Consider the following 56,739-nt stretch of genomic DNA (forward strand, 5'->3'; position numbering starts at 1 on the left):
CGCCACCAGCACGGTATTCAGGATCAATTTATGACGTATCAGCACGATGGACCTCTCGCAAACCAGGCAATGGACTGCATTGAGCTTATGCAGAAAAGCGGCGACGGGTGATTTGTGCAAGGAATATTCATTGAAATGCCACACCCACTCCTTATACTGGTTGCACCTGTTTCCAGCCGTGGATTTGACACTATGGAATACAACACTTCAGAATTGTGCGACATCTATCAGGACATGGTGGATGTACTCGAACCCATGCTCTGCTCCTTCGGCGGCCGCGCCTCTTTCGGCGGCGTCATCACCACAGTCAAATGCTTCGAATCAAATGGCCTGATCCGTGAACTCGTCAAAGAGAACGGACTGGGGCGCGTGTTGCTGATCGATGGCGGTGGCTCCATGCGCCGCGCCCTGATCGACAGCGACATCGCCACGACAGCGGCCGAGAACGATTGGGAAGGGATTGTCTGCTACGGTTGCGTGCGCGAGGTCGATATTCTGGAAGATCTGGATATCGGCATTCAGGCGCTGGCAGCCATTCCGGTCGGTGCCGACAGCAAGGATGTAGGGGAGACCGATCTGCCGGTCAACTTCGGTGGCGTGACTTTCCTGCCTGACGACCACCTTTACGCCGATACCACAGGGGTGATCCTCTCACCCGAGGCACTCGATATCGAGTAAGCCACAGACAGCGTAACGACGGGAGCCTTGGCTCCCGTTTTTTATGGCTGCAATTTGCTGAAAAAAAACAAAAAAAGAGGGCCAGATAAACTGGCCCTTAACTGGAAGCAATGTGAGCAATGTCGTGCCTTCACAAGAAGTCCATCACGTTGGAACGAATGAAGTCTTTCCCGGAAAACAAGTTAACAATAATCATTCTCATTTAACTAGGCAAGCGCTATTTGCAGAAAGTGCAAAAAAATTGACCACCGCGAAGGGTGGTCAATTTCATCAGGCTTGTCGGGTGGCCGTCTGCAGGCTGGATAATCCGGCCTCGCCCACCAGCTTGCGGCTGAGATAACGCAGCAAGACGCCGTAGAGCGGCACGAACAAACCAAGACTTATCAGTAACTTAAATACGTAATCGACGGTTGCGATCTCGACCCAGTGTTCCGCCATGAAAGGATCTGTGGTGCGCCAGAAGGCCACACTGAAGAAGGCGATGGTATCAACCAGATTACCGAACAGGGTGGATGCCGCCGGGGCAACCCACCAAGCTTTCATCAGTCGCAGTCGGTTGAACACCACCACATCCATGAACTGACCCACCAGATAGGCCATAAAGCTGGCCAGCGCGATGCGTGCCACGAACAGATTGAACTCGGCCAGATTGCCAACACCCTGGAAGCTCCCTTCGAAGAAGAGCACGGAGAGCGCATAGGAGACCGCCAGCGCAGGCAGCATCACGGTCTGGATAATCTTGCGCGCCAGACCGGCACCGAAGATCCGCACCGTCAGGTCAGTCGCCAGGAAGATAAACGGGAAGCTGAACGCACCCCAGGTGGTATGGAAGCCAAACACGGTGATCGGCAGCTGCACCAGATAGTTGCTGCTGGCAATGATCAGGATGTGGAACAACGACAGGCGAACAAGCGCCGTTTGGTACTGCGCAGGGGTCAGATTCATCTTGTGACCTTTTTGGTTAATGGGGTTAGGGAACCCATACCGCCACCATTGGCGATAATCGAGGGGCGATATTATACGCCCCCAAATCGATAGTTCAATCTTTATGCGATGATATGCGCCCGGATTGGCCAGCCGCAGAGCAGGCCTCGCGGGCGATGGTTACTCCTTGTGTTGCCTGGCGAGCCAGAGCAACACCTCCCGATCCGCCGGGCGTACCGCCTCCAGCCAGCAACCGCTGTAGTGTTCATACTCCAGCCGGAACTGGCTCCCTTCAAACGTCAGCAACCAGCTATGGCGGTCGGCCCCCGCATCCTGCTCGAGCGGTTGCAGCTCCCACTCTCGCAGCAAGGCCTGCGCCAACACTGGAAACGTGTCCCAGTCGAGCGCCGGGCAATCCAGCGTCACCACGGCGGCTTCGTTATCTACCTGTTTGATCTGCCAACTCATTCCCTGTCTCTCAGCTGCTGCAGGATAGCTCGCCACCGCAATACCATGCTGGTACCGGAGTAGCGAGATCCTCATATTCGGGTTGTTCATCATAGGGGCGCTGCAGGGCGGTGAACAACCGCTCGAACGGCTGCATATCCCCTGCATCGGCGGCATCGATCACCTGCTGGGCCAGCGCATTGCGCAGCACATACTTGGGATTGATGGCATCCATCTGCGCCTTGCGCACGGCATCCTCGCTTCCTTCGCGCACCAACCGCGCCCGATAGCGCTCCAGCCACGCCTGCCAACCCCGCGGATCAGGCAACAGGGCCAGCAGATACGCGGGCCACGCCCCCTCTTGCGTTACCTCACCGAGACGGCGCAGGAACAGGTGGTAATCCACCTTGTTAGCCGCCAGCAGCCGGAACAGCTCGCGGAACAGCGCCGGATCATCCTCCTCCCACACCGCCAGCCCGAGTTTGGCCCGCATCAGTTCGGAATAGTGCAGCATCAGCTGCTGCTCGTACTGGGCCAACGCCGCAGCCAGCGCATCACCGTCGACATGCCCCGCCAGCGCCTGCGCCAGCTTTTGCAGATTCCAGTAACCGACCGCGGGCTGCTGATCCAGCGCGTAACGACCCGCCGGATCCGAGTGATTGCAGACAAAATCGGGCACGTAGGCATCGATAAAGCCATAGGGGCCGTAATCCAGCGTCAGGCCGAGCAGCGACATGTTGTCGGTGTTCATCACCCCGTGACAGAAGCCCGCCGCCTGCCATTTGGCAATCAGCCGCGCGGTGCGACGCACTACCTCGGCAAACAGTTCGGCGCCATTCTCCTGCTCGGGGAAGTGGTGGCGCAGTAGATAATCGATGAGCGGCGGGATCTTCTCCCCCTGCCCGCTCCAAGCGAAATACTCGATATGACCAAAGCGCAGATGGCTGGGAGCGGTTCGCAGCACGGTCGCCCCCGTCTCCACCTGTTCCCGGTAAACGGGCTCACTGCTCCCCACCAGCACCAGCGCCCGGGTGGTGGGTATGCCAAGGGCATGGAGCGCTTCGGAGGCGAGATACTCGCGAATGCTGGAGCGGAGCAAGGCGCGGCCATCGCCAAAACGGGAGAACGGCGTTTTACCCGCCCCCTTCAGATGGAGATCCCAGCGGCTGCCATCCGGCGCCAGCTGCTCACCCAATAGCAGCGCCCGACCATCCCCGAGCCTAGGGCTGTAACCCCCGAACTGATGGCCGGCATAGACCTGCGCTACCGGCTGCATACCGGGCAGCACTTTTCCCTCGCCACAGCAGGCGATCCAGTCAGGCTCGCTGACGCCTCCCAGCCCCAACTCGGCCAGCAAAGCCCGGTTGAGATGAAGCAACCGGGGTTGCTGCAGCGGCTGGGGGACCACAGACTCACAAGCCCAGGGCAACTCGGTCGCAAAAGTGTTGATCAGCTTCATGGTTGTGCCATTCGTCCCTGCGTATGCTCGTGTCACTCTTTATACTGCCGTCAGCCACGCTTGTGCTCACTGGCAACCATCATTTTTCAATTCAAGGAGAGGAAGATGCAAAAATGGGTATATGCCCTGCCCTTGCTGGCACTGGCGTGGGGTCATCAGGCCAAGGCTGCCGATATCGAAGCCGGCAAAGCCAAGGCAGCGGTCTGCGCCGCCTGTCACGGCGTGGAAGGCAAGGCGATGATCCCCAACTATCCCCATCTGGCGGGTCAGAATGCCGCCTATCTGGTGAAACAGTTGAAAGCGTTCAAGGATGGCACCCGCAAAGAGCCCTTGATGGACCCCTTCATGGCACCGCTGACCGAGGCGGATATCGACAATCTGGCGTCCTTCTACGCCAGCCTGAAATAACCTCGCGCCTGATTCGCACTCATCCAGAGCCGCGTCTGCTGTGGTCGATTACGCTTCGCTAATCGACCCTACCGGCGGCAGTAGTCGATGATAAGGTCCATAAAGGCTTCGCCGAAGCGTTCCAGCTTGCGGTGGCCGACGCCGTTGATGGCCAGCATCTCGTCTTCGGTCATCGGCATCAGCTGGGCCATCTCCACCAGGGTCGCATCGTTGAACACCACGTAGGGCGGCACCTCTTCGTCCTCGGCAATCTGCTTGCGCAAGCCGCGCAGCTCCTTGAACAACCGCTTGTCGTAGTTGGCGTTGTCGAGCAAGCCGTTGCGCTTCTCCTTGCGGCTGGAGATGGGCTGCAAGCGGGGTACGGCCAACTCCAGCTTCACCTCGCCGCGCAGCACCGGGCGGGCCGCCTCGGTCAGCTGCAACACCAGATTGCGAGTGATGTTCTGGGTCAGCAGCCCCTTGTGGATCAGCTGGCGGATCACGCTCATCCAGTATTCGTGGCTCTGATCCTTGCCGATGCCATAGGTCGACAGCTTGTCGTGACCATGATCCTTGATGCGCTGGTTGAGCGAGCCGCGCAGCACCTCCACCACATAGCCCACCCCGAAATTCTGCCCCACCCGCCAGACGCAGGAGAGCGCCTTCTGGGCATCTTCGGTGCCATCATAACTTTTGGGCGGATCGAGGCAGATATCGCAGTTGCCGCACGGCTTGTCGTTGTACTCGCCAAAATAGTTGAGCAGCACCTGACGGCGGCAGGTCTGCGCCTCGGCAAAAGCCGCCATCACGTTGAGCTTGTACTGCTCCACCTGCAACTGCTGGGGGTTCTCGATGTTGTCGAGCAGACGGCGCACCCGGCCAATATCGGCAGGATCGTACAGCAGCAACGCCTCGGCAGGGGTGCCATCACGACCGGCGCGACCGGTCTCCTGATAGTAGGATTCGATGTTCTTCGGAATGTCGTAGTGCACCACGAAGCGCACGTTGGGCTTGTCGATGCCCATGCCAAACGCCACCGTTGCCACCACGATCTCGACATCATCCTTGAGGAAGGCATCCTGGGTCTGCTGGCGCTGCTCGAGCGGCAGCCCCGCATGATAGGGCGCCGCCTTGCAACCGTGGCGGGATAGCCGCTCGGCCACCTCCTCCACCCGATTACGGCTGGAGCAGTAGACGATGCCGCAGTTGCCCTTCTGGCTCTGCACGTAACGCAGCAGCTGCTCCGCCGCCTTGAACTTCTCCACCAGGCTGTAGCGGATATTGGGTCTGTCAAAGCTGGCTGTGTGAATAAAGGGATCGTTGAGTTCCAACCGGTGCAGCATGTCGCTGCGGGTCGCCTCGTCGGCGGTGGCGGTGAGCGCCACCACAGGCACCTGCGGGAACCACTGCTTGAGCCGCCCCAGCGCCGCGTACTCAGGCCGGAAGTCGTGGCCCCACTGGGAAACGCAGTGCGCCTCGTCGATGGCGAACAGCCCGAGCGGCAGCTCGGCCAGCCGGTCCATGAACTCGTGCTGCAGCAAGCGCTCGGGGGAGACATAGACCAGCTTGATCTCGCCGCGACGCATGGCGGCGAAGTTCTGGATCATCTCCTCCCGGCTCAGGGCCGAGTTGATGTAGACCGCCGCCACACCGTTCGCGCGCAAGCTGTCGACCTGATCCTTCATCAGCGAAATAAGGGGAGAGACCACCACACCGAGCCCGGGCCGCAGCAGTGCCGGGATCTGGTAGCAGAGCGACTTGCCACCACCGGTGGGCTTAAGCACCAGCGCATCGCGCCCAGCTACGATCTGCTCGATGATCTCGAGCTGCCCCGGCCGAAACTGCTGATAGCCGAAGACCGCCTGCAGCAGGGCAAGCGGACTCTCTGGCTGAGGATCTGGCAGGGTTTCGGCAATCGCGGTCATGGGCTCTCCTTTGGGGTCGCCATTCTAAAGCAGCCGCCGCCCACAATAAACCTGCCATTGCGACTGTTAAGGAAGTGTTGCAGACTGGCTGGAGTTTTTACTCGGCTTTGATGACAAGGATTGGGATCAGAGAATGAAACAGATGCTCAAGAAGATGGCGCTCAGTGGCATTGCCAACCTGTTTGCCGAGAAGATGCCGTTCAACAAGCTGATCGGCATGCAGGTGACCCACTACGACTTCGACAAGGTGGAACTGCGCATCAAGATGGACGAGAAGCTGATCGGCAACCCTTTCCACAACATCCTGCACGGCGGCGTCACCGCCACGCTGCTCGATGTAGCGGGCGGCATGATAGTCGCCGCCTCCTGCATCGACGAGCTGGAGGAGTTCTCCCCCAGCTATCTCAAGGAGCGTTTCGCCCGCCTCGGCACCATCGATCTGCGAGTGGACTACCTGCGCCCGGGGCGCGGCAACGAGTTTATCGCCACCGCCCACATCATCCGGGCTGGCAGCAAGGTGGCCGTCGCCCGGATGGAGCTGCACAACGAAGAGGGCACCCACATCGCCTTCGGCACCGGCACCTATCTGGTGGGTTGAACCAAGTTAGTGCATAAAAACCTCGCTGCTAATCCACTTTTAATCATTAGATTCCTTACCCCCTCTGGCCGAACAAGGTCCATACTGATAGTCGGGATTGTGTGCAGAGGGAGGATTGCAGGCGATGAGTGCGAAACTGGCCATCAAACCATCCAGAGCCTTGTTGACACAGCTCGAGTCCATGCTCGACGAGGTGCAGACACCCGAGTGTCGCCACTGGTTGGAACAGGAGCTTGAGGGGTATTCTCTCTCCTCACCCCTGCCTTGGTATCGCATCGTTCCCTGTCGGCAACGCGGTCACTTTCTGGATCTGAAAACGGGAAAATATTTGACCTGTCACATCAACAGTCAAACGCTATGCCAACGCGATCTGGCCCAAATTCAGTTCATTTATGCCCGTGAACCCGCCGCCCACTATTTGCTGCAACGCAATTCCGGTATTGAACCCTGGCCAGAACAGCTGCTGGAAGATTATCAGGAGCAGTTGATCCCCGGCCATCTATGCCTGCAAGCCTGGCATGAGCCCGTTATTTCATTACGTGCACAACTGATGGAGGGAATAGAACATTTCATTAGTGAGTACCCCAAGCACGCGGCCTTGCTGCCTCAACACAGTTTCAAGGCTTTGCGGCATCAGCACTGGCATATCTGAGTAAGCGCCTGGCGCGCAAGGAGGGCACCATAGACAAGACCCATAGCGAGATTGCCACAATCTAGAGTGCCGGAGTCAGGATTAGACTCCACCGATGGGCCACCGAGCGGTGGCCCTTTTAATTTCCGCAGTAGCCTCACTATCGACAGTCCCGCTCACCATACACACCACCTGCTTATACCCAACCTTTACCCGCCCTTCCCATATTCCACCGACTTATCGCCCCTCTATCCCCTCCCGACCGGAATAAAAGTGGGTTGCCATCACAAGCTGAAAACCGATAGCGGATAGCGGATAGCGGATAGCGGATAGCGGATAGCGGATAGCGGATAGCGGATAGCGGATAGCGGATAGCGGATAGCGGATAGCGGATAGCGGATAGCGGATAGCGGATAGCGGATAGCGGATAGGCAAAGTGTGGCGCCGCGCGCCGTGAACCCGCAACCCTAACAAGCAATAATTGCCCGTTGAATCTTGGGCTATCGGCAGGTCGGCAGGTCGGCAGGTCGGCAGGTCGGCAGGTCGGCAGGTCGGCAGGTCGGCAGGTCGGCAGGTCGGCAGGTCGGCAGGTCGGCAGGTCGGCAGGTCGGCAGAGAAAAGAGTAACTCGCGGCGGAAAGCCAATGCAAAAAGGCCGCTCTATTGAGCGGCCTTTTCAAATTTGGTCGGTGTGAGAGGATTCGAACCTCCGACCCCTTCGTCCCGAACGAAGTGCGCTACCAAGCTGCGCTACACACCGATGTCTGCGGGACGGGAATTTACCGAAAGCCCAGACCCGACACAAGCCTTTTTTGCGTTTGGCAGGAAAAAAAGTGCCATTTGCTCAACTATTCAGCACTCTTTTCATCCGTTTACCGAGCGGCAGCCAGCTGGTGACATTCCGGCAACCGGCCGTCAGGCCTGGCGCAGGGATGCCGGCCCCAGCAGACGGCGCTGCCAGTCAGCCACAGTGCCATGCTCCAGCCAGTCGGCTGCATGCTGGCGCCAGTTGGGGGAGAGGGCCGGATTCTCCAGCAACAGCAGCAGGTCAGTCTCGTTGCGCACCTGATTGAACAGAATGTCCGCCGTGCGCTTCACCGTCAGCTCTGGGTAAGGCCTGTCCACCAACTCCATGGCCGACTCCAGCGACACCATCCCCTCCTCCAGCACCCGCAGCAGCCAGCCACAACGGCCATTCAGTTGCATCACCTGCGACATCTGGCCATAGCCAAAGCGCTGGTTGAGCTTGAAACAGGGGGATCTTGGCTGACTTATCTGGATCAGCGCCTCACCGAGTCGATAGACATCGCCAATGCAGGCTTGCGCCTCGGTCAGCCCGATACCGGAGAGGTTCTCGCCAAAGGCGGCAGGTTGCCACGGGGTGCGTGGTGCAGAAAGCCCCAGCGCGGTTTGCCAGGTCTGCCACCAGAGGTAGTGGTCGGCCGGATAGTAGTGGAGCGCCCGATCCGGGCCACCGTGGTGGCGCTGGTCACACTGTTCATCCCCTTCCAGACCGGCAAAGGCACAGCGAACTGGCGCAGAGATCGGTTGCTTGTGAATGGCGCTGATGAGGCCGGGCACCAGCTCGGTGCCACGACCGCTAAAAAGGGAGATCCGCATACTCATCCTCCAGATTGACGAGAGTAGGCGGATCTTAGCATGCCGTCAGACCACGGCCTGCATCTGGGTGGTCATGGCGATCTCGGCGCGACGGCGCTTCTCCGCCCTGGCCATCAGATACCAGCTACCGAAGGTAAAGAGCGATACCGACAGCAGGATCAGGCTGGCCACCGCGTTGATCTCGGGTTTCACCCCGAGTCGCACCGCCGAGAAGACCTCCATCGGCAGCGTGGTGGAGCCAGGGCCGGAGACGAAGCTCGCCAGCACCAGATCATCCAGCGACAGGGCGAACGACATCATGCCGCCTGCCGCCAGCGAGGGGGCGATCATCGGGATGGTGATCAGGAAGAACACCTTCCACGGCTTGGCGCCGAGATCCATCGCCGCCTCCTCGATGGAGAGATCCAGCTCCCGCAACCGCGCTGACACCACGATCGCCACGTAGGCGGTACAGAAGGTGGTGTGCGCGATCCAGATGGTCAGCATGCCCCGCTCGGCTGGCCAGCCCACTAGCTGAGCCATCGCCACGAACAGCAGCAGCAGTGACAGACCGGTGATCACCTCGGGCATCACCAGCGGCGCCGTCACCATGCCGCCGAACAGGGTGCGACCACGGAAGTGGGGAATACGGGTCAGCACGAAGGCTGCCACCGTCCCCAGCGCCACTGCGGCGATGGCGGTGTAGAAGGCGATCTCCAGCGAGCGGAACACAGACCCGATCAGCTGCTTGTTATCGAGCAGGCCGAAGTACCACTTGAGCGACCAGCCACCCCACACCGTCACCAGCTTGGAGGCGTTGAAGGAGTAGATCACCATGATGACCATGGGCAGGTAGATAAACAGCAACCCCAGCCAGAGCATCAGTTTGGCAAAACCGAAACGCTTCATCATGCCTTGTCCTCCAGCGCTCTGAACTGGTTACGGTTGCAGCAGCTGGATACGGGATTGAACAACGCTGTTTTCATCATGCTTTGCCCTCCAGCTCTTTGGCCTGGTTACGGTTGAAGAGGATGATCGGAATGATCAGCACCGCCAGCATCACCACCGCCAGCGCAGAGGCGACCGGCCAGTCACGGTTGTTGAAGAACTCCTGCCACAGCACCTTACCGATCATCAGGGTCTCCGGGCCGCCCAGCATTTCGGGGATAACGAACTCCCCCACTACCGGAATGAACACCAGCATGCAGCCAGCGATAATGCCGTTCTTGGAGAGCGGCACCGTGATCCGCCAGAAGCGGGTCAGGTTGCGGGCACCGAGATCGGAGGCCGCCTCCAGCAGACTCTGGTCATGCTTGACCAGATTGGCGTAGAGCGGCAGCACCATAAACGGCAGGTAGGAGTAAACGATACCGATATAGACCGCCAGGTTGGTGTTGAGGATCTGCAGCGGCTCGTCGATCACCCCTATCCCCAGCAAGACGCTGTTGAGCAGGCCGTTGTTGCTGAGGATCCCCATCCACGCATAGACCCGGATCAGGATGGCGGTCCAGGTCGGCATCATGATCAGCAGCAGCAGCACGGTCTGGGTCTCCTTGTTGGCCCGTGCGATGGAGTAGGCCATCGGATAGCCAATCAGCAGGCAGAGCAGGGTGCTGATGAAGGCCATCTTGAGGGAGCCCAGATAGGCCGCAATATAGAGCTCATCCTCCTGCAGCAGCAGGTAGTTGCCCATGTTGAGCAGGATGGTGAGCTGATTGTCGGCCCAGCTCACCACGTCGGTGTAGGGCGGGATCGCCACATCCGCTTCCGCAAAACTGATCTTCACCACGATGACGAAGGGCAGCAGGAAGAAGAGGAACAGCCAGAAGAAGGGGATGCCAATCACCAACCGGCGCCCCCCGACCCGCTTCAGTCGTTGCAAGAACTTCATGATTGCAGCACCACGCCGCTGTCATCTTCCCAGTAGAGGAACACCTGGTCATCCCAGGTTGGCCGCTTGCCGTGGCGTTCGGCATTGGCGATGAAAGCCTGAACGATTTTGCCCGAGGGCAGCTGGATGTGATAAACCGAGTGACCGCCCAGATAGGCGATGTCATAGACCTCGCCCTTGGTCCAGTTGAAGTCCGGGTGCTCGATCTCCTCCGGCTTTTGCAGACTCATCAGCAGCTTTTCTGGCCGCAGGGCATAAGTCACCTTCTTGTTCTCGGCACGGGAGCTGATGCCGTGGCCCACATAGATGGGCTGCTCCAGATCGGCGCAGGCGATGGTGGCGTGGTCCTGCTCATCCTCCACCAGCAGGCCATCGAACAGGTTGACGTTGCCGATGAACTCGCACACCAGCCGGCTGGCCGGAGTTTCGTAGATATCCATCGGGCTGCCGATCTGCTCGATGCAACCCAGGTGCATGATGGCGATCCGCTCCGCCATGGTCATGGCCTCTTCCTGATCGTGGGTCACCATGACGCAGGTCACCCCGACCCGCTCGATGATCTCTACCAGCTCCAGCTGCATCTTGGAGCGCAGCTTCTTGTCGAGCGCCCCCATGGGTTCATCGAGCAGCAACAACTTGGGACGCTTGGCCAGCGAACGGGCCAGCGCTACCCGCTGGCGTTGACCACCGGAGAGCTGGTGCGGCTTGCGACGGGCATACTGGGTCATCTGCACCAGCTTGAGCATCTCCTCCACCCGGGCATCGACCTCCGCCTTGGGCAGGCCATCCTGCTTGAGGCCGAAGGCAATGTTCTGCGCCACCGTCATATGGGGGAACAGGGCGTAGGACTGGAACATCATGTTGATGGGGCGCTCGTAAGGCGGCATGTCGGTGATATCGACCCCGTCGAGGAACAGCCGCCCCTCGGTCGGGCGCTCGAAACCGGCCAGCATCCGCAGCAGGGTCGATTTGCCGGAGCCGGAACCGCCGAGCAGGGCGAAAATCTCGCCCTTGTGGATATTGAGAGATACGTTATCGACCGCCAGCGTTTCGTCGAACTGCTTGCTTACCCGATCAATCTTCACCAGCACTTCTTTGCGCTGCTGACTGCCCTCGAGGGCTTTCTTGTAGGCACTGGAGGCTATCGCCATTACCAAACTCCCCAACGTGATACCGACCTCGCGGCCGATTCATAAAAGCGATTTGGCGCCCCCGAAGGGCACCAAGGTTAGGTTCCGGACTTGATCTTGTTCCAACTCCGGGTCATCAGCCGCATCACTGCGCGAGGGTGTGTCTGCGACACATAAAGCCTCGCCAGCACCGGCTGTGGTGGATAAACAGACTCGTCGTCACGCACTTTTTCATCCATAAACGCTGCCGCTTTGGCATTGGGATTGGCATAGCCCACATAGTTGCTGACCTTGGCAATCACTTCGGGCTGCAGGACGTAGTTGATGAGGGCGTGCGCCTCTTTGACATTGGTGGCATCAGCCGGAATCGCCATCATGTCGAACCAGAGATTGCCCCCCTCTTTCGGAATGCTGTAGGCAATCTTCACCCCCTTGCCAGCCTCATCGGCGCGGGCAGCGGCCTGCAGGATGTCGCCGGAAAAACCGGCTGCCACGCAGATATCGCCATTGGCGAGATCGCCGATGTATTTGGAGGAGTGAAAGTAGGTCACATAGGGCCGCACCTTGAGCAGCAGCGCCTCGGCCTGTTTGATATCAGCCTGTTCGTGGCTGTTTGGATCGAGTCCGAGGTAGTTGAGGGCAGCAGGGATCATCTCGTCGGCAGAGTCGAGGAAAGCGACGCCGCAGCGCGAGAGTTTCGCCATGTTTTCCGGTTCGAAGATGGCCGCCCAGGAGTCAATCTTGTCGACCCCCAGCACCGCCTTGATTTTGTCGACGTTGTAGCCGATGCCGTTGGTTCCCCACAGATAGGGCACCGCGTATTGATGACCCGGATCCACCTTGTCGAGCTGCTTGAGCAGTACGGGATCCAGATTGGCCATATTGGGTAGCAGGGATTTGTCCAGCTTCTGGAACGCTCCCGCCTCTATCTGTTTGGCCAGGAAATTATTGGAAGGCACCACCAAATCGTAACCGGTCCGCCCCGTCAGCAACTTGCCTTCCAGGGTTTCGTTGGAGTCAAACACGTCATAGACGGTCTTGATCCCGGTCGCCTGCTGGAAATCGCTGAGGGTGGTCTCGCCGATATAGTCTGACCAGTTGTAGAAGTGCAGCTCTGGCGCAGCCTGAGCCACATTCGCCAATCCCATGGTCAGCGCTATGGTTAGCAATTTGGTTGTCTTCACGGTGTCAGTTCTCCTGTTGCAGTGGTTGACCGTCTGCGCATCCATTCGCGCGGCCCATCCGGATGGATGGCATCACTACCCTCCCGGCCGAACTGCGGACCGGGAGGGGTATTCGTTACTTACTTGCCGGACTTGATTTTGGTCCAGCTGCGAGTCATCACTCGCTGCACCTTGGCCGGCAGATCCGGGAAGGTGTAGATCTTCTGCAAGGTTGCCGCATCGGGGTAGATACCCGGATCGGTGCGGATCGCCTCATCCACCAGCGGGGTTGCCGCCTTGTTGCCGTTCGGGAACTGCACCACGTTGGTGATACTGGCGATCACCTCGGGCTTCATCAGATAGTTGATGAAGGTGTGGGCGGCCTCGACGTTCTTGGCATCTGCCGGAATGGCGATCATGTCAAAGAAGCTGCCCGCCCCCTCTTTCGGAATGGTGTAGGTCAGCGCCACGCCATTGTTGGCCTCGGCTGCCCGCGCCTTGGACTGCTGCAAGTCACCGGAGTAACCGACCGCGACGCAAAGGTTGCCGTTGGCCAGATCCGAGATGTACTTGGAGGAGTGGAAATAGGCGGTATAGGGGCGAATGGAGAGGAACAGCTCCTCTGCCTTCTTCAGCTCGGCCGGTTTCTGGCTATCCGGCTTGAAGCCCAGGTATTGCAGGGCGGCCGGCAGCATTTCGGTCGGTGAATCGAGGAAGGAGACGCCACACTCTTTCAGCTTGGCCATGTTCTCCGGCTTGAACACCAGATCCCATGAGTTGACCGGGGCATCGGCCCCCAGCACGGCCTTCACCTTCTCGGCGTTGTAGGCATAGCCGATGGTGCCCCACAGATAGGGAATGGAGTACTGGTTGCCCGGATCGCTCGGCTCGAGCGCCTTGAGCAGGCCGGTATCCATATTTTGCCAGTTGGAGAGCTTGGACTTGTCCAGCTTCTGGAACACGCCCGCCTTGATCTGTTTGGCCAGGAAGGGGTTGGATGGCACCACGATGTCGTAGCCCGAGCTACCCGCCAGCAATTTGGCTTCCAGCACCTCGTTGCTGTCGAATACGTCATACACCACCTTGATGCCCGTCTCCTTCTGGAAGTTATCCAGGGTATCCGGCGCGATATAGTCGCTCCAGTTGTAGACGTGCAGCACCTTCTCTTCAGCCATTGCTCCGGCACTTGCCATGACCAGAGCCACAGAGGCAGCGATCACTCCTGTTTTGAAAGACATCATCCTTGTCTCCTAAGCAAATTGTATGCGCATGCCAACCTGCCCGACTCACCTCAACCTTTCAGCTTTTCGGCTGTCAGATCCAGACTGCGCCTGGCCAGATCGACCAATTCATCAACCTGTTCCTCGGTGATCACCAAGGGGGGCGATATGATCATGGTATCGCCTACCGCTCTCATCACCAAGCCATTGTTAAAGCAGAACTCCCGACAGGTCATCCCCGCATTTGCGTGTGCCGGAAAACGCTGGTTGGTCTGTTTGTCCTGCACAATTTCCAGCGCGGCCACCAGCCCGCGGCCACGGGTTTCCCCCACCAGCGGATGATCGGCCAGCTCGGCCCAGCGGCGCTGCAAATAGGGGCCGATGGCATCATGCACTCGCTTAACTATGCTCTCTTTCTGCATAAGCTGGATATTGGCCACCGCCACGGCGCAGGAGACCGGATGGCCCGAGTAGGTGAAGCCGTGGTTGAACTCGCCCCCCTCCTCCACCAGCCCCTTGGCGACCCGGTCGCTCACCATGACGGCGCCGAGCGGCAGGTAACCGGAGGTGATCCCCTTGGCCAGACACATCAGATCCGGCTTGATGCCAAACCCTTCGCTGGCAAACCAGTGGCCGGTACGGCCAAACCCGCAGATCACCTCGTCGGCGATCAGCAGAATGCCGTAGTGATCGCAGATGCGCTGGATCTCCGGCCAGTAGCTGTCAGGCGGAATGATGACGCCGCCCGCTCCCTGGATCGGCTCGCCGATAAAGGCGGCCACCTTGTCCACCCCCAGTTCCAGAATCTTCTGCTCCAGCTGACGGGCCCGCTCCAGCCCGAACTCATGGGCGCTCATCCCCTGCCCCTCACCAAAGTGATAGGGCTGGTCGATGTGCACTATGCCGGGAATGGGCAGGCCACCCTGGGCATGCATCCCCTTCATGCCGCCCAGACTCGCCCCCGCCACGGTAGAGCCGTGGTAGGCGTTGTGACGGCTGATGATCACCTGTTTATCAGGCTGCCCCTTGCTGGCCCAGTAGTGGCGCACCATCCGCAGCACGGTGTCGTTGCACTCGGAGCCGGAGCCGGTGAAGAAGACGTGGTTGAGGTGAGACGGCGTGACTTCGGCCAGCAGGGTCGCCAGCTCGATCACCGGCGGGTGAGCGGTCTGGAAGAACAGGTTGTAGTAGGGCAACTGCTGCATCTGACGGGTGGCGGCATCCACCAGCTCCTGGCGGCCATAGCCCATATTGACGCACCACAGACCCGCCATGCCATCGAGAATGCGGTGGCCATCGGAATCCTCCAGATAGACGCCGCTGGCTTTGGTAATGATGCGCGAACCCTTCTTGTTCAGGGCCTGAAAGTCGGTAAAGGGGTGCAGGTGGTGGCTGGCATCCAGTTGTTGCCACTCACGGGTTGTCTGCTGCATTTGTTGCTCCTCGGTTCCTTCGATTTAGCAAGATTCAGTCGTCAAATAGTCAGGCTGGTAGTCAGGTGGGCTGGCATGCTCGCAGCCACAACCACTCACAAGTGGCATAGCGCCACCTGACTCGTTTCCGGTGTCTTCGATACAGGGACCGGAGAGGCCAACTCTGGCCTCCCCGTTACAGAGGGATCAGACGTTCAGCAGCAGGAACTCCCGCTCCCAGCGACTGATCACCCCGAAGTAGGTCTCGTACTCTTTGCGTTTGACCGCAACGAAGGCGCGGGTGAAGCGCTCGCCCAGCATCTCCTTGATAGGCTCGCACTGTTCGAGATGGCTCAGTGCCTCCTCCAGCGAGCGGGGCAGGCTGTAGGGCAGGTCATAGGCGCTCGACTTCATCTCCTGCATGGGCTCCAGCTTCTCCATCATGCCGAGATAGCCACAGGCCAGGGTGGCGGCCAGCGCCAGATAGGGGTTGGCATCTGCACCGGCGAAGCGGTTCTCCACCCGGCGCGCACTCGGGTCGGAGAAGGGCACCCGTAGACCGCAGGTGCGGTTCTCTACGCCCCACTGGACGTTGCGCGGCGCGCTCTCGCCAAAGGTGAGACGGCGGTAGGAGTTGACATTGGGGGCCAGCAGGGCGGTCACCGCCGGGGTGTATTTCTGCAGACCCGCGATGAAGTGCATGAACTGTTCGCTGTTGCCGCCGCTCGCGGTACCGAACAGGTTGTGGCCGTTCACATCTTCCAGACTCTGGTGGATATGCATGGCGGAGCCGGGCTCGTCGCTCATCGGCTTGGCCATAAAGGTGGCGTAGATGCCGTGCTTGTGGGCCGCCTCACGCATGGTGCGCTTGAACAGAAACACCTGATCCGCCAGATCGATGGCATCCCCGTGCAGGAAGTTAATCTCCATCTGGGCGGCACCCGACTCGTGGATCAGGGTGTCCACCTCCAGCTCCTGCGCCTCGCAGTAGTCATACATGTCTTCGAAGATGGGGTCGAATTCGTTGACCGCATCGATACTGAACGACTGGCGGGCGGTCTCCGGGCGGCCGTTGCGACCCACCGGCGGCACCAGCGGATAGTCGGGGTCTTCGTTGCGTTTGACCAGATAGAATTCCAGCTCGGGGGCGACCACCGGCTTCCAGCCCTGCTTCTCGTAAAATGACAGAACCCGACGCAGCACGGAGCGCGGCGCGATGTCGATCAGCTTGCCGTTGATGTCAAAACAGTCGTGGATAACCTGCGCGGTGGGCTCCAGCGCCCAGGGGACGAAACGGATGGTGTTGGGGTCGGGATAGAGCTGCATGTCCCGCTCCAGCGGGTCGATCATGCTGTCGTCATCCGGATATTCGCCGGTCACCGTCTGGGTGAAAATCACCTCGGGCAGACGCATGCCCCCTTCGCGCAAAAACTTGTTGGCTGGGATGATCTTGCCCCGGGCGTTGCCGGTGAAATCTGGGAACAGACACTCCACTTCCGTGATGCGATTGCTCTCCATCCAGCCTTTGATACTGTCCATGTTAAACCCCGACTTTACGGTTGCCATTGGCAAGGGTGTCTAATATATGGAACACCCTTGTTATAAAATTGTAATCAACATCACCATAAAAGCCCGCCATCAAGGGCAATGTCAAGCGGGTGTGTTTAAAAAACTATAAATAACGGCGCATATAATGACCAGGTCGGCACCAAATACTAAACACTCAAATCCGGACTCCGCCCGCCGATCCCGCCCTTGCAGAGCATTGCAAAGCCGATGCCAACAGAGGGGGCCGCGGGTGCCGGATCCCGACCCATCCCCCGTCGGAACGGGCCATTTTTTTGCAAAGGCGCACAATCCTTACCCGATTTGCTTTGCTTGGCTGCATTTTTTTGGTACAAGGCCCGCCCTGATTTGCACTCTCTTGCATGAAACAGGTGCAAATCGGGATACAAGGGCTTGGTCTGTAGGCAGACAGCCCCCATAAACAGGGATAATTGGGTTAGTAAACTGACTGGTAGTTAATCGTATGTGTGATTTCATGACTGAAGACCAACTGGCCTTTTACAAGGGGCAGATCGAGCGACAGATCGTCGAGCTCGAAGAGCGCCTGAACTCCCAGGCCAGCCAGGCCATCGCCACCGACACCAACGAGATGGCTGATGAAATTGACCGTGCCAGTATCGAGGAAGCCCGCCGTCTGGAGCTGAACCGCATCGAGCACGACAAACTGCACCTTCGCAAGCTGCGGGGCGCATTGAAGCGCATCAGCGAAGGGGATTTTGGTTACTGCGAATCTTGCGGTGACGAGATCTCCATAAAGCGGCTGCATGCCCGTCCGGAATCCCGTTTCTGCGTCGAATGCCAGAGCACCAAGGAATTTAACGATACCCACGTGTTCCGTCGCGTCGCCTGATTCTTCGAAGAACGTCACCATTCTGGTGCAACAGGCGGTCAGCAAGGCAGAGCCCAACGCTCAAACCTTGCACACCGCCTCGCAACAAGATGGTGACAAGTTCTGTTAGACTCCGGACACGTTCCGGAATCTACAGGAGAACAGAGAGTGAAATGGCTCATCAAGCTGTGTTTGTGCCTGCCGCTGCTGGCACAAGCACAGGTTCTGACGGTCAAGGTCCCCAGCCGTCCCGTCAACAATCTTGACCAGGAGTACCAGTACAAGCTGCTGGAACTGGCCCTGACCCGCTCCGGGCAACCCTTTCGCATCCAGCCTGTCGAACTCGACCTCAACCAGTTCACCCTCCAGCAGCAGCTGAGCAAGGGCAAGACCATCAACGTCTTCTGGATGGGCACCTCCAGCGCACTCGAATCCTCCCTGATTGCCGTCCCCATTCCGCTGTTTCGCGGGCTGGAAGGATTGCGGCTGTCATTCATCCACGCGGATGCTCAGGAGAAGTTCAACCAGATCAATACCCTGGCCGACCTCAAACAGCTGAAGGCGGCGCAAGGGGTCGGTTGGGCCGATAACAAAATTCTGGAAAATGCGGGCATCCCGACCTTCTCCGGCCGATACAGCAGCCTGTTTCGCCTGATCAACGACGGCGACAAGATCGACTTCTTCCCGCGCGCCCTGGTGGAGATCTTCGCCGAGCGCAGCGAGCTGGTGGCGCAGTATCCCAACCTCGCTATCGAGCAGCATCTGCTGATCCGCTACCCCTTCGCCCAGTTCTTCTTCGTCAGCCCCGAATACCCCAAGCTGGCCAAGGCGATTCAGACCGGGCTGGAGCGGGCCTATGCCGATGGCAGCTTCATGAAGTTCTTCAATGACAACCCCAAGATCCGCGAAGCGCTCGCCAGTGCCAACCTCGATCAGCGGGTCACCATCGCCCTGCCCAATCCGGACATGACCCCGTTGCTAAAATCCATTCCGGCCCAATATTGGGAGTATCCCCCGCAGGGATAAGCATCACGAGCGCCTGGCCATGAGGGTCAGGCAGCGAGAACTCAGTGCGCCAGGGAGGTGCCATGAAGGGAATCCAGGAGTGGTTTGCGGAGTATGGCCAGAGCCATCGCCATCCGGTCAACGTCGCCATCCACAAACTGGCGGTGCCGGGCATCTATCTCTGCTCGCTGGCGCTGCTCTGGTGTCTGCCACACGGGCCCTTGCCAGAGCCCCTCAACTGGGCGGCAGCAGCAGCCATTCCGGTGCTGCTGTTCTATCTGCAGCTGTCGTTTTCGCTGTTCGTGGGGATGGCGGGGCTGACCGCGCTGGGACTGTGGATCTGCCACCAGTGGCAGGGGCCGCTGTTGTGGCCAGCCGTGACAGCGTTCGTGCTGCTCTGGATAGCCCAGTTTGTCGGCCACAAGATCGAGGGCAAACGCCCCTCCTTCCTCGCCGACCTGCAATTTCTGCTGATAGGCCCCGCCTGGGTGCTTGCCAGCCTCTATCGTCGCCTGGGCATTCCCTATTGAGGAATGCCGGGCCAACAGGAGAGACCATGACACATAACCACACGCGACATAACGCCCTTCGCCGCGCCCTGCCCCTGCTGCTGGGGGCCCTGTTTGCCGGCCCGGCACTGGCCGACAAGGCCGACCCGGTCGGTGAAGTGAGTACCGCCTTCAAGCTGTTTGGCCCCAACCACAAGATCCTGGTGGAGGCGTTCGACGACCCGCGCATCGACGGCGTCGCCTGCTATCTGGCGCGCCCCAAGACAGGTGGCGTCAAAGGCGGGCTGGGACTGGCGGAAGATCCCTCCCACGCCTCCCTGTCGTGCCACCAGATCGGCCCCATCACCCTGCCCGAAAAGCTGAAGGCGGGGGAAGAGGTGTTCGATGTCAGCACCTCGCTGGTGTTCAAGGAACAGAAAGTGGTGCGTTTTTACGACAAGAAACGCAATGCGCTGGTTTACCTGACCTACAGCACCAAACTGGTGGATGGTTCGTACAAGAGTGCAGTCAGCGCCGTTCCCATCATGCCGTGGGGACAATAACCAGCCGGTTTGTCCGGTGATGGCCGACCCATTTTGTTGTAATTTGACGACACACATACTACGGAGCACACACCATGAAAGTCGCCGTATTCAGTACCAAGAGCTATGACAAAGAGCATTTTAACCAGGCCAACAGCCAGTACGGCTTCGACCTGGAGTTTTTCGATGTGCGGCTGGAGGCCAAAACGGCCCGACTGGCTCACGGCTTCCCAGTGGTGTGTCTGTTCGTCAATGACGATGCCGACCGCGAGGTATTGACCGAACTGGCTGCCAACGGCACCCGGGTGATCGCCCTGCGCTGCGCCGGTTACAACAACGTGGATCTGGCCGCCGCCAAAGAGCTGGGGCTGAAAGTGGTGCGGGTGCCTGCCTACTCCCCCGAGGCGACCGCCGAGCACGCCGTCGGCATGATGATGTGCCTCAACCGACGCATCCATAAGGCTTATCAGCGCACCCGCGATGCCAACTTCTCGCTGGAAGGGCTGGTCGGCTTCAACATGCATGGCAAGACCGTTGGCGTCATCGGCACCGGCAAGATCGGTCTGGCTGCCCTGCGCATCCTCAAGGGCTTCGGGGTTCGCCTGCTGGTCAACGACCCGTACCAGAATCCGGCGGCCATCGAGCTGGGGGCCGAGTACGTGGATCTCGACACCCTGTTCCGCCAATCCGACATCATCAGCCTGCACTGTCCGCTGTTCAAAGAGAACTACCACCTGCTGAACAAGGAAGCGTTCGCCAAGATGAAGGACGGGGTGATGATCATCAACACCAGCCGTGGCGGCCTGCTCGACTCCAACGCCGCCATCGAGGCGCTCAAGACCTCCCGCATCGGCGCGCTGGGGCTGGACGTCTACGAAGAGGAGGAAGATCTCTTCTTCTCCGACAAGTCCAACGAGGTGATCACCGATGACGTGTTCCGCCGTCTGTCCGCCTGCCACAACGTGCTATTCACCGGCCATCAGGCGTTCCTGACCCGCGAGGCGCTGCACGCCATCGCCGATACCACCCTCGGCAATATCCGCGCCATCGAGAGCCAGGGCCGCTCCGACAACGAAGTGGAATAAGGGCTCGCCCTCTCTTCGTCACGCGCCGGGTTGTGAGACCCGGCGCCTTCGGGTAGGCTAGCCCCCCTTTTTTATTCAGGAGTCTGGCGCCCATGTTGATCGGATTTACTCACTGTCCCTCCGACCGTGCGTCGGGTGGTGAGACCCGGCACCTTCGGCTAGGCCAGCCCTCCTTTTTTACTCTGGAGTCTGGCAAACATGTTCATCGGATTTGATTACGGTACCTCCAACTGTGCCGTGGCCGTGATGGAACAAGGTAGCCCCAGGCTGCTCAATCTCGGCGCATCCCGCTATCTCCCCTCCACCCTGCACGCCCCCCACCGGGATGCCATCGCCGGTCTGTTGGCCGAAGGGCTGGCACCGGCCCAGCAGGCGGAGTACCTCAAGCTGCGTGGCCCTGTGGTCACCCGCGCCCAGATGGTTCGCCGCCAGATGCGCGAAGAGGGGCTGCTCGACGAGCTGAGCTTCGGCGGTGCCGCGCTGGAACGCTATCTGGAAGAGCCGGACGACGGCTATTACATCAAATCGCCGAAATCCTTCCTCGGTGCCTATGGCCTCAAGGCCCCCCAGATCGCCCTGTTTGAAGACATCGTCTGCGCCATGATGCTCCATGTCCGCCAGCAGGCGGAGCAGCAGCTCGGCGCCCCGATCCGCCAGGCGGTGATCGGCCGCCCGGTCAACTTCCAGGGGCTGGCAGGGGAAGAGAGCAACAGCCAAGCCATCGCCATCCTGACCGAGGCAGCCCGTCTGGCCGGTTTCGAGCAGGTGGAGTTCCTCTATGAACCCGTGGCCGCCGGGTTTGAATTCGAGGCACGCCTCACCGAAGACGCCGTGGTACTGGTGGTGGATATCGGCGGCGGTACCACCGACTGCTCCATGCTGCGAATGGGCCCCAGCTACCGCGATCAGCTGGATCGCAGCTGTGATCTGCTCGGCCACAGCGGCCAGCGGATCGGCGGCAACGACTTCGATATCCGCCTGACGGTGGAGGGGATGATGCCGCTGCTCGGCATGCACGAGACCCTCAAGACCGGCAAGCCGCTGCCCCACCCGCTGTTCTGGGATGCGGCAGCCATCAACGACGTCAGCGCCCAGAGCCGTTTCTATAGCCTCGATACCGCCCGCCAGCTGCAGGATCTGCAGCTCGACAGCATGCCGGGCAGCAAACTGGGACGGCTGGCCAGCCTGCGAACACACAAGCTGAGCCACCAGCTGGTATGGCGCGCCGAGCAGGGCAAGATCGCCCTCTCGGAGCAGGAGCTCAACCGCCAGTCGCTGGCCGAGCTGGAAAAAGGGCTGGAAGCGGAGCTGACCCGCGAACAGCTGGCCAACGCCTCGGCCCTGCTGCTGGAGAAGATTGGCGAGCTGATGGACGAAGCGATTGCCGCCGCCGGTGTGCAGCCGGATCGCATCTTCGTCACCGGTGGTAGCGCCCGCTCTCCGCTGATCGCCCGCTTTATCCGCCAGAAGCTTCCGTCCATCCCGCTCGAGGGGGGCGATGACTTCGGCTCGGTAGCCGCCGGTCTCGCCCGTTATGCCGAGCGACTGTTCGCCAACTGAGCCCTGAAATAGCGCAAACCGTCCCATCACGCCCCGCTCGAGGGGAGTGATGACGTCGGTTCAATTGCCGCAGATCTGGCCCGTTATGCCGAGCGGCTGTTCGCCAACTGATCCCCGAGATAGCGCAAACTGATGGCAATATCACCAAGGTGTTGCCATTAAGCGACAGTGGTGCGGGACAAGGGGCGACAGAAGCGGTCGGTCATCCCCTCTCGCACCCTGCTCCCGTATGCTCAAAAGGGGTATTCTTGACGCTCCCCCAACCGGAGCCCCCTCATGCCCAGATTGCCCTTTCTGCTGATCCCCCTGTTACTGCTCGCTGGCTGCAGCTCGACCGCCTTTGTTCAGCAAGATCTGCAACATCACCACTGGGTACTGAGCAAACTGGATGGCGAACCGGTCGCCGCCTTGCGCGACAATCCCCCCGATTTCGAGATCGGCGAGCACTTCACCGTCAACGGCATCGCCGGTTGCAACCGCTACTTCGGTCAGGGCCATCTGGAAGATGACAAGTTGTGGGTCACCAGTCTGGGCAGCACCGAGATGGCCTGCATGCCGCCGCTGGACACCATCGAACAGGCCGTGCTGACCACGCTTACCGAGGGAGCGACCCTGAGCGGCACCAGCCAGACCCTGATCCTGCAGGGCAAACAGCACCGTTTGGAATACACCTTGCGCGACTGGGTGCTCTAGCGCCCGCAATCCCCATCACAAAGCCGCATCACAAACAGGAACATGTTGTCCGGCTGTGGCACAATATGAGGCAGAGTTCGCAATGGAGGCTGCCTCAGCCATGTCGATGGATCGCCTGTTTGACAAGATCAAACAACTCCCCACTATTCCCAAGCTGCTGCACGAGTTGATGCAGAGCTTCAACGACGAGAATGCCCGCATCGACGAGATTGCGGCCAAGATCGCCATGGATCAGGTGATCAGCGTCAAGGTGCTGCGGATGGCCAACTCGGCCGCCCTGCGCCGGGGCAACGAAGTGACCTCCATCGAACAGGCGGTGATCCGGCTCGGCTTCAACCGGCTGCGCTCCGTGGTGGTCGCCTCCGGCATCATCGGCAGCTTCAAGGCCCCGCCCAGCTTCGACAAGAACAAGTTCTGGACCGAGACCTTCCAGGTCGCCACCATTGCCAAGACCCTGGCGCAAGAGACCAAGGCACTGGATCCCGAGACCGCCTTCACCTGCGCCCTGATCCACAACATCGGTGAACTGCTCATCCAGAGTACCCTGCCGGAAGAGGCGGAACTCATCAATCTGGCGATCCAGAACGGCAGCAGCCGGGTCGAGGCTCAGCGGGAGATGCTGGGCTACGACTATGCCCAGCTCGGTGCCGAGCTGGCGCGGCGCTGGAACCTCTCCGAAGCCTTCGTTGATGCCATCTCCCAGCAGCTTGACCCGCTCTCCCACGATCCGGTCAGCAAGGAGGCGGTGCTGATCCGCCTCGCCGTGTTTATCTCCTTCGCCTGGAATGCGGGAGTGCCTGCCCAGGCCATCATCGCCCGCTTCCCCAAACCGCTCGCCGACCAGTTGGGACTGGATCCCAAGTCGCTGGCAGGCCAGCTCGAAACGCTCCACGAACAGGGTAACGCCCTCGCCGACCTTCTGACTCAATAAGCATCATGACCCATCCGTTTCTGTTTCATCCCCAGGTGGCGCCCTGGTTCAAAGAGAGCGCCGACGCACTGCAACTGACCCTGTTCACCGAACTGGACGCCCCGATCCGCGAGGTGTGGCTGCGCCACGAGCCGGATAACGAGGAGTACCTGATCCCGATGACGGCGGTCTCGACCCGCGACCGGCTGCAGGTGTGGCAGGCGACCCTGCCGCTTGGCAAGGGGCAGGATATCCACCTCTACTGCTTCAAGTGCCTCACCGACGAGGCGCAGTGGTGGCTGCACGGTGCCGGTGTCAGCCCCGCCATGCCGCCACGGGAGCAGCATTTTCGCTTCAACAGTCTGCACCAGCCACCGGCCTGGGTGCAGGATCAGGTGTTCTACCAGATCTTCCCCGACCGCTTCTGCAACGGCGATCCGTCCCTCAGCGTCAAGCATCACGAGTACGAGTACCACGGCAAGGCGGTGATCAGCAAGGCGTGGGGCGAGCCGGTCAGCCGCCACGAAGAGGGCCACGGCGCCTGCGAATTTTACGGCGGCGATCTGGCGGGGATCGATGCCAAGCTGCACTACCTGCAGTCTCTCGGAGTCACGGCGCTCTACCTCAATCCCATCTTCGATTCGCCGAGCAACCACAAGTACGACACCCAGGACTACTTCAAGGTGGATGCCCACCTCGGCAGCAACGAACAGTTCGCCGAGCTGACCCGCAACCTGCACCAGCGCGGCATGAAGATCATTCTCGATGCGGTGGTCAACCACACCTCGACCCAGCACCCCTGGTTCTGCCCGCCGCTGGGGGCCAACAGCAACCCGGACTCCCCGTGGCGCAGTTTCTACACCTTTGATAACGAAGGGGATTACGTCAGCTGGAAGGGCATTCGCAGCCTGCCCAAGCTCGACTTCTCCTGCGAGAAGGTGCAGGACGCAGTCTATCGGGCCGACGACGCCATCCTGCGTTACTGGATGCGCGCCCCCTATCAGATCGATGGCTGGCGTTTTGACGTCATCCACATGCTGGGGGAGCGCGGCACCGCCGAGGGCAACCGTAGCCATGTGCGTGCCATTCGAGGGGCGGTGAAGCAGGAGAACCCGGACGCCTATGTGCTCGGTGAACACTTCTTCGAGGCAAGTCAGTGGCTGCAAGGGGATCAGGAGGATGGTGCCATGAACTACTACGGCTTCGCCCACCCGATCCGCGCCTTCCTGGCGGGGCAGGATATCGCCTACCACCCCATCAAGATCAGCGCCGAAGAGCTGGATCGCTGGCTCAAGCTGGCGCGGGCCCATATCCCGTTCAAGAACCAGCTGGCCCAGTTCAACCTGCTGGACAGTCACGACACCGCCCGCTTCCTCCACCTGCTGGGTGAAGACAAACAGCGGATGCAGCTGGCTGCCACCCTGCTGCTCACCTATATCGGCGTGCCGTCCATCTACTACGGCGATGAGGTGGGACTCTCCGGCGGCAACGACCCGGACTGCCGCCGCTGCTTCCCGTGGGATACCACAGACTGGGATCACGTGCTGCACGACCACTATCGCCGGCTGATCCAGATCCGCCGCCAGCGCCCCTCCCTGCGCCGTGGAGATATCCAGACCCTCTACGCCGGGCCCCACAGCTATGTGTTCGCCCGTACCCTGCAAAGCGATCAGGTGGTGGTGGCCTGCAACCGTCATCCGAGCGAGCCGCGCACCATCAGCCTGCCCCTGTGGCAGACCGCCAGTCCCGCCAGCCGCTTCACCGATGCCTTCAATGGCGAGAAGTTCGAGGTGGTGCAGGGCGAGGTGCAGCTCACCATCCCCGCCAACTCGGCCAGGGTGCTGATCTCCAGCTGAGCGGGCAACTGACGCGCTGAAAAGCAAAACCGGAGCCCAAGGCTCCGGTTTTTTATTCCGTTCAATCCACCATGACGTCTGGCCGCTAACCAGCCGCCATCAGTAATTGATGCTGACGTAGGGCACTTCCGGCACCTGCCAGCGCTGCTTGAGGTAGACGGTGAGCACGAAGAAGAAGTTAGCCAGCAGGTTGGCGAAGCGATAGAGAATGGGATCGAAGGCCACCTCGCTCTCTTCCAGCCGGACCAGCAGCCGCACCACCTTCTTGCTGCTGCAGCGGCACAGATGGAGGGTGGGGATGGGCTGCGGCCCCTGCGGCAACACGAAACCGGTGACGCTGCCGCGACTCGCCTCGTTGTAGTGGTCGTAACGGGCCTTGAGCCACTCAAGATCTGCATCGAAGATCCCCAGCTTGCCGCGTACCGAGCCGTTGAGGTTGTAGATAAGTCGCTGCAACGCCGCGAGATCCGCCAGCATGGGCTCGGTATCGGCATCCGGCGCAAGGTGTGACAGCACGGCCCCGACCTGACAGCAGAGCTCATCGGTGGCGATTTCAAAATCACATTTGAACGAGGTTTCGAAGATAAAGGGGTAGCAGAGCTCGCGCTTGTCTCTTGGCTTCTTGGGGTTCATGGGGCAACCGGATTGGAGAAAAGGCCAGTTTGCCAGCCCCGGGAAGGGCTGGCAAACGGCAGGTCATTACTTGCGTTACGCGCTGTGGCTCAGGCGTTCTTACTGGCGGGCTCGGTGGAGGGCTGGAACTGGTTGATCATCCGCAGCGCCTCCAGCATCCGCTGGTTGAAGCTGGTGAAGCGATCGACCTGTGCAGGTTCCCCTTCCCCTCTCGCAGCCAGCACGGCCGGGGTCAGCGCCTGTTGCTGGGATGGTGGCAGCAGGCTATCCGCCTGTTTCTGCACCTGATCCAGCTTGGGCAGGTAGTCGGCAAACGGCTTGATCAGATCCTGCAGGGAGTGCGCCCCCTGATAGGTCTGGCTCAGCTTGACGCTCTGCTTGAGCTTGAGGGAGTAGGAAGCCAGCTGGCTGTCATCCAGTTTCAGCTCGCTTGCCTTGTCCAGCAGATCCTCGAAGTTGCCGGAGAAGAAGTTCCCCGCCAGCTCGTCGATCCCCTTGACCAGCTTGCCGATGGACTCCATCTCGTCGCTGTTGAGATCCCCCTCCAGCGAGAAACTGAAGCTCTGGCTCGACTTCAGACTGAACTGGCTGCCGCTCTCGCCGCTCTGGGACTTGGTCTGCCAGCTATCGTTGAAGCGCAGCACCACCTTGTCGCCATCCTTGGTCTGGATTTCCAGATAGCCTTGCTGGCGACTGGCCATCTCGGCCTGTCCCATGTCGGTCGGGGAGACCTTGCCGAAGAACTCTTTCTCGAACTCCTCGAGCCCCTTCTGGATCAGCTTGTAGCTCTGATCGATACCGGTCTTGATATCCTCGTTATCGGTCGCCCACTTGCCGAGCTGTTTTTTTGCCTCGCCAAAGCCCTTGTCGATCCCCTTGCGGGCCTGCTCCATCATCCCGGTCAGGTCGTCATCGGATTTGCCATCGGCCCGCGCGGCACCGAGCCGCCCGGTCACGAACTGCAGCACGTTGTCCGCCACCGACTGGAAGTCGAACAGGGTCTCAGGGGTGATCTCCTCGGGCTCCTTCACCTTCGGAGCCTGATAGCCCTGGCCGTTGATCTCCAGCGAGAACTGCAGCGCCTGCTGGATCAGCACTTGCGCCCACTTGGGCGGCTTGTGCAAGGAGACCTCCTCCTCGCTCTTGACCTGTTTCGACTCCGCCTGTTGGGGCGATTTGGGAGAAACACCCACTCCCTTGGGTTGGGCCGCGCCCACGCCTTCGATTTGCATAATGTGTCCTCCCACCATGCCTGTAGATCAGCTATCGGCCTGACTGAACACTTCTTGACCACAAAATACTGGACAATCTGCCGCTGGCTTTTAAAATCGGGCCCCTTTGGGTGGCCTGTTGCCTTCCCCCGATTTCGACCCGGCCCGGCCGGTGTGCATGTGAGGTATTTATGACCCAGTCCCAACAGCCTTCCGCGAACGCTCCGGCGCCTAGAACCGCGGCCGACTATCAGGCCCAACTCGACGAAAAGAGCGCTCGCCTCACCGAGCTGTTTGCCGGCTTCACCCTCCCGGCGCTGGAAGTGCACAGCTCACCGGCCGAGTACTACCGGATGCGCGCCGAATTTCGCATCTGGCACGAAGGGGATGACCTCTTCCACTGCATGTATGCCCCGGCGACCAAAGAGATCATCAAGATAGACCACTTCCCTACTGCCAGCCGCCTCATCAACCAGTTGATGCCGCTGCTGCTGGAGGGGCTGCGCCCGCACCCGGTGCTGCGCCGCAAGCTGTTCCAGATCGACTACCTCTCTACCCAGTCCGGCCAGATCATTGTCAGCCTGCTCTATCACCGCAAGCTGGAGGCCGAGTGGCAACAGGCCGCAGAGGCGCTGCAGGCCGATCTGCGCGCCAAGGGGTTCGCACTGCAGCTGATTGGTCGCGCCCACAAGCAGAAGATCTGTCTGGGGGATGACTTCGTCATCGAGCAGCTCAACGTGGCGGGTCGCCAGCTCACCTACAAACAGGTGGAGAACAGCTTCACCCAGCCCAACGCCGCCATCAACGAGCAGATGCTGGCCTGGGCACTCGATGTGACCAAGGGGAGCGAAGGGGACCTGCTGGAGCTCTATTGCGGCAACGGCAACTTCTCCATCGCGCTGGCGCAGAACTTCCGCAAGGTGCTGGCCACCGAGATCGCCAAGCCGAGCGTCGACTCCGCCCAGTTCAACATCGCCGCCAACGGCGTCGACAACCTGATCATCCTGCGCATGTCAGCCGAGGAGTTCACCATGGCGATGCGTGGCGAGCGGGAGTTCAACCGCCTCAAGGGGGTCGATCTCAAGAGCTACCAGTGCAACACCATCTTCGTCGACCCGCCCCGCGCCGGTCTCGACGATGCCACCGTCAAGCTGGTGCAGGAGTACGACAACATCCTCTACATCTCCTGCAACCCCGAGACTCTGCAGGCCAACATGGCGGTACTGGGCGAGACCCACGAGATCGCCCGTTTCGCCCTGTTCGACCAGTTCCCCTGGACCCATCACATGGAAGCCGGGGTCTATCTGCGCCGCAAGGCCGGTTGATTAAGGCAGACAGGAAAACAACAACAGGGCCGGATGGCCCTGTTTTGTTATTGGCTGAACATCGGCCTCACTCCAGCCGGAAGTGGCCCACGATCTCCCGCAGCCGGTCGTAGGTCTGCCCCATCGCCGCAGAACTGGCGACCGTCGCTTCGCCATTGTGGGTCAGCTGACGGATCACCTCGGCGATGGCGCTCATGTTGCGGTTGATCTCTTCGGCCACCGCACTCTGCTGCTCCGCCGCTGTGGCGATATGGCTGATGAGATCGTTGATCTCCACCACTTCTCCCGCCATCAGATCCAGCGACTCGTTGACCTTGGTGGTGTTCTCGGCCGCCCCCTGACAGCTCTGCTTGGTGTTGCCCATGGCCTCCACCACTGTGCGGGTGCCGCGCTGCAGGCTGGCCAGCATGGTCTGGATCTCGGCAGTGCTCTTCTGGGTGCGGGCCGCGAGGGAGCGCACCTCGTCCGCCACCACCGCAAAGCCGCGACCCTGTTCCCCGGCGCGGGCCGCCTCGATGGCGGCGTTGAGCGCCAGCAGGTTGGTCTGTTCGGCAATGCTGCCGATAACCCCGAGCACTGAGCCAATCTGCTGCACATCCTGCTGCATCGCCTCGATGGAGCGGGCGGTCTCCTCCACCTCGTCCACCAGCGCCATCACGCTGGCCATCGCCTGATCCACCACCTGACGGGACTGGCTCGCCAGCTGCTGGCTCTGACCGGTGAGCTGGGCTGTGCTGGCCGCACTCTCGGAGACGGAGACCGCGGTGCGGCTCATCTCGTTGATGGCGGTCACCACCTGCTCGGTCTCGCGCACATGGTCCGCCAGCAGGGACTGGGCGGCGCCGGTCTGGTTGGCCAGCCCCTCGATGCCGCTGTTGAGCTGACCGCTCGCCTGCCTCACCTCCCCCATCATCTCCTGCAACCGTTCGATAAAGCGGTTGATCCCGGCCGAGATCTGGCCCAGATCATCCTTGCTGGTCACCGCCAACCGGCGGGTGAGATCGCCGCTGCCGCGAGAGAGCTCCAGCACCAGATCCCGCAACGAGACAATGGGCCGATAGGCCACATTGAGCGCCAGCATCGCCAGCACCATCACCACGATCGCCACACCAAGCAGCGCCATGATGATCTGGCCGTTGAGGGATCGGGTCATGGCCCGGATGTAGTCAAGATCGATGTAGCCGGTCAGGGTCCAGCTGCTGCCACGAATATCCAGCTGGTTGGGGCGCGCTTCGCTCTCCCCTTGCGGCTTGCTGTCATAGAGGCTGTTGCCCTGACTGTCGGCCAGCGAGAAGTAACGGCCCTCGCCACTCATCTTCTCCAGCAGGCTTTTGAACTCGCTCATGTCGAGGTAGTAGAGATAAGCGGAATCGGCACCGCGCGGCACCAGAATGGTGATGACCGGCTTGCCATCCACCTGTTGCAGCGGGCTGACGGTGATCTGGTTGTTGGCGGCGGGGATCAGCTTGCGCAGCGCATCGACCCTGGCGCTGTCGTTGATGACCCCGCTCACGTCGAAGGCCATGTCGCCGATCACCTTGACGATGTTGTGAAAGCCGGTCTCTTGCAGAGTCTTCTTGACGTTGGTCACCCCGAAGTTGAGGTTGGCGGCCAACAGGATTTTCTGATTGATGTCGCTGGCCAGCTTCTCTTTGACCAGGGTGATCTGCTCGTTGATGTTGTGGGTGGCCTGAGTGCGAATGTAGCCACTGATGAAGTGGTTGACGCTGAGCCCGGCTGTGCCGATGGTGACCAGAATGGCCAGTAGCAGCAAGAGGTAAATCTTGACCTTGAATGGCATGGGTTCCCTCCAGAAGAGAGGGCTGGCAGCGCCAACCCTCCCTGCCAATCGTTATTTCTTCTTGGCGTACTTCATGGAATCCAGTGCCACCGCCAGAATGATGATGCCGCCCTTGATGATGAACTGCCAGTAAGGGCTGACGCCGATATAGGTCAAACCATAGTTGATCAGGGTGAAAATGAGTACGCCGGTGATCACGCCCGCAACCGTCCCCACCCCGCCAGCAAACGACACGCCGCCCACCACGCACGCCGCGATGGCATCCAGCTCGTACATGAAGCCGAGGTTGTTGGTGGCGCTACCGATCCGGCCCGCTTCCAGCATGCCGCCGAAGGCGTAGAACACCCCCGCCAGCGCATAGATCATCACCAGATTGACCGCCACGTTGACGCCGGAGACCTTGGCTGCCTCGGGGTTGCCACCGATGGCGAAGATGTTTTTGCCAAAGCGGGTCTTGTTCCACAGCACCCAGACAAAGACGCTGGCGATGGCCGCATAGAAGGTGAGATACGAGAGCTTGAATCCTCCTATCCGGATAAACCCTTGGGCAAAGCTGGAGAAGCGGGGGTCAAACCCGGCCACCGGCGAAGCACCCACCGAGTCGAAGTAGAGGGAGTTGATACCGTAGACGATGATCATGGTGCCCAGGGTGGTAATGAACGGGGTGACGTTCAGGTAGGCCACGATCAGACCGTTGACCAGACCGATCAGCGCCCCCACCACACACACCAGCAGGATCACCACCGGAATGGGCACCTCTCCCAGCGTCGGGAACACCTTGTTGACGTTGGTTAGCGCCTGCAACATGGTTGCTGCGATGAGTGCCGCCAGACCGACCTGACGACCGGCCGACAGATCCGTCCCCTGGGTGATGATGATGCCCGCCACCCCCAGCGCGATGATGACCCGCACCGAGGACTGGGTCAGGATGTTGCTGAAGTTGGTGAGGCTCAGGAAGGATGGCTCCTGGATCACGATGACCATGAGCAGCACCAGCAGCACCAGATAGATGGCGTTTTCCTTGAGCGCCTGCATCAGATTGAAATTTTTAGCCGACTCCATAAATGTCTTCCTGTCTCTAGAGGTACAGAGATGCCAGGCGCAGTATCTCGCTCTGGTCAGTTTCTTTGGTATTGACGATCCCGGCGACCCGGCCATTGCTCATCACCATGATGCGGTCGGTGATCCCCAGCAGTTCGGGCATTTCAGACGAGATGATGATGATCCCCTTGTCCTTCTTCGCCAGCTCCAGGATGAGTTGGTAGATCTCGAACTTGGCCCCGACGTCGATGCCGCGGGTGGGCTCGTCGAGCATCAGGATCTCCGGCTGGGTCAGCAGCCAGCGACCGATGATCACCTTCTGCTGGTTGCCCCCGGAGAGGGAACCGATCTGGGTCTGCTGGGTCGGCGTCTTGACCCGCATGGAGTCGATGACCCACTGGGTATCGCTCTTCATCTTGTTATCGCTGAGCAGCCCCATGGAGCCTTTGTAGCTGTCCATGTTGGCGATCAGGGAGTTGAAGGCGATATCGAGCCGCGAATAGATACCGGTGGAGCGGCGCTCTTCCGTCACCAGCGCAAAGCCGTTGCGAATCGCTTCGTGGGCGTTGTGGTTGGCCACCTCTTTGCCGTGCAACTTGATGCTGCCCTGGCTGCGATCGCGAATACCGAACAGGGTCTCGACGATATCGGTACGCTTGGCCCCCACCAGTCCGGCGATGCCGAGGATCTCCCCCTTGTGCAGGTTGAAGGTCACATCCTGAATGGAGGGCTGGTTCTTCGCCGTCAGGTGTTCGATCTCGAGGATCACCTCTTTCGGCTGGTTGGTTTTTTCCGGGAAGCGCTGGGTCAGTTCACGGCCGACCATCATCCCGATGATCTGATCCATGGTCATGCCCTTGAGCGGCTGGGTTGCCACCCACTGGCCATCCCGCAATATGGTGATCTCGTCACAAAGCTGGAAGATCTCTTCCATCTTGTGGGAGATGTAGACGATGCCGCACCCCTTATCCTTCAACTTGTTGATGATCTTGAAGAGGTGGTTCACCTCTTTCTCGGTCAGGGAGGAGGTGGGTTCGTCCATGATGACGATCTTGGCGTCGTAGGAGAACGCCTTGGCGATCTCGATCATCTGCATCTGGGAGACCGACAGGGTCGCCACCTTGACCCGCGGGTCGATATCGATATCCAGCTCATCGAAGATGCGCTTGGTGTCGTCATACATCTTGCCGTGGTCGATAAACCATCCTCTGGTGGGGTAGCGACCGAGCCACATGTTATCCATCACGGAGCGCTGCAACACCAGATTGAGCTCCTGATGCACCATGGAGACGCCATTTTCCAGCGCCTCTTTCGAGGAGGTGAAGTTGATCTCCTGCCCCTTGAAGAAGATCTTGCCCTGATCCTTCTCGTAAATGCCGAACAGGCACTTGAGCAGGGTGGATTTCCCCGCTCCGTTCTCGCCCATCAACGCATGCACAGAATGAGGACGGACCCGTAAATTGACATTATCGAGTGCCTTGACGCCGGGAAAGCTCTTACTGACGTCAATCATCTCCAACAGCCATTCTGATTGTTGCTGTGTTGTCATATCAGCCATCACATCTGGTTGAAAAAAGGGCAAGGGGATCTCCCTTGCCCTGGAGGGGGAATTACTCGAATTGGGACAGGTTGTCTTTATCCACACCGACGTAGGCAACGCGCACTACCTTGTTGTCGATCTTCCAGTTGGTACCTTCACCGGCCGGTTTGCCTTCAGCCAGGTTCTTGGTCAGCTCGAAGGTGGCTTTGGCCTGGTTGGCCGCATCGTTCAGCACGGTACCCGCCATGGCACCGCTCTTGACCATGGCCAGCGCTTCCGGCAGCGCATCGACACCGAATACCGGGATATTGCTCTTGCCCTGGGCTTTCAGTGACTCGACCGCGCCCATTGCCATGCCATCGTTGTTGGCGATGACCACTTCGATCTTGTTGGCGTTGGGGCCGGAGATCCAGGCGTCCATCTTGTCCTTGGCCATGGCGGTATCCCACATACCGGTATCCATGTGCAGCTGTTCGGTTTTGACGCCGCCATCGTTCAGGGTCTTGATCACGTAGGAGGTACGGGCTTCCGCATCCGGGTGGCCCGGCTCCCCTTTCAGCAGCACGAACTGGATCACGCCATCCTTGTTCAGATCCCACTCCGGATGGGCTTTCCAGTGTTTGGCAATCAGCTGACCCTGGATGATCCCTGACTCCTTGGAGTCGGTCCCCACGTAGTAGGCCTTGTCATAGCTGGCCAGATCGGTAGCGCTCGGTTCCTTGTTGTAGAAGACCACCGGGATATCTTCACCGCGAGCCTTCTCGATCACCACCGGCGCCGCCGCAGGGTCAACCAGGTTGATGGCCAGCGCCTTCACCCCTTTGGCCAGCAGCACGTCGATCTGGTCGTTCTGCTTGGACTGGTCGTTCTGGGAGTCGTTCATCAGCAACTCCACACCCGGAGTGGCCGCCGCCTCCTTCTCGATGGCCTTGCGCACTACCGCCATGAAGTTGTCGTCGTATTTGTAGACGGTCACCCCGATACGGGTGTCAGCCTGGGCATTGGCGCCAGCCATCATGCCCATCAGCAGGGCGGCAACGGTCGTCAGTTTTTTCATTGTGTGTGCTCCGATGTATCTATCTGTTTGTTTGTAGGGTGGCGAGCAATTGAGCAAGCGCCAGTCAATGTAATCAGTTTGTTGTCATTTCTTCTGTGATCATGACGACAAAATGAAAACGATTACACTCTGTTACATTGAAGGTTTTATTTTATTTATCAATAACATAAAAATTAAATCCGAATGCGAGACTCAAACAATCCCACTGCATAGAGGCTAGTCGTTATCGCTCTGTTGTCAAAACGGTCCGACTGATTCAACCGAGAGTGCAACCCCAGCGGTAACGGCGCCCCAGCAACTGATACTCGGGACGCACGCTCTGGCTCCAGGAGTCATCGCCGCCCACCCCCATGTGGACGCCATCGAGGCAGACCCACAGCCCCTCTTCGGCCACCAGATCGCTCTGGTGACGAGCAGCGGCCAGCTGTTGCTGACTGAAGCGGCTGGCACTGAAATGGAAGGTGCCGCTCACCGTCGTGCTGCCCAGCTGCAGCTGACGGGTATCGCAGCGCAAGCCGTTGTCGCTCGGGAAAATATAAGGGGTGTGCATCGCCTCCAGCGGCAAACTCCAGCGCCCCAGATCGGCGCCCAGCAGGCGATCCGGATAGTTCTCGTGAGGACCTCGCCCCAGCCATTCGGATCGCGCCGGCACCTCGGCCAGATGGAGCAGCAGACCGATCCGCGGCAGCGAGGGGAGCGTAGCCGCCAGCTCGGTCTCTATCTCCAGGCTCATGGTGCCGTCGTCGGCAAAGCGGTGATGCCAGTGACTCACCAGCAGCAGCTCATCGTGGTGGAAATAACCGTGACTGACCCGGATATCCGCTCCGGCGGCCGCGATCCCCAAACAGCGGTGTTGCCACTGACCGAGACCACAGCCCTGCCAGCGGGCAATCCAGGAGCCAGGGTCGGCGTGATCCGCTTCGCTGGTGCCGATGTCGTTGTCCAGCGGCGCGCGGTAGAAGTGATCCATGATCGGCGCCAGCAGCTGCTCCTGCCCCGATTTTTGCCAACTGGTGATGCGACCGCTCTGCTTGTCGAGCCACCACTGGCTGTTTGCTGCAGTGATCCGCCAGCCATCCGGCTGCTCGCTCAGGGTGGCGGCAGCGGCAGGAGCAGGCAGGGCAAGGGGGGTCGGCAGGGTGAACTGCTGACGGGCGACCTTGTGATCCGCCTGCGACCAGAGGGTGGCCTGTGGCTGAACGATGGCCAGATCGAGCCAGGCCAGTGAGCCTGCCGCAAAGGCGGGCAGCGTCTCGCTCAGGGTCAACTCGACCACCCCTTGCGGCGCCAGCTCAAGGGAGATCTCCCCCTGCTGCTGCACATGGCCGTTCTCGCACAGCTGCCAGCTGAGCCGCTCGTTATCGGTTTCCCGGAACAGGTATTCGCTCTCGATCCGCACCCGCAGCGGGGTGTGCTCAAGCAGAGTGAAGCGGAACGGCTGCTGGGCACGCTTCGCCTCGCTCAGGGCTGGATGGGGGGTGCGATCCGGGAACAGCAGGCCGTTGCAGCAGAACTGGCGATCGTTTTGCACATCACCGAAGTCGCCGCCATAGCCCCAGTAGTGGCGGCCATCGGCGGTGTATTTGTCGAGCCCCTGATCGACCCAATCCCAGACAAACCCGCCTTGCAGACGTGGATGATCGCGAAACGCCTGCCAGTAGTGGGCGTAGCCTCCCAGGCTGTTGCCCATGGCGTGGGCATATTCGCAGAGGATCAGCGGCCGGTGCTCGCCGGGCAGGCCGATCCACTTGGCCAGCGCCCACTTGGGCACCGCCGGGAAGGGTTGATCCTGATGGGTTCTGGCATACATGGGGCAGATGATGTCGGTGGCCGGGGTATCGGCCCCGCCCCCCTCGTACTGCACCGGACGGCTCGGGTCGCTGCGCTTGATCCAGCCATACATGGCATCGTGGGCCGGGCCGTAACCCGACTCGTTGCCGAGCGACCAGATGATGATCGAGGGGTGGTTGAAATCCCGTGCCACCATGCGGGTCACCCGCTCCAGAAAAGCGTTGCTCCAGGCGGGATCCCGCGCCAGCCGCCCCATGGGGGTCATGCCGTGAGTCTCCAGATTCGCCTCGTCCACCACATAGAGGCCGAGCCGATCGCACAGACGATAAAAATCGGGGTGGTTGGGATAGTGGGAACAGCGCACCGCATTGAAATTGTGCCGCTTCATCAGCAGCAGATCCCGCTCCATGGTGGCGCGATCGATGGCATAACCCTTGGCGGGATGGTGTTCATGACGGTTGGCACCGCGAACAAGCAGCGGCTGACCGTTGACCCGCAGCAGGCCGCCACGGATCTCCACCACCCGAAAGCCCACATCGCATGCTTCGCTCTCGATGGCCTGGCCCTGCTCGTCCAGCAAGGTCAGGGTCAGACGATAGAGATGGGGCGTCTCGGCGCTCCACTTGCGCGGCGCAGCCACGTCGAGCCACAGCTCGGCGCGATCGTCGTAAGCCCCTTTTTCGTCAATGGCTTGGGTGCCAATCGGCTGGCGCAGGGTCGCGACCCGCTCGCCACCGTCATAGAGATTGGCCTCAACCGACAGACCGGTCGCATTGGCCGCCTGCAGTGCAATCTTGAGACGGCCATCCCGATAGCAGGCATCCAGCTCGGGGGTCACCCGCATATCCATCAGATGGCGGGCCGGTTTGTGCAGCAGGCTGACGGAGCGGAAGATCCCCGACAGCCACCACATATCCTGATCTTCCAGATAGGAGCCATCGGACCAGCGCAGCACCAGCACCGCCAGCCGGTTGCGACCAGCCTGCAGGCAAGGGGTCAGATCGAATTCGGCAGGCAGGCGGCTGTCCTGGGAGTAGCCGACCCAGTGGCCGTTGCAGAAGAGGTGGAAGGCGCTGCTCACCCCGTCAAAGATGATCCGGCTCTGGCCGCTAGCCAGCCACTCGGCAGGGAGTTCGAACTCGCGGGAGTAGCAACCGGTGGGGTTCTCTGCCGGTACTCGCGGTGGATCGCAGGGGAAGGGGTACTTGATATTGGTATAGATGGGGCCATCGGTGAGCGGCCGCTCAGCCGGATAGGCGGCATCCAGCTGCCAGTTACCCGGCACGGTAATGGGAGTGGCATCCACCAGATCCTGCGCCAGCCAGCTCTCGGGCACCCGCTCGGGGGCGGCAAAGAAGGAGAAGCGCCACTCGCCATCGAGCAAGAGACGGGAGGTAGAGGCCAGATCACCTCTGGCATCCGCTTCGCTGCGCCAGCTGAACATGGGGGTATGGGCAGCCAGCCGGTTTACCGACGTAATGGCCTGAGTCTGCCAATCCTGACGCGCCACTATCTCCCTGAGCATTCACTCTCTCCCTGCTGATTGGAAAACGTATTCAGTCTAGAGAAGTATGACGCAGGTAACGGCGATCTCGCTCACACAGATGTAAACGATTACACTGAATTTGTTAAGTAAAGCGGAGTAAAAATGATTAAAAATAGGTAAAACAATAATTGTGCAAGAAACGGCCCCGAACAGGGCCGCAAAAGGGGGCTATCCGGCCCGAACCGGTGCAACCGAGTGGCGATTGATCAGGGTGGGGGTATAGATCCGGCTCTGGGTCGCTTCACTCTCCCCCGCCGCCAGCTGAATAGCCAGCTTGGCCGCCTGGGCCGCCATCAGCTCGATGGGATAGCGCATGGTGGAGAGTTTGGGCCTCAGGTATCTGGCATAGATGATGTCATCGAAGCCCACCACCGAGACCTCCTCCGGCACTCGCAGGCCGTTGTCCGCCAGCACAGAGATGGCGCCAGCCGCCATGGCATCGTTATAGGCAACCACGGCGGTCACCTTGAGCCCCTTGGCTAGCAGGTTGAGCATGGCGCGCTCGCCCCCCTCCTCGTTCGGCGTGCCGCTCTCGATAAGCTCGGGATCGGCTGCCAGCCCAGCCTCCATCAGCCCATCCTGATAACCCTGCAGGCGCAAGGTGGCATCCTCGATGGCGTGATCCGAGCTGATAAAGGCGATATGGCGGTGGCCCAGCTCGATCAGATGACGGGTCGCCGTGGCGGCACCCAGCCGGTTGTTGAGGGCGATGCAGCGCCCTCTGAGGGCCGGAATATCGCGGTTGATCAGCACCATACCGGGCACCCGCATGGCGTAATCGCACAGTTCCTCGTCGCTCAGCGCCTTGCTGTGCACCACCAGCGCCTCGCAACGCTTGCCGATCAGCAGCTCGATCGCTTCACGCTCCTGACGCGCCTTGTGAAAACCGTTACCCATCAGCAGGTGGAGGTTCTGCTCGACGGCGATGCCGGAGACACCCTTCACCAGTGCACCGAAGAAGGGATCCGCCACGTCACCTACCACGACGCCCATGGTGTCACAGGTCTGGCTGACCAGAGCCCGCGCGTTGGCGTTGGGGGTGTAGCCCAGTTCGGCCATGGCCTTCTGCACCACTTCGCGAGACGCGGCGCTGGCCTTGGGGGAGTTGTTCATCACCCGTGAAACCGTTGCCACCGACACATTGGCCAAACGGGCGACATCCTTGATGGTGCTCATGCTGTTTTCACTTCTTTCACTGTGCAATAGAGCGCCATTATACCCAGCAAACCCATTGAAAACAGGGGTGAAATAAATATCTGCTGTCAGGATAATCACAAAAACAGTGTAATCGTTTACACTGTTTTGCAAGCAAGCTCACAGTTTGGTCGCCACACCCTCGGCTAGACTCCTTCCAGACACTTTTTCAGTGGAGAGCAAGATGAACGTTCTGGTCACCGGCGGCTGCGGATATATCGGCAGCCACACCTGTCTGGCCCTGCAAGCGGCAGGCATGAATCCCGTGGTAGTCGACAACCTCGGCAACAGCAAGCGCAGCGTGCTGGCCCGAGTCGCCGCCATCAGCGGCCAGCAACCCGTGTTCTATCAAGGGGATATTCGCGATGCAGCCCTGCTGGACCGGATCTTTGCCGAACAGCAGATCGATGCGGTGATCCACTTTGCCGCCCTCAAGGCGGTCGGTGAATCGACCCGCATTCCACTGGATTATTACGAGAACAACCTCGGTGGCACCCTCACCCTGCTGCAGGCGATGAAACGGGCTGGCGTGCACAATCTGGTGTTCAGCTCCTCGGCGACCGTCTACGGCGATCCTGCCAACCTGCCGATCCGCGAGGATTTCCCCCGCAGCGCCACCAACCCCTACGGGCGATCCAAGCTGATCATCGAAGAGATCCTCGAGGATCTGCAGCTGGCCGAGCCGCACTGGAGCATGACCCTGCTGCGCTACTTCAATCCGGTCGGCGCCCACGAATCGGGCACCATGGGTGAAGACCCGCAGGGCATCCCCAACAACCTGATGCCCTATATCACCCAGGTGGCCATCGGCCGTCGCGACTGCCTCTCGGTCTTTGGAAACGATTACCCCACCCCGGACGGCACCGGCGTGCGCGACTACATCCATGTAATGGATCTCGCCGAAGGACACGTCAAGGCGCTGCAACACTGCGCCGGCAAGGGTGGCGTGCACACCTACAACCTGGGCACCGGTCAGGGCCAGAGCGTGTTGCAGCTGGTCGCAGCCTTCTCTGCTGCCTGTGGCAAGCCGCTGCCATTTCGCATCGAACCGCGCCGCCCGGGCGACATCGCCGCCTGCTGGGCCGATCCGGCCAAGGCCGAGCGCGAGCTGGGCTGGCAGGCGACCCGCAACATCGACGCCATGTGCGCCGACAGCTGGCGCTGGCAATCCGCCAATCCGAACGGTTACGAGGAGTAGGTCTGCCTACTCCCCGTTAATAAACGACTTTAATTTTCCATATCTTATTCAGGAGAGATGATGTTCAACCCCGTCGATCATCCCCATCGCCGCTTCAACCCGCTGACCGGTCAGTATGTGCTGGTCTCCCCCCACCGGGCCAAACGCCCCTGGCAGGGACAGGTGGAGAAGGTGAGTCAGGCCCCCAAGCAGGCCCACGATCCCGACTGCTTCCTCTGCGCCGGCAACACCCGGGTCACCGGTGATATCAACCCCGACTATCAGGGCACCTTCGTTTTTACCAACGACTTCGCCGCCCTGATGCAGGACACCCCGGCCGCCGACAACGCAGGCGACCCCCTGCTCAAGCTGGAAGCCGCCCGTGGCACCAGCCGGGTCATCTGCTTCTCGCCGGATCACGGCAAGACCCTGCCCGAGCTGCCGCTGCCCACCATCGAAGGGGTGATCACCACCTGGATGGATCAGGTCGCCGAGCTGTCGGCCCAGTGGGAGTGGGTGCAGGTATTTGAAAACAAAGGGGCCGTCATGGGTTGCTCCAACCCGCACCCCCACGGCCAGATCTGGGGCAGCGACTTCCTGCCCAACGAGATCGCCCGTGAGGAGCAGCACCAGCGCGACTGGCTGGCCGAGCATGGCCGCCCCATGCTGCTGGAGTATGTCGAGCGGGAGCTGGCGGATCGCTCGCGCATCGTGGTGGAGACCGAGCACTGGCTCGCCGTGGTCCCCTTCTGGGCCGCCTGGCCGTTCGAAACCCTGCTGCTGCCCAAGGCACACGTGCCCTCCATGCTCAACCTGACCAAGGCCCAGCAACAGGATCTGGCGGTGGCGCTCAAGGAGCTCACCAGCCGCTACGACAACCTGTTCGAGTGCAGCTTCCCCTACTCCATGGGCTGGCACTTTGCACCGCCCAAATCGGACTGCCCCGAGGCGTGGCAGCTGCACGCCCACTTCTATCCGCCCCTGCTGCGCTCCGCCACCGTGCGCAAATTCATGGTCGGCTTCGAGATGCTGGCCGAAACCCAGCGCGACCTTACCCCCGAGCAAGCCGCCGAACGGCTGCGCGCCCTGAGCCCCATTCACTACACCCAGACCAGCCACACCAATGAGGAGGCCCTATGACCCCCAGCCAACGCGTCAGCACCGTTTTTGCCGAGCAATTTGCCAAAGCGCCCGATCTGCTGGTGCGCGCCCCCGGTCGCGTCAACCTCATCGGTGAACATACCGACTACAACGACGGCTTCGTGCTGCCCTGCGCCATCGACTACGAGACCTGCGTCGCCATCGGCCTGCGCGATGACCAGCAAGTGCAGGTGATCGCCGCCGACTACGACAACCAGCGCGACCAGTTCGACCTCGGCCAGCCCATCGAGCATCACCCCAGCCAGCGCTGGAGCGACTACATCCGTGGCGTGGTGAAATATCTGCAAGCGCGTGGTTATGCCCTGCGCGGCCTCGATCTGGTGGTCTCCGGCAACGTGCCGCAGGGAGCGGGGCTCTCCTCCTCCGCCTCACTGGAAGTGGCCATCGGGCAGGCCTTCAAAGAGGCGTTGGGGCTCGACATCAGCCAGGCCGAGATCGCCCTCAACGGCCAGCAGGCGGAGAACAAGTTCGTCGGCTGCAACTGCGGCATCATGGATCAGATGATCTCCGCCAGTGGCAAAACCGATCATGCCCTGCTGCTCGACTGCCGCTCGCTGGAGACCCGCCTCATCCCCATGCCAGCAGATCTGGCGGTGCTGATCGTCAACTCCAACGTGCGCCGCGGTCTGGTGGACAGCGAATACAACACCCGCCGCCAGCAGTGCGAGGCCGCCGCCCGTCACTACGGGGTCAAGGCGCTGCGCGACCTCGATCTGACCGGACTGGAAGCGGGCAAAGCCGGGCTGGATGATGCTTGCTACCGCCGTGCTCGCCACATCGTCGGTGAAAACGCCCGCACCCTGGCGGCCGCCGATGCGCTGGCGAGCCACGATCTGACCCGCCTCGGCGAACTCATGGCCGAGTCGCACGCCGCCATGCGCGATGATTTCGAGATCACCGTGCCCGCCATCGACGGTCTGGTGGAGATCATCAAGGCCAGGATCGGCACCGATGGCGGCGTGCGGATGACCGGCGGCGGCTTCGGCGGCTGCGTGGTCGCCCTGCTGCGCCCGGAGAAAGTGGCCGAGGTGATCGCCGCGGTCGAGGCGGAGTATCCGGCCATCTCCGGCCTCAAGGCCGACTGCTACGTCTGCCGTGCCAGCGCGGGGGCGGGAAAACTATGAGCCCATTTATGATGCAGGCCGACGGCTACGTCTGCCGGATCGGCAACACAGGTGCAGGCAAGTTATGAGCAGCGCCATGACGCCATTCGAGCTGGAAAACGAGGAGGGGCTGCGCCTGCGCGGCCTCAATTTCGGCGCCACCCTCACCTCCCTCACCCTGCCGGTGGCGGGCCAGCGCCGTGAAGTGCTGCTGGGCTGTACCGATGAGGCCTATCCCACCCAGCAGGTGTGGCTGGGTGCGGTGGCGGGCCGCTTTGCCAACCGCATTGGCGGTGCCGAGCTGGTACGCGATGGCCAGCGCTGGCCGCTGGATGCCAATCAGGCACCCAACTGTCTGCACGGCGGGCAGGCTGGCTTTCATCGCCAGCAGTGGCAAATCAAGGAGCTGGAGGCGGATCGGGTCAAGCTGGCGTTGCTCTCCCGGGCGGGGGATCAGGGCTTTCCCGGCAATCTGCGGGTCACCCTGGAGTACCGGCTGGAGCAGAGCGATCTGGTGGTGGATTTCATCGCCAGCACGGATACCGCGACGCCGGTCAGCCTCACCAGCCACGCCTACTTCAATCTCGATGGGCAAACCGATGGCTGCGATGTGCGTGACCACCTCATCAGCATCAATGCCGACCACTTCCTGCCCACCGACCCGAGCGGTTTGCCGATCGCCATCACTCCGGTGGAGAGGCCATTCGATCTGCGCCACGAGCGCCTTGTCGGGCAGGATTGGCTGAGCCATCCCCAGCAGCAACAGGCCAAGGGGTACGATCACGCGTTTGTGCTCAACGGACCGGCTGCCGAGTGTGCAGCACGGGTGGTTTCGGGGGATCGCCAGCTGGCGATGGAGGTCTACACCAACCAGCCTTCGCTGCAGTTTTACACCGGCAACTGGCTGGCCAATACCCCGAGCCGCAGCGGCCTGTCGCACCGGGATCACGACGGCTTCTGTCTTGAGGCGCAACAGCTGCCGGACAGCCCCAATCGCCCCGAACTGGGCAACCCCTGGCTGTTGCCGGGCGAGCGTTATCACCACCAGACCCGCTACCGTTTTATCCGCGACTGACTTAAAGGTTTCATGATTTTTACATAGCCTCAGCAGTCACAATCGAGCAAGATAAGCCGCCCCGAGACCCTTCCGGGGCGTTTTTACATCAACGAAGTAAGGATTGTTTGTTCGATGACTGACACTTATAGCCTGCTGGTCGCCTTTATTCTGGGCGTCGTCGAGGGGCTGACCGAGTTCCTCCCCGTCTCCTCCACCGGCCACATGATCATCGTCGGCCATCTGCTGGGCTTTGAAGGGCCCAAGGCCGCCACCTTCGAAGTGGTGATCCAGCTTGGCTCCATCCTCGCCGTGGTCGCCGTGTTCTGGCGCCGCCTGTTTGGCCTGATTGGCATCCACTTTGGCCAGAAGCCCTCTCAGGATCATGCCACCCTGTCGCTGATCCACGTCATCCTCGGCATGATGCCCGCCATCGTGGTCGGCCTCGCCATCCACAGCTGGATCAAGGCCCATCTGTTCGGGCCAGAGACAGTGATGTATGCGTTGATCGCGGGGGGTATCCTGCTGATCATCGCCGAGAAGTTCCGCCCTGCCGTCAGCGCCGAAACTCTGGATGACATCAGCTACAAACAGGCGTTCGGTATCGGTCTGTTCCAGTGTCTGGCCCTGTGGCCCGGCTTCTCCCGCTCCGGCGCTACCATCAGTGGTGGCATGCTGATGGGGATCAGCCGTCATGCCGCGGCTGAGTTCTCCTTCATCATGGCGGTGCCCATGATGATGGCGGCCAGCGGTCTGGATCTCTACAAGAGCCGCGACTTCCTCTCCATGGCTGACTTCCCGATGTTTGCGGTGGGCTTTATCACCGCCTTCGTGGTGGCCATGTTTGCGATCAAGACCTTCCTGGCGCTGATCCGTCGCCTCGACTTTATCCCGTTCGCCATCTACCGCTTTATCGTGGCGTTCGCCGTCTATCTGGTGTTTGTCGCCTGACCGGCAGCCTGCAATGAAATGACAAAAGGGACCAACTTGGTCCCTTTTTCTATGGCGAATCTATGAAGAGATTGAGCTCAGTAGAGGTGCTGGCTGATGCCGTTCAGCAGCCGCGACAGCCCCTTGGTGAACTGCACCGGCGCATCCTGCACCGTGTAGCAGAGGCAGCCATCCGGCGTGTGCGGACTGTGGGAGTGGCTGGCATCGCGCCAGATAAAATCTCCCGCCTTGTAAAGGGTATCGCCATCCTCGATAGTGCCCGCCAGCAGCAGGGTCAGCTCATAGCCCTGATGGGTGTGCTCGGGGATGCGGCCACCGGCCTCGATATGGAGCAGGCTGGCGCGCGCCCCCATCTCGTCCAGCGGCAAACTCTGCTGACGAATGGCCCCGATATGGCGCCACTTGGGCGAACGGTAGCGGGCCAGCACCCGTGGCAAGCGGTAGGCGTGACCGGCCACCTCCAGCTCGCCGGGCTGGGCTCGGGGCCGGTCATGTGTTGGCTCGGAGAGGGGCTCAGCCAGCGGCTGCGCCAGAATATCCGCCAGCATGGCGTCGAATCCGGCATCCAGCGCCACGTCATCGCGGGGAGCCAGCTCGGGCTCTGCTGGCGAGGCAAGATATTGCTGCGCCAGCTCCTCTTCAAATGTTTTCAGTCGGGCAGCACAATCGGGGCAGAGTTCGCAGTGGGCGGAGAGCCCCACCGCCAGCGGCAGAGGCAGCTCGTCGGCAGCGAAGGCGCGCAGCATAGGGTCGGTCGGATGGGCTTTAATCATGGCCTTGCTCCACTTGCTCTTTCAGTTTCTGTAACGCCAACCGGAGGCGGGACTTGATGGTACCGAGCGGCACGCCGAGTCGCTCCGCCAGCTCCTGCTGGGAGAACTCCTGCAGATAGATGCCGCGCACCACCTGCTGTTGCGGCTCCGGCAGGGTGCCCAGATAGTGGGCCATCTGACGGGTCAGCACCGCATCTTCCCCCCCGCTCAAGTGCTCCTCTTCAGCCTGAAACTCCAGCACCGGCCACAGCTCCTCGGCACAGAGATCCTCCTTGCTAGCGCGACGACGGCGCAGCATGTCGAAGCACTGGTTGCGCATCACGGTATAGATCCAGGTGGTCGGCGCCCCCTTCTCGGGGTGGTAGAGGCGCGCCTTCTGCCACACCAGCAGCATGGTCTCCTGCACCAGCTCCATGGCGTTGGCCTCGCTGCCGAGGTGGCGCAGGCCGTAGCTGCGAATGCGCGGCGCAAAGTGTTGGAACAGGCGGGCAAAAGCAGCCTTGTCGGCCTGTTCTGCCACCCTGATCAGCAGAGATTTGAGGTCGCCATCCGGGTTATCCATCACGGGCGAGGTCCTGCGTATGGTCGAGTGTGGTTGGCCAGTATATGCCATTGCGCCATCCCTTTGGTGTGCTGTCGAACATGCTGTGGTGATGACTGATACGGCGTTGTGGCGCTGGCGGATCAGCGGGTCAGGAAAAAATCAGTGGCTGGCCACCAGTACCCCCTTGAGCAGAGCGATGGCGGGCTGATTGTCGGCGGCGGCCAGCAGCAGTTGTTTCTGCTCGGGGGGGATCGGCAGCACCTCCAGCCAGCGCTGGGCCACCCAGTTGCCATCGTCCCAGCGGGGCGCGGGATAGAGGGCGGCATAGTCGGGATAGTCGGCAAATACCTCCCGCAGCGCCTCGACCAGCGGCAGCTGATCGGGATGGAGCCGCCGGGGCGGCCAGGCCGTCAGCGGCGTCACCTCGCCGATGCGCAGGCCGTCTGGCTCCTGCCACATATCCTCTATCTGCACCCGCTCCATCCCCTGCACCGTGATCCCCAGCATGCCGTCCGGCAGCCGGTCGAAATCGATGATGGTGACCCGGGTGGCGATGGGCAGCATGTTGCGCAGGGCATCGGGCTGGCGAGGGTCCACCATGCAGAGGGCAAAGCCGGACTCCCCCGCTTCGGCGATCATCCGCTGGTATCTCGGTTCGAAGATCCGCAGCGGCATGATGCCGCCGGGCAGCAGGTGGGCAGATAGGGGAAACAGCGCCAGTCGCATCGCAAACTCCTCGGTTGGGAACCTCTGTTGATACGCCGGGCCAGAGGGAGGAGATCATTCCCGTCATCGGGAAAGGAAAAACCCTTAGCAATCAGGGGAAAATAGCCTGGACAAGCCGCTTCGATATGCAGTAGAAATGGATAAGCACCGTAATTTCCGCCCAATATTCTGGAATATGGCGCCAAACGCAGTGAAATATCCGCCCGACAGCGAGCGGCGGGTCATCCCTATAGTTTTCTCGGGCCGATGCGGGTAAAATTCACGCCCTTATATATCAGTCATTTTTCGACGCGCAACCTTGGTGGTCAGTTATGAAAGAGCATATTCATCATCTACTTGAACAAACGGTAGCCAATCTCAAGTCAGCAGGCGTCCTGCCGGCGGACCTGGAAGCCCGCGTGCAAGTAGACCGATGCAAGGAAAAAGCTCACGGCGACCTGGCTACCAACCTGGCCATGCTGCTGGCCAAACCGGCCCGCAAGAATCCCCGTGAGCTGGCGGCTGCCATTATCGAGCACCTGCCCGCCTCCGACCTGATCGCCAAGGTCGAGATCGCCGGTCCCGGCTTCATCAACTTCTTCTTCGACCAGCGCTGGCTGGCCGGTCAGGTCGAGGCCATGGTGACCTCTGCCAACGCCAACGTGAAGTTGCCGACCCCGCAGACCGTGGTGGTGGACTACTCCGCCCCCAACGTGGCCAAAGAGATGGCGGTGCACCACATCCGCTCCACCGTACTCGGTGACGTGGCTGCGCGCGCGCTGGAGTTCCTCGGCCACAAAGTGATCCGTGCCAACCACATCGGCGACTGGGGCACCCAGTTCGGCATGCTGATCGCCTATCTGGAGAAGATGTCCAACGAGCACGCCAGCGACATGGCGCTCAAGGATCTGGAAGCCTTCTACACCCAGGCCAAGCGTTGCTACGACGAAGACGAAACCTTCGCCGAGCGCGCCCGTAACTACGTGGTCAAGCTGCAGGGCGGCGATGAGTACTGCCGCACCATGTGGAAGAAGCTGGTCGACATGACCATGGAACAGAACCAGATCAACTACGACCGCCTGAATGTCTCCCTGACCAACAAGGACATCATGGGCGAGTCCATGTACAACGACATGCTGCCGGAAATCGTTGCCGACCTGAAAGCCAAGGGGCTGGCGGTCGAGAGCGAAGGCGCTACCGTGGTCTTCCTGGACGAGTTCAAGAACAAGGATGGCGAGGCCATGGGCGTCATCATCCAGAAGAGCGATGGCGGTTTCCTCTACACCACCACCGACATCGCCTGTGCCAAATACCGTTATGAAACCCTGGGCGCCGACCGGGTCATGTACTTCATCGACTCCCGTCAGCACCAGCACCTGATGCAGGCCTGGACCATCACCCGCAAGGCGGGCTATGTGCCGGAATCTGTACCGCTTGAGCACCACGCCTTCGGCATGATGCTGGGCAAGGATGGTCGTCCCTACAAGACCCGCTCCGGTGGCACCGTCAAGCTGGTTGATCTGCTGAACGAAGCCGAAGAGCGCGCCGCTGCGCTGCTGGAGAGCCGCAACAGCGACCTCTCTGCCGAAGAGAAGGCCAACGTGGTCAACGCCATCGCCATGGGTGCGGTGAAGTATGCGGATCTCTCCAAGAACCGTACCACCGACTACATCTTCGACTGGGATATGATGCTGTCGTTTGAAGGCAACACTGCTCCTTACCTGCAGTATGCCTACACCCGTATCCAGTCCATCTTCCGCAAGGCCAACATCGATGCCGAGACGCTGACCGGTAATGTAACCCTGAACGAAGAGGCCGAAGAGGTACTGGCCCAGAAGCTGATCCAGTTCTCCGACGCGGTCAACGGCGTGGCAGACAAAGGCATGCCGCACCTGCTCTGTACCTACCTGTACGAGTTGTCCGGCAACTTCATGACCTTCTATGAAGCCTGCCCGATCAACAAGGATGGCGTGGACGAAGCAACCCGTCAGAGCCGTCTGCTGCTGTGCGCCGCCACCGCCAAGGTGCTGAAACTGGGCCTCGGCGTACTGGGCATCCATACCCTGGAGCGCATGTAATAGATGGCAACCCGGGATTATGTCGGCAGCCGCCCGCGACGTCGGGCGGGTGGCCGCAATACCAAGAAAGCGGCCCCTCGCCGCTTTCCTGTTATTCCAGTGCTGCTGGTCGTGGCACTGCTGGCAGGCTTTGGTGGCTTCCTTTACATGATCAATGGCAAGGGCAACGACGCCCCCACCATTGAGGAACAGGTAAAGGCCAACAAGCCAAAAGCGCAGAATAACGGGCTGCCTCAGGAGAAGTGGAGCTACATCGAACGGCTTGAAAACAAGCAGGTCGATATCATAGAGCCGCCGACCCAGCCGGGTGTGCTGCCGCCGCCCCCGGCAGATACCATGACCCTGCAGCCGGAAAAACTGCCGCAGCCGGTGCCGACCGACATTCCCCAACCGGGAACGCCCATCGGCCAGCCCAAGCCCTATCAGCCCAATCCGGCGACCACCCCTTCCACCTCTGGCGCACCGGTTGCCAGCGCGCAAGAGCAGGCGATCGACCGCAAGGCCGAACGGGAGCGGATGGAGCGGGAGATCCGCGCCGAGCTGGAACGGGAGCGCGCCGAAGCGGCCAAGGCCAAAGCGGCCACCCCGCAAGCCCAGACCGCTGCCGCCGACAGCGGTCGCTATATGATGCAATGCGCGGCCCTGCGCTCGCAGGATTCCGCAGAGTCGCTCAAGGCGCGCATCGCCTTCACCGCCGGTCTCTCTTCCAGCCTGCAGGTGATCAATGGTGCCAACGGCACCGTCTACAAGGTGATGGTCGGCCCCTTCAACGGCAAGGCGGCCGCCGACGCGGCCAACAGCAAGCTGCAGAGCTCCGGCATCAGCGGCTGCATTCCCAAGAAAGGGTAATCCGCTTACCGATGACGCAGGGCCGGGTGGCAACACCCGGCCCTGTTCTTTTGGTGCCACGCGCACCCACCCTGTTTGCTCCCCCCGTTTATCCCGACCAAAGGCAGGGTTGAAAAGCCCGTTTGCCATCCCCATCTTTCTTGCCATGCACAGTCAGGCCGTCATTCGGCTCAAGCGAGGTAAGTAAAGTGACTACCATAGTTTCAGTTCGCCGCAACGGTCAGGTCGTCATCGGTGGCGATGGCCAGGTCTCTCTTGGCAACACCGTCATGAAGGGCAACGCCCGCAAGGTTCATCGCCTCTATAACGGCAAGGTGCTGGCCGGTTTCGCTGGCGGTACCGCCGACGCCTTCACCCTGCTCGAGCGTTTCGAAGCAAAACTGCAGGCCCATCAGGGTAATCTGGAGCGCGCCGCCGTGGCGCTGGCCAAAGATTGGCGCACCGATCGCGCCCTGCGCCGCCTTGAAGCGCTGCTGGCCGTGGCCGACGAACACAAATCCTTCATCATCACCGGCAACGGTGACGTGGTGCAGCCGGAGCACGATCTCATCGCCATCGGCAGCGGCGGCAACTTCGCCCAGTCCGCCGCCATCGCGCTGCTGGAGAACACCGAGCTGGATGCCAGGACCATTGTCGAGAAGTCCCTCAAGATTGCGGGCGACATCTGCGTCTTCACCAATGGCAACCACACCATCGAAGTGCTGGATTATTCGGCGAAATAAGGCCACCAGCCAAACCCCATTCTCCAAGGGGTGGGCCCTGCCCGCCCCGGATACAGGAACACCATCATGTCCGAGATGACCCCGAGAGAAATCGTCCACGAGCTGGACAGACACATCATTGGTCAGGCCGATGCCAAGCGCGCCGTTGCCGTTGCCCTGCGCAACCGCTGGCGCCGGATGCAACTCGACGAAGAGATGCGCCATGAAGTGACCCCGAAAAACATCCTGATGATCGGCCCGACCGGTGTCGGCAAGACCGAGATCGCCCGTCGTCTGGCCAAGCTGGCCAACGCCCCCTTCATCAAGGTGGAAGCGACCAAGTTCACCGAAGTGGGCTATGTCGGCAAGGAAGTGGACAGCATCATCCGCGATCTGACCGATGCCGCCATCAAGCTGGTGCGCGAAACCGAGATGGAGAAGATGAAATACCGCGCCGAGGAAGCCGCCGAAGAGCGCATCCTCGATGCCCTGCTGCCCAACCCGCGCAACACCTGGGGTGAGGAAGAGAAAGCCGACAACTCCAACACCCGCCAGATCTTCCGCAAGAAACTGCGGGAAGGTCAGCTGGATGACAAGGAGATCGAGCTGGAGCTCTCCGCCTCCCCGATGGGCGTCGAAATCATGACCCCGCCGGGCATGGAAGAGATGGCCAACCAGCTGCAGGGACTGTTCCAGAACCTGGGCCAGAACCAGAAGAAGAAGCGCAAGATCAAGGTCAAAGAGGCCATGAAGGCACTGATCGAAGAGGAAGCGGCTCGTCTGGTCAATCCGGAAGAGCTGAAGCAGAAGGCAATCGCCGCAGTCGAGAACAACGGCATCGTCTTCCTCGACGAGATCGACAAGATCTGCAAGCGTGGCGAGAGCTCCGGCCCCGATGTCTCCCGTGAAGGGGTACAGCGCGACCTGCTGCCGCTGGTCGAGGGCTGCACCGTCAACACCAAGCACGGCATGGTCAAGACCGATCACATCCTGTTTGTCGCCTCCGGCGCCTTCCAGATCGCCAAGCCGTCAGATCTCATCCCCGAGCTGCAGGGCCGTCTGCCGATCCGCGTCGAGCTGACCGCGCTGACCACCGATGACTTCGAGCGCATCCTGACTGAACCGAACGCCTCCCTGACCGATCAGTACAAGGCACTGATGGCCACCGAAGGGGTCAACATCGAGTTCACCAAGGATGGCATCCGCCGTCTGGCCGAAGCGGCCTGGCAGGTCAACGAGCGAACCGAGAACATCGGTGCCCGTCGTCTGCACACCGTGATGGAGCGCCTGATGGAAGATATCTCCTACGATGCCTCCGAGAAGTCCGGCGAGACCTTTGTCATCGACACCGACTACGTCAACGCCCACCTCGGCAAGCTGATTGAAGACGAGGACCTGAGCCGCTTTATTCTGTAAGCGCGCCCCTCCCGATAAAACGCCTCCCTTCGCGGAGGCGTTTTTATTTCTCCACCGCCTCCGTCATCTGCCCGGGTTCTGGCCCTTATCTGCGGCAACCCGTTCAATCCCAGCGCATTTCCAAGCCTCCCCTTGCCAACGCCCGCCGTTTTTCATCCTTGCTGAAATCTGCTCAAAAAAAGATCTGTCTACTTCTGCGCAATTGATTTATACATACGTATAAATCAGATCAAAATCTGTGCAGCAGGAACCAAAAAGATGAATCCAACCCGGCAAAAACTGCTCGATACCGGTCTCGCCATCGCTACCGAGAAGGGGCTGCGCGGCCTGACGGTGCGCGAGCTGGCGGCGGCGGCCGAGGTGAACCTCGGCTCCTTCGTCTACCACTTCGGCAACCGCGACGCCTTTATCGACGAGCTGGTCGAGCTCTGGTACGCCCCCCTCTATGACGAGCTCAAGGCGGTGGCAGCCAAAGGCTCCTACCCCTCAGCCATCGCCACCTTTGAGGCGACCATGGAGGCGCTGATCGGGCTGGTGGTGCGCCAGCGCGGCTTTATCAACCACCTGTTTGGCGATGCGCTGGCGGGTGAAGGGGCGGCCCAGCGCTTTCTGCTCAGCCTGCCGCGCCGTCATCCCCTGCTGCTGATCGAACAGGTACGGATGGCACAGGCGGAAGGGTCGCTGGTCGCGGGTCACCCGCTCCAGCTGATGATCTTCATCATGGGCTCGGTCGGCCTGCCGCTGGTGATCGCCGGCAGCGGTCGTCAGCTAGGCTGGCTGCCCGAACAGGCCGCCCCCTTTCTCAGCCAGATAGACAACCCAGAGGCCGCCAGACAGCGGCTGGTATGGGCCCTGCGCGGCCTGCGCCCCACCGATATGAAGCAAGGAGAAGCGGCATGAAACAACGCATCGCGATGGTAGCTCTGCTGCTGGCCGATCTCAGTGGTGACCTCTGGTTGCAGAGCCATCCTCAAGGAGAAGTGCTATGAAGCAACGCATTGCGATGGCAGCTCTGCTGCTGGCCGTTCTCAGTGATTACCTCTGGTTGCAGTGCAATATTCCTCAAGGAGAAGCGGTATGAAGCAACGTATTGCAATCGTAGCCCTGCTGCTGACCGTTATCGGTGGCTACCTCTGGTGGCAGGGGCGCCCGGCCGACGGATCCATCCTCTACGGCAATGTCGATATTCGCGACGTCAATCTGGCTTTTCGGGTCGGCGGCCGCGTCGATCAGGTGCTGGTCGATGAGGGGGATAGCGTAAAAGCCGGTCAACTGCTGGCCCGCCTCGATCCGGTTCCCCTCACCCACAACCGCGACAGCGCCCGCGCCAATCTGGCTGCGCTCACTGCCGCCAACGCCTTGATCCACAAAGGCTATCGCAGCGAAGAGACCGACCGCGCCCGGGCCGCACTGGCTGCCGCCGAAGCCGCAGCGCTGGAGGCCGACCAGCAGTGGCGCCGCCAGAGCGCATTGGCAGCCACCGGCGCCATCTCCCGCGGTCAGCTCGATACCGCCCGCTCCCAGCGGGATCAGACCCAGGCGCAGGTGCGCTCCGCCCGCGAACAGCTCGCCCAGCTCGAAACCGGCTACCGCCCGGAGGAAATCGCCCAGTCTGATGCCCAGCTGGAAGGGGCCAAAGCAGCGCTCGCCAGTGCCGAACTGGCGCTGGCGGATGCCAGCCTGACCGCCCCCAGCGACGGCATCATCATCAGCCGCGCCGTCGAGAATGGCAGCATGGTGCAGAGCGGAGCGACCGCCTTCGACCTCTCCCTGACCGCGCCAGTCTGGGTGCGCGCCTATGTGGAGGAGCCCTGGCTCGGCCACTTCCCGAGCGGCGCCAAGGTGACCCTCACCACCGACTCGCGGCCTGATCAGCCCTATCACGGGGTGGTGGGCTTTGTCTCGCCCACCGCCGAGTTCACCCCGAAATCGGTGGAGACGCCTGACCTACGCACTCACCTCGTCTACCGGCTGCGCATCGTGGTGCAGGACCCCGACCCGGCCCTGCGGCAGGGGATGCCGGTCACCGTCAGGCTGGCGCCATGAGCTGCGCCATCTCTCTTGAGGGGCTCACCAAGCGCTTTGGCGAGCGGGTCGCCCTCAACGCCATCTCGGCCACCATTCCGGCTGGCGGCATCACCGGGCTGGTGGGCCCCGACGGCGCGGGCAAGAGCACCCTGCTGCGCCTGCTGGCCGGTCTGCTGATCCCCGAAGCGGGCACCATCCGGGTGCTGGGGCTGGACCCGGTGAGCGAGGGGGATCTGCTGCGCCAGCGCCTCGGCTACATGCCCCAGCAGTTCGGCCTCTACGAGGATCTCAGCGTGCTGGAGAACCTCACCCTCTACGCTGACTTGCGCGGCGTACTGGAGCCCGAACGCACGCCCACCTTCGCGCGGCTGCTCGCCTTCACCGACCTCGCCCGCTTCACCGCACGACCGGCGGGCAAGCTCTCTGGCGGGATGAAACAGAAGCTCGGGCTGGCCTGTGCCCTGCTCGGCACCCCGGATGTGCTGCTGCTGGACGAACCGGGGGTCGGGGTCGATCCCATCTCCCGCCGTGCCCTCTGGCAGATGGTGCGCGAGCTGGCAAAAGGGGGGATGACGGTGCTCTGGAGTACCGCCTATCTCGACGAGGCGGAGCTGTGCGACCACGTACTGCTGATGGCGGATGGCGAGGTGCGCACCAGCGGCACGCCAGCCGATCTGATGGGAGCCATGGCCAGCCGCTGCTGGCTGCTGGAGGCGGGGCAACTGGATGGCCGCGAGCGACGCGCCCTGCTGCGCCGGGCACTGGCTCACCCGGCGGTGATGGATGGCGCGGTGGCGGGGGAGCGGGTTCGCCTGCTGCTGCACCCGGGCATGACGCCCCCGCCGCTGACGGAGCTGCAGCTGGCCAACGGTGCCTTTCAACCGGCCCAGCCCCGGCTGGAGGATGCCTTTATCGACCTGCTCGGCGGCGGCCCCGGTGGAGAGTCGAGTCTGGCGGCCGGGATGCGGGAAGCCAAGCTGCCGCAGGGAGTCTCCCCCGAGGCGGTGATAGAGGCGCGCCACCTCACCAAACGCTTCGGCGATTTTGCAGCCACCGATGATGTCAGCTTTGCGGTGCGCCGCGGCGAGATCTTCGGCCTGCTCGGCCCCAACGGGGCGGGCAAGTCCACCACCTTCAAGATGGAGTGCGGCCTGCTGCGCCCGAGCGAGGGACAAGCACTGGTGACCGGCATCGATCTGGCCCACAGCCCCTCGGCGGCGCGCCAGCGCCTCGGCTACATGGCGCAGAAGTTCTCCCTCTACAAGCAACTTACCGTGGCGCAAAACCTCTCCTTCTTCGCCGGTATCTACGGCCTGTTTGGCCGCCACCAGCAGACGCGGATCGACGCCATGGTGACTGCCTTTTCCCTCGCTCCCTGGCTGGAACAGAAGGCAGAATCCCTGCCGCTCGGCCTGCGCCAGCGCTTATCGCTGGCCTGCGCCCTGCTGCACGAGCCGCCGCTGCTGTTTCTCGACGAGCCCACCTCCGGGGTCGATCCGGTGACCCGGCGCGAGTTCTGGTCGCACATCAACGCGCTGGCCGACCACGGCGTCACCGTGCTGGTCACTACTCACTTTATGGATGAGGCTGAGTATTGCGACCGCATCGCCCTCATCTATCGCGGCAAGCTGCTGGCGCTCGGCACCCCGGACGATCTCAAGGAGCTGGCCGCCAAAGAGGCGGCGACCTCTTTGCCAACCGGCTCCTTGCCAACCTCTTCATTACCAACAATGGAAGAGGCCTTTATCTCCCTGGTCGAGCGGGCCAGCGAGGAGGACGCATGAGCATCAACCGTCGGCGACTGCTGGCCCTCTGCCGCAAGGAGACGCTGCAAATCGTCCGTGACCCGAGCAGCATCCTCATCGCCTTCATCATGCCGGTGGTGCTGCTGGTGGTGATGGGTTACGCCATCAATCTGGATGTGGACCATCTGCGTCTCGGCATCTGGCGAGCCGACAGCGGCGCCCCGGCGGTGCGGCTGGAGCAGGCCCTGCGCGGCTCTACCGCGCTGGAGATCCACAGCGGGCCGAGCAAGGAGTCCCTGCTCGCCAGTCTGGCCCGTGGCGAGATCCGCGGCCTGCTGGTGATCGATGACGGCTTCTCCCGCGCCATGGCCGGTCAGGGCAATGGCACGCCACAGGCGCTGCTGCTGACCGACGGCTCCGAGCCCAACACCGCCAACTTCGTCACCAACTATGTGCAGGGAATCTGGCAGGGGTGGCTCGCGGGCGAAGGGGTTGCCATGCCGGTGTCGATAGAGAGCCGCGCCTGGTTCAACCCGGCGCTGGTGAGCCGCAACTTTCTGGTGCCAGGATCCATTGCGGTGGTGATGACCATCATAGGCGCCCTGCTCACCTCGCTGGTGGTGGCGCGGGAGTGGGAGCGCGGCACCATGGAGGCACTGCTCGCCACCCCGGTCACCAAGGGGGAGCTGCTGCTCTCCAAGCTGCTGCCCTACTATGGCCTCGGCATCATTGCCATGCTGCTCTGCCTGCTCTTCTCGGTGGCGGTGATGGCGGTGCCGTGGCGCGGCTCTCTGCTGCTGCTCTTTCTGGTCACCAGCGTCTTTCTCGGCAGCGCGCTCGGACTCGGCCTGTTCCTCTCCACCGTGATGCGCAGCCAGTTCAATGCCGCGCAGGCGGCGCTGATCGCCGCGTTTCTGCCCGCCGTGATGCTATCGGGCTTCGTGTTCGAGATCGCCAGCATGCCACCGCTGCTGCGGGCCATCACTCACCTCATTCCGGCCCGCTACTTCGCAAGCTCCTTGCAGACCCTCTATCAGGCGGGTAGCGTCTTCTCGATCTTGCTGGTCAACGGTTTTTGTCTGCTGCTGCTGGCCGGTTTCTGGCTGGCCCTGACCGCCCGCAAGACGCGGCGCACTCTGGAGTAACCCATGCTGATCCGACTCTGGTGGCTGATCCGAAAAGAGCTGCAGGCCCTGATGGGCAATACTCAGGGGCGCTTTCTGCTCATCATGCCGGTGCTGCTGCAGACCGCCCTCTTCCCCTTCGCCGCCACTCTGGAGGTGACCGGCAACACGCTGGCCATCTACAACCAGGATGG

The 56,739-nt window shown here is 61.1% G+C and carries 52 protein-coding genes and 1 tRNA gene (2 of these 53 cut by a window edge); 28 read left to right on the top strand and 25 right to left on the bottom strand.

Features of this window, described 5'->3' with window-relative positions:
* On the bottom strand, nt 1-45 hold the beginning of the coding sequence (locus I6G90_RS15020; RefSeq protein ID WP_197928140.1) for a methyl-accepting chemotaxis protein. 1,809 nt of this gene lie to the left of the window's left edge; the window shows 45 of its 1,854 coding nt (coding positions 1-45); the start codon lies at nt 43-45; the stop codon falls past the left edge of the window.
* A gap of 147 nt (nt 46-192) precedes the next feature.
* Between I6G90_RS15020 and rraA the strand changes: the two genes are divergently transcribed.
* Nucleotides 193-678, top strand: coding sequence for a ribonuclease E activity regulator RraA (gene rraA / locus I6G90_RS15025; RefSeq protein WP_005340678.1), 486 nt, complete (start codon nt 193-195; stop codon nt 676-678).
* 270 nt (nt 679-948) lie between these two features.
* Here the strand turns inward: rraA and I6G90_RS15030 are convergent, their stop codons facing one another.
* The 3 genes from I6G90_RS15030 to I6G90_RS15040 all read right to left on the bottom strand — a co-directional run bounded on the left by I6G90_RS15030 (nt 949) and on the right by I6G90_RS15040 (nt 3,508).
* Nucleotides 949-1,623 (bottom strand): 7-cyano-7-deazaguanine/7-aminomethyl-7-deazaguanine transporter, encoded by a 675-nt coding sequence (locus tag I6G90_RS15030; RefSeq protein ID WP_042059239.1) that lies wholly within the window; start codon nt 1,621-1,623, stop codon nt 949-951.
* A 159-nt stretch (nt 1,624-1,782) separates the two neighbouring features.
* Nucleotides 1,783-2,070, bottom strand: coding sequence for a DUF3630 family protein (locus I6G90_RS15035; protein ID WP_197928141.1), 288 nt, complete (start codon nt 2,068-2,070; stop codon nt 1,783-1,785).
* Between the two features lie 10 nt (nt 2,071-2,080).
* A complete protein-coding gene (locus tag I6G90_RS15040) occupies nt 2,081-3,508 on the bottom strand; it encodes a protein adenylyltransferase SelO (protein WP_197928142.1) in 1,428 nt (475 codons plus the stop codon).
* Nucleotides 3,509-3,613: 105 nt separating this feature from the next.
* On the opposite strand from I6G90_RS15040, the gene I6G90_RS15045 reads away from it, so the two are divergent.
* Nucleotides 3,614-3,916 (top strand): c-type cytochrome, encoded by a 303-nt coding sequence (locus I6G90_RS15045; RefSeq protein WP_197928143.1) that lies wholly within the window; start codon nt 3,614-3,616, stop codon nt 3,914-3,916.
* Between the two features lie 68 nt (nt 3,917-3,984).
* On the opposite strand, the gene recQ is transcribed toward I6G90_RS15045, so the two are convergent.
* Nucleotides 3,985-5,820, bottom strand: coding sequence for an ATP-dependent DNA helicase RecQ (gene recQ / locus I6G90_RS15050; protein ID WP_108588428.1), 1,836 nt, complete (start codon nt 5,818-5,820; stop codon nt 3,985-3,987).
* Nucleotides 5,821-5,953: 133 nt separating this feature from the next.
* Here recQ and I6G90_RS15055 point away from each other — a divergent pair, with 133 nt between their 5' ends.
* Complete coding sequence (locus tag I6G90_RS15055; protein WP_005355465.1) at nt 5,954-6,418, top strand: thioesterase family protein; 465 nt, start codon at nt 5,954-5,956, stop codon at nt 6,416-6,418.
* A gap of 124 nt (nt 6,419-6,542) precedes the next feature.
* Entirely contained in the window at nt 6,543-7,070 is a 528-nt protein-coding gene (locus I6G90_RS15060; protein WP_005356927.1) for an AbiTii domain-containing protein, read from the top strand.
* A gap of 661 nt (nt 7,071-7,731) precedes the next feature.
* Here I6G90_RS15060 and I6G90_RS15065 read toward each other — a convergent pair.
* The 9 genes from I6G90_RS15065 to I6G90_RS15105 all read right to left on the bottom strand — a co-directional run bounded on the left by I6G90_RS15065 (nt 7,732) and on the right by I6G90_RS15105 (nt 17,002).
* Nucleotides 7,732-7,808, bottom strand: a tRNA-Pro gene (locus I6G90_RS15065).
* 155 nt (nt 7,809-7,963) lie between these two features.
* Nucleotides 7,964-8,668 carry an MOSC domain-containing protein gene (locus tag I6G90_RS15070; RefSeq protein WP_197928144.1) on the bottom strand — a complete coding sequence of 235 codons (705 nt, stop codon included), beginning with the start codon at nt 8,666-8,668 and terminating at the stop codon, nt 7,964-7,966.
* A 45-nt stretch (nt 8,669-8,713) separates the two neighbouring features.
* Nucleotides 8,714-9,559, bottom strand: coding sequence for an ABC transporter permease subunit (locus I6G90_RS15075; RefSeq protein WP_404974317.1), 846 nt, complete (start codon nt 9,557-9,559; stop codon nt 8,714-8,716).
* A gap of 73 nt (nt 9,560-9,632) precedes the next feature.
* The gene (locus I6G90_RS15080) at nt 9,633-10,538 is read right to left on the bottom strand and encodes an ABC transporter permease subunit (RefSeq protein WP_042059538.1); all 906 of its coding nucleotides are present in this window, start codon (nt 10,536-10,538) and stop codon (nt 9,633-9,635) included.
* On the bottom strand, nt 10,535-11,689 hold the full coding sequence (gene potA, locus I6G90_RS15085; RefSeq protein ID WP_024945572.1) for a polyamine ABC transporter ATP-binding protein: 1,155 nt from the start codon (nt 11,687-11,689) through the stop codon (nt 10,535-10,537). Before potA ends, I6G90_RS15080 begins: the two co-directional genes overlap by 4 nt.
* A 77-nt stretch (nt 11,690-11,766) precedes the next feature.
* Nucleotides 11,767-12,852, bottom strand: a complete 1,086-nt coding sequence (locus I6G90_RS15090; RefSeq protein ID WP_058052463.1) for a polyamine ABC transporter substrate-binding protein — start codon at nt 12,850-12,852, stop codon at nt 11,767-11,769.
* A gap of 119 nt (nt 12,853-12,971) precedes the next feature.
* Nucleotides 12,972-14,069: a polyamine ABC transporter substrate-binding protein gene (locus I6G90_RS15095; RefSeq protein WP_197928145.1), complete on the bottom strand. Its 1,098-nt coding sequence runs from the start codon at nt 14,067-14,069 to the stop codon at nt 12,972-12,974.
* Between the two features lie 53 nt (nt 14,070-14,122).
* Nucleotides 14,123-15,484 carry an aspartate aminotransferase family protein gene (locus I6G90_RS15100; RefSeq protein WP_197928147.1) on the bottom strand — a complete coding sequence of 454 codons (1,362 nt, stop codon included), beginning with the start codon at nt 15,482-15,484 and terminating at the stop codon, nt 14,123-14,125.
* Nucleotides 15,485-15,670: 186 nt separating this feature from the next.
* Nucleotides 15,671-17,002, bottom strand: coding sequence for a glutamine synthetase family protein (locus tag I6G90_RS15105; RefSeq protein ID WP_042656534.1), 1,332 nt, complete (start codon nt 17,000-17,002; stop codon nt 15,671-15,673).
* A gap of 490 nt (nt 17,003-17,492) precedes the next feature.
* Here I6G90_RS15105 and I6G90_RS15110 point away from each other — a divergent pair, with 490 nt between their 5' ends.
* The 9 genes from I6G90_RS15110 to malZ all read left to right on the top strand — a co-directional run bounded on the left by I6G90_RS15110 (nt 17,493) and on the right by malZ (nt 25,997).
* Nucleotides 17,493-17,879 carry a TraR/DksA family transcriptional regulator gene (locus tag I6G90_RS15110; RefSeq protein ID WP_042059525.1) on the top strand — a complete coding sequence of 129 codons (387 nt, stop codon included), beginning with the start codon at nt 17,493-17,495 and terminating at the stop codon, nt 17,877-17,879.
* Between the two features lie 147 nt (nt 17,880-18,026).
* A complete protein-coding gene (locus I6G90_RS15115) occupies nt 18,027-18,884 on the top strand; it encodes a type 2 periplasmic-binding domain-containing protein (protein ID WP_042081792.1) in 858 nt (285 codons plus the stop codon).
* A gap of 62 nt (nt 18,885-18,946) precedes the next feature.
* A complete protein-coding gene (locus I6G90_RS15120; RefSeq protein ID WP_197928149.1) occupies nt 18,947-19,393 on the top strand; it encodes an Mpo1 family 2-hydroxy fatty acid dioxygenase in 447 nt (148 codons plus the stop codon).
* 26 nt (nt 19,394-19,419) lie between these two features.
* A complete protein-coding gene (locus I6G90_RS15125) occupies nt 19,420-19,914 on the top strand; it encodes a CreA family protein (RefSeq protein ID WP_005355485.1) in 495 nt (164 codons plus the stop codon).
* 74 nt (nt 19,915-19,988) lie between these two features.
* Nucleotides 19,989-20,978 carry a 2-hydroxyacid dehydrogenase gene (locus I6G90_RS15130; RefSeq protein WP_042059517.1) on the top strand — a complete coding sequence of 330 codons (990 nt, stop codon included), beginning with the start codon at nt 19,989-19,991 and terminating at the stop codon, nt 20,976-20,978.
* Between the two features lie 198 nt (nt 20,979-21,176).
* A complete protein-coding gene (yegD, locus tag I6G90_RS15135; protein WP_197928151.1) occupies nt 21,177-22,538 on the top strand; it encodes a molecular chaperone in 1,362 nt (453 codons plus the stop codon).
* A gap of 276 nt (nt 22,539-22,814) precedes the next feature.
* Entirely contained in the window at nt 22,815-23,231 is a 417-nt protein-coding gene (locus I6G90_RS15140; RefSeq protein ID WP_042656540.1) for an META domain-containing protein, read from the top strand.
* 82 nt (nt 23,232-23,313) lie between these two features.
* Entirely contained in the window at nt 23,314-24,162 is an 849-nt protein-coding gene (locus I6G90_RS15145; protein WP_058052455.1) for an HDOD domain-containing protein, read from the top strand.
* A 5-nt stretch (nt 24,163-24,167) separates the two neighbouring features.
* Nucleotides 24,168-25,997: a maltodextrin glucosidase gene (gene malZ / locus I6G90_RS15150; protein WP_197928153.1), complete on the top strand. Its 1,830-nt coding sequence runs from the start codon at nt 24,168-24,170 to the stop codon at nt 25,995-25,997.
* A 99-nt stretch (nt 25,998-26,096) separates the two neighbouring features.
* On the opposite strand, the gene I6G90_RS15155 is transcribed toward malZ, so the two are convergent.
* Both I6G90_RS15155 and I6G90_RS15160 read right to left on the bottom strand, forming a co-directional pair.
* On the bottom strand, nt 26,097-26,630 hold the full coding sequence (locus tag I6G90_RS15155) for an ATP--cob(I)alamin adenosyltransferase (protein ID WP_197928155.1): 534 nt from the start codon (nt 26,628-26,630) through the stop codon (nt 26,097-26,099).
* Nucleotides 26,631-26,719: 89 nt separating this feature from the next.
* Nucleotides 26,720-27,862: a DUF5610 domain-containing protein gene (locus I6G90_RS15160; protein WP_197928157.1), complete on the bottom strand. Its 1,143-nt coding sequence runs from the start codon at nt 27,860-27,862 to the stop codon at nt 26,720-26,722.
* A 170-nt stretch (nt 27,863-28,032) separates the two neighbouring features.
* Here I6G90_RS15160 and trmA point away from each other — a divergent pair, with 170 nt between their 5' ends.
* Complete coding sequence (gene trmA, locus I6G90_RS15165) at nt 28,033-29,166, top strand: tRNA (uridine(54)-C5)-methyltransferase TrmA (protein ID WP_075113748.1); 1,134 nt, start codon at nt 28,033-28,035, stop codon at nt 29,164-29,166.
* 67 nt (nt 29,167-29,233) lie between these two features.
* Here the strand turns inward: trmA and I6G90_RS15170 are convergent, their stop codons facing one another.
* From I6G90_RS15170 to I6G90_RS15195, 6 genes are all read right to left on the bottom strand, one after another.
* Nucleotides 29,234-30,967, bottom strand: coding sequence for a methyl-accepting chemotaxis protein (locus I6G90_RS15170; protein WP_108542645.1), 1,734 nt, complete (start codon nt 30,965-30,967; stop codon nt 29,234-29,236).
* A gap of 51 nt (nt 30,968-31,018) precedes the next feature.
* Nucleotides 31,019-32,029: a galactose/methyl galactoside ABC transporter permease MglC gene (gene mglC / locus I6G90_RS15175; RefSeq protein WP_033136342.1), complete on the bottom strand. Its 1,011-nt coding sequence runs from the start codon at nt 32,027-32,029 to the stop codon at nt 31,019-31,021.
* A 16-nt stretch (nt 32,030-32,045) separates the two neighbouring features.
* Complete coding sequence (gene mglA, locus I6G90_RS15180; protein ID WP_075113798.1) at nt 32,046-33,566, bottom strand: galactose/methyl galactoside ABC transporter ATP-binding protein MglA; 1,521 nt, start codon at nt 33,564-33,566, stop codon at nt 32,046-32,048.
* 52 nt (nt 33,567-33,618) lie between these two features.
* Nucleotides 33,619-34,605: a galactose/glucose ABC transporter substrate-binding protein MglB gene (gene mglB / locus I6G90_RS15185; RefSeq protein ID WP_197928159.1), complete on the bottom strand. Its 987-nt coding sequence runs from the start codon at nt 34,603-34,605 to the stop codon at nt 33,619-33,621.
* A gap of 256 nt (nt 34,606-34,861) precedes the next feature.
* A complete protein-coding gene (locus I6G90_RS15190; RefSeq protein WP_197928161.1) occupies nt 34,862-37,921 on the bottom strand; it encodes a beta-galactosidase in 3,060 nt (1,019 codons plus the stop codon).
* Between the two features lie 189 nt (nt 37,922-38,110).
* Entirely contained in the window at nt 38,111-39,118 is a 1,008-nt protein-coding gene (locus tag I6G90_RS15195) for a substrate-binding domain-containing protein (protein WP_042059491.1), read from the bottom strand.
* A 202-nt stretch (nt 39,119-39,320) separates the two neighbouring features.
* Here I6G90_RS15195 and galE point away from each other — a divergent pair, with 202 nt between their 5' ends.
* From galE to bacA, 5 genes are all read left to right on the top strand, one after another.
* On the top strand, nt 39,321-40,334 hold the full coding sequence (gene galE / locus I6G90_RS15200) for a UDP-glucose 4-epimerase GalE (RefSeq protein WP_197928163.1): 1,014 nt from the start codon (nt 39,321-39,323) through the stop codon (nt 40,332-40,334).
* Between the two features lie 60 nt (nt 40,335-40,394).
* Complete coding sequence (locus I6G90_RS15205) at nt 40,395-41,453, top strand: UDP-glucose--hexose-1-phosphate uridylyltransferase (protein ID WP_197928164.1); 1,059 nt, start codon at nt 40,395-40,397, stop codon at nt 41,451-41,453.
* Complete coding sequence (gene galK / locus I6G90_RS15210) at nt 41,450-42,598, top strand: galactokinase (RefSeq protein ID WP_197928165.1); 1,149 nt, start codon at nt 41,450-41,452, stop codon at nt 42,596-42,598. The genes I6G90_RS15205 and galK overlap by 4 nt, the downstream gene beginning before the upstream one ends.
* Nucleotides 42,599-42,662: 64 nt before the next feature.
* Entirely contained in the window at nt 42,663-43,652 is a 990-nt protein-coding gene (gene galM / locus I6G90_RS15215) for a galactose-1-epimerase (RefSeq protein ID WP_197928166.1), read from the top strand.
* A 114-nt stretch (nt 43,653-43,766) separates the two neighbouring features.
* Nucleotides 43,767-44,582 carry an undecaprenyl-diphosphate phosphatase gene (bacA, locus tag I6G90_RS15220; protein WP_182970014.1) on the top strand — a complete coding sequence of 272 codons (816 nt, stop codon included), beginning with the start codon at nt 43,767-43,769 and terminating at the stop codon, nt 44,580-44,582.
* Nucleotides 44,583-44,659: 77 nt separating this feature from the next.
* On the opposite strand, the gene I6G90_RS15225 is transcribed toward bacA, so the two are convergent.
* The 3 genes from I6G90_RS15225 to I6G90_RS15235 form a co-directional block, all read right to left on the bottom strand.
* A complete protein-coding gene (locus I6G90_RS15225; protein WP_197928167.1) occupies nt 44,660-45,355 on the bottom strand; it encodes a ChrR family anti-sigma-E factor in 696 nt (231 codons plus the stop codon).
* Nucleotides 45,348-45,917 carry a sigma-70 family RNA polymerase sigma factor gene (locus tag I6G90_RS15230; RefSeq protein ID WP_005355542.1) on the bottom strand — a complete coding sequence of 190 codons (570 nt, stop codon included), beginning with the start codon at nt 45,915-45,917 and terminating at the stop codon, nt 45,348-45,350. Before I6G90_RS15230 ends, I6G90_RS15225 begins: the two co-directional genes overlap by 8 nt.
* A 141-nt stretch (nt 45,918-46,058) precedes the next feature.
* Nucleotides 46,059-46,625 (bottom strand): LON peptidase substrate-binding domain-containing protein, encoded by a 567-nt coding sequence (locus I6G90_RS15235; RefSeq protein WP_197928168.1) that lies wholly within the window; start codon nt 46,623-46,625, stop codon nt 46,059-46,061.
* 311 nt (nt 46,626-46,936) lie between these two features.
* Here I6G90_RS15235 and argS point away from each other — a divergent pair, with 311 nt between their 5' ends.
* The 9 genes from argS to I6G90_RS15280 form a co-directional block, all read left to right on the top strand.
* The gene (gene argS, locus I6G90_RS15240) at nt 46,937-48,682 is read left to right on the top strand and encodes an arginine--tRNA ligase (RefSeq protein WP_197928169.1); all 1,746 of its coding nucleotides are present in this window, start codon (nt 46,937-46,939) and stop codon (nt 48,680-48,682) included.
* Between the two features lie 3 nt (nt 48,683-48,685).
* Nucleotides 48,686-49,531: an SPOR domain-containing protein gene (locus I6G90_RS15245; RefSeq protein ID WP_197928170.1), complete on the top strand. Its 846-nt coding sequence runs from the start codon at nt 48,686-48,688 to the stop codon at nt 49,529-49,531.
* Nucleotides 49,532-49,719: 188 nt separating this feature from the next.
* Nucleotides 49,720-50,253 carry an ATP-dependent protease subunit HslV gene (gene hslV, locus I6G90_RS15250; protein ID WP_005340772.1) on the top strand — a complete coding sequence of 178 codons (534 nt, stop codon included), beginning with the start codon at nt 49,720-49,722 and terminating at the stop codon, nt 50,251-50,253.
* A 66-nt stretch (nt 50,254-50,319) separates the two neighbouring features.
* Entirely contained in the window at nt 50,320-51,648 is a 1,329-nt protein-coding gene (hslU, locus tag I6G90_RS15255; protein WP_042059467.1) for an HslU--HslV peptidase ATPase subunit, read from the top strand.
* Between the two features lie 258 nt (nt 51,649-51,906).
* A complete protein-coding gene (locus tag I6G90_RS15260; protein WP_197928171.1) occupies nt 51,907-52,548 on the top strand; it encodes a TetR/AcrR family transcriptional regulator in 642 nt (213 codons plus the stop codon).
* A 177-nt stretch (nt 52,549-52,725) separates the two neighbouring features.
* A complete protein-coding gene (hlyD, locus tag I6G90_RS15265; protein WP_197928172.1) occupies nt 52,726-53,694 on the top strand; it encodes a secretion protein HlyD in 969 nt (322 codons plus the stop codon).
* Nucleotides 53,691-55,460, top strand: coding sequence for an ATP-binding cassette domain-containing protein (locus tag I6G90_RS15270; RefSeq protein ID WP_197928173.1), 1,770 nt, complete (start codon nt 53,691-53,693; stop codon nt 55,458-55,460). The genes hlyD and I6G90_RS15270 overlap by 4 nt, the downstream gene beginning before the upstream one ends.
* Nucleotides 55,457-56,566: an ABC transporter permease gene (locus I6G90_RS15275; protein ID WP_139710516.1), complete on the top strand. Its 1,110-nt coding sequence runs from the start codon at nt 55,457-55,459 to the stop codon at nt 56,564-56,566. Before I6G90_RS15270 ends, I6G90_RS15275 begins: the two co-directional genes overlap by 4 nt.
* A 3-nt stretch (nt 56,567-56,569) precedes the next feature.
* A protein-coding gene (locus I6G90_RS15280) for an ABC transporter permease (protein WP_197928175.1) crosses the window boundary here: on the top strand, nt 56,570-56,739 show its start. Its footprint extends 919 nt past the window's final position; 170 of the gene's 1,089 nt are visible here — the first part of the coding sequence; the start codon lies at nt 56,570-56,572; its stop codon lies off the right edge, out of view.

Origin of the sequence: Aeromonas allosaccharophila (genome assembly GCF_016026615.1) — a bacterium.
In the GTDB taxonomy this organism is placed as follows: domain Bacteria; phylum Pseudomonadota; class Gammaproteobacteria; order Enterobacterales; family Aeromonadaceae; genus Aeromonas; species Aeromonas allosaccharophila.

What these genes read in the sequence shown, in the direction of transcription:
- I6G90_RS15120 (WP_197928149.1), top strand. Translation starts at nt 18,947, where the DNA reads ATGAAGGGAATCCAGGAGTGGTTTGCGGAGTATGGCCAGAGCCATCGC.
- I6G90_RS15105 (WP_042656534.1), bottom strand. Translation starts at nt 17,002, where the DNA reads ATGGACAGTATCAAAGGCTGGATGGAGAGCAATCGCATCACGGAAGTG.
- galM (WP_197928166.1), top strand. Translation starts at nt 42,663, where the DNA reads ATGAGCAGCGCCATGACGCCATTCGAGCTGGAAAACGAGGAGGGGCTG.
- I6G90_RS15035 (WP_197928141.1), bottom strand. Translation starts at nt 2,070, where the DNA reads ATGAGTTGGCAGATCAAACAGGTAGATAACGAAGCCGCCGTGGTGACG.
- rraA (WP_005340678.1), top strand. Translation starts at nt 193, where the DNA reads ATGGAATACAACACTTCAGAATTGTGCGACATCTATCAGGACATGGTG.
- I6G90_RS15040 (WP_197928142.1), bottom strand. Translation starts at nt 3,508, where the DNA reads ATGAAGCTGATCAACACTTTTGCGACCGAGTTGCCCTGGGCTTGTGAG.
- I6G90_RS15080 (WP_042059538.1), bottom strand. Translation starts at nt 10,538, where the DNA reads ATGAAGTTCTTGCAACGACTGAAGCGGGTCGGGGGGCGCCGGTTGGTG.
- I6G90_RS15075 (WP_404974317.1), bottom strand. Translation starts at nt 9,559, where the DNA reads ATGATGAAGCGTTTCGGTTTTGCCAAACTGATGCTCTGGCTGGGGTTG.
- potA (WP_024945572.1), bottom strand. Translation starts at nt 11,689, where the DNA reads ATGGCGATAGCCTCCAGTGCCTACAAGAAAGCCCTCGAGGGCAGTCAG.
- I6G90_RS15100 (WP_197928147.1), bottom strand. Translation starts at nt 15,484, where the DNA reads ATGCAGCAGACAACCCGTGAGTGGCAACAACTGGATGCCAGCCACCAC.
- I6G90_RS15155 (WP_197928155.1), bottom strand. Translation starts at nt 26,630, where the DNA reads ATGAACCCCAAGAAGCCAAGAGACAAGCGCGAGCTCTGCTACCCCTTT.
- I6G90_RS15245 (WP_197928170.1), top strand. Translation starts at nt 48,686, where the DNA reads ATGGCAACCCGGGATTATGTCGGCAGCCGCCCGCGACGTCGGGCGGGT.
- I6G90_RS15260 (WP_197928171.1), top strand. Translation starts at nt 51,907, where the DNA reads ATGAATCCAACCCGGCAAAAACTGCTCGATACCGGTCTCGCCATCGCT.
- mglB (WP_197928159.1), bottom strand. Translation starts at nt 34,605, where the DNA reads ATGAAAAAACTGACGACCGTTGCCGCCCTGCTGATGGGCATGATGGCT.
- I6G90_RS15110 (WP_042059525.1), top strand. Translation starts at nt 17,493, where the DNA reads ATGTGTGATTTCATGACTGAAGACCAACTGGCCTTTTACAAGGGGCAG.
- I6G90_RS15190 (WP_197928161.1), bottom strand. Translation starts at nt 37,921, where the DNA reads ATGCTCAGGGAGATAGTGGCGCGTCAGGATTGGCAGACTCAGGCCATT.
- I6G90_RS15270 (WP_197928173.1), top strand. Translation starts at nt 53,691, where the DNA reads ATGAGCTGCGCCATCTCTCTTGAGGGGCTCACCAAGCGCTTTGGCGAG.
- hslU (WP_042059467.1), top strand. Translation starts at nt 50,320, where the DNA reads ATGTCCGAGATGACCCCGAGAGAAATCGTCCACGAGCTGGACAGACAC.
- mglA (WP_075113798.1), bottom strand. Translation starts at nt 33,566, where the DNA reads ATGGCTGATATGACAACACAGCAACAATCAGAATGGCTGTTGGAGATG.
- I6G90_RS15095 (WP_197928145.1), bottom strand. Translation starts at nt 14,069, where the DNA reads ATGTCTTTCAAAACAGGAGTGATCGCTGCCTCTGTGGCTCTGGTCATG.
- bacA (WP_182970014.1), top strand. Translation starts at nt 43,767, where the DNA reads ATGACTGACACTTATAGCCTGCTGGTCGCCTTTATTCTGGGCGTCGTC.
- I6G90_RS15225 (WP_197928167.1), bottom strand. Translation starts at nt 45,355, where the DNA reads ATGATTAAAGCCCATCCGACCGACCCTATGCTGCGCGCCTTCGCTGCC.
- recQ (WP_108588428.1), bottom strand. Translation starts at nt 5,820, where the DNA reads ATGACCGCGATTGCCGAAACCCTGCCAGATCCTCAGCCAGAGAGTCCG.
- I6G90_RS15170 (WP_108542645.1), bottom strand. Translation starts at nt 30,967, where the DNA reads ATGCCATTCAAGGTCAAGATTTACCTCTTGCTGCTACTGGCCATTCTG.
- I6G90_RS15140 (WP_042656540.1), top strand. Translation starts at nt 22,815, where the DNA reads ATGCCCAGATTGCCCTTTCTGCTGATCCCCCTGTTACTGCTCGCTGGC.
- I6G90_RS15030 (WP_042059239.1), bottom strand. Translation starts at nt 1,623, where the DNA reads ATGAATCTGACCCCTGCGCAGTACCAAACGGCGCTTGTTCGCCTGTCG.
- I6G90_RS15205 (WP_197928164.1), top strand. Translation starts at nt 40,395, where the DNA reads ATGTTCAACCCCGTCGATCATCCCCATCGCCGCTTCAACCCGCTGACC.
- hlyD (WP_197928172.1), top strand. Translation starts at nt 52,726, where the DNA reads ATGAAGCAACGTATTGCAATCGTAGCCCTGCTGCTGACCGTTATCGGT.
- I6G90_RS15045 (WP_197928143.1), top strand. Translation starts at nt 3,614, where the DNA reads ATGCAAAAATGGGTATATGCCCTGCCCTTGCTGGCACTGGCGTGGGGT.
- I6G90_RS15230 (WP_005355542.1), bottom strand. Translation starts at nt 45,917, where the DNA reads ATGGATAACCCGGATGGCGACCTCAAATCTCTGCTGATCAGGGTGGCA.
- I6G90_RS15235 (WP_197928168.1), bottom strand. Translation starts at nt 46,625, where the DNA reads ATGCGACTGGCGCTGTTTCCCCTATCTGCCCACCTGCTGCCCGGCGGC.
- galE (WP_197928163.1), top strand. Translation starts at nt 39,321, where the DNA reads ATGAACGTTCTGGTCACCGGCGGCTGCGGATATATCGGCAGCCACACC.
- I6G90_RS15070 (WP_197928144.1), bottom strand. Translation starts at nt 8,668, where the DNA reads ATGCGGATCTCCCTTTTTAGCGGTCGTGGCACCGAGCTGGTGCCCGGC.
- I6G90_RS15160 (WP_197928157.1), bottom strand. Translation starts at nt 27,862, where the DNA reads ATGCAAATCGAAGGCGTGGGCGCGGCCCAACCCAAGGGAGTGGGTGTT.
- malZ (WP_197928153.1), top strand. Translation starts at nt 24,168, where the DNA reads ATGACCCATCCGTTTCTGTTTCATCCCCAGGTGGCGCCCTGGTTCAAA.
- I6G90_RS15125 (WP_005355485.1), top strand. Translation starts at nt 19,420, where the DNA reads ATGACACATAACCACACGCGACATAACGCCCTTCGCCGCGCCCTGCCC.
- mglC (WP_033136342.1), bottom strand. Translation starts at nt 32,029, where the DNA reads ATGGAGTCGGCTAAAAATTTCAATCTGATGCAGGCGCTCAAGGAAAAC.
- yegD (WP_197928151.1), top strand. Translation starts at nt 21,177, where the DNA reads ATGTTCATCGGATTTGATTACGGTACCTCCAACTGTGCCGTGGCCGTG.
- I6G90_RS15130 (WP_042059517.1), top strand. Translation starts at nt 19,989, where the DNA reads ATGAAAGTCGCCGTATTCAGTACCAAGAGCTATGACAAAGAGCATTTT.
- I6G90_RS15195 (WP_042059491.1), bottom strand. Translation starts at nt 39,118, where the DNA reads ATGAGCACCATCAAGGATGTCGCCCGTTTGGCCAATGTGTCGGTGGCA.
- galK (WP_197928165.1), top strand. Translation starts at nt 41,450, where the DNA reads ATGACCCCCAGCCAACGCGTCAGCACCGTTTTTGCCGAGCAATTTGCC.
- I6G90_RS15275 (WP_139710516.1), top strand. Translation starts at nt 55,457, where the DNA reads ATGAGCATCAACCGTCGGCGACTGCTGGCCCTCTGCCGCAAGGAGACG.
- I6G90_RS15060 (WP_005356927.1), top strand. Translation starts at nt 6,543, where the DNA reads ATGAGTGCGAAACTGGCCATCAAACCATCCAGAGCCTTGTTGACACAG.
- trmA (WP_075113748.1), top strand. Translation starts at nt 28,033, where the DNA reads ATGACCCAGTCCCAACAGCCTTCCGCGAACGCTCCGGCGCCTAGAACC.
- argS (WP_197928169.1), top strand. Translation starts at nt 46,937, where the DNA reads ATGAAAGAGCATATTCATCATCTACTTGAACAAACGGTAGCCAATCTC.
- I6G90_RS15055 (WP_005355465.1), top strand. Translation starts at nt 5,954, where the DNA reads ATGAAACAGATGCTCAAGAAGATGGCGCTCAGTGGCATTGCCAACCTG.
- I6G90_RS15145 (WP_058052455.1), top strand. Translation starts at nt 23,314, where the DNA reads ATGGAGGCTGCCTCAGCCATGTCGATGGATCGCCTGTTTGACAAGATC.